55 protein-coding genes, 4 tRNA genes and 2 pseudogenes (2 of these 61 only partly in view) are annotated in these 56,235 nt (G+C 70.5%); 38 read left to right on the top strand and 23 right to left on the bottom strand.

What is annotated here, in order from left to right; all coding sequences use genetic code 11:
• Both ET445_RS01860 and ET445_RS01855 read right to left on the bottom strand, forming a co-directional pair.
• On the bottom strand, positions 1-152 hold the beginning of the coding sequence (locus ET445_RS01860; protein WP_208008496.1) for an isochorismate synthase. It extends 1,117 nt beyond the left edge of the window; only the first 152 of its 1,269 coding nucleotides appear in the window; it begins with the start codon at positions 150-152; the stop codon falls past the left edge of the window.
• Between the two features lie 72 nt (positions 153-224).
• The gene (locus ET445_RS01855; RefSeq protein WP_165314265.1) at positions 225-1,319 is read right to left on the bottom strand and encodes a serine hydrolase domain-containing protein; all 1,095 of its coding nucleotides are present in this window, start codon (positions 1,317-1,319) and stop codon (positions 225-227) included.
• Positions 1,320-1,413: 94 nt separating this feature from the next.
• On the opposite strand from ET445_RS01855, the gene ET445_RS01850 reads away from it, so the two are divergent.
• The 6 genes from ET445_RS01850 (at position 1,414) to ET445_RS01825 (ending at position 7,851) form a co-directional block, all read left to right on the top strand.
• Positions 1,414-2,130, top strand: coding sequence for a demethylmenaquinone methyltransferase (locus ET445_RS01850; RefSeq protein WP_129188319.1), 717 nt, complete (start codon positions 1,414-1,416; stop codon positions 2,128-2,130).
• Between the two features lie 96 nt (positions 2,131-2,226).
• Complete coding sequence (locus ET445_RS01845; RefSeq protein ID WP_243695290.1) at positions 2,227-3,348, top strand: polyprenyl synthetase family protein; 1,122 nt, start codon at positions 2,227-2,229, stop codon at positions 3,346-3,348.
• Complete coding sequence (locus ET445_RS01840; RefSeq protein ID WP_129188317.1) at positions 3,348-4,727, top strand: FAD-dependent oxidoreductase; 1,380 nt, start codon at positions 3,348-3,350, stop codon at positions 4,725-4,727. Before ET445_RS01845 ends, ET445_RS01840 begins: the two co-directional genes overlap by 1 nt.
• Before the next feature lie 53 nt (positions 4,728-4,780).
• Positions 4,781-5,428, top strand: coding sequence for a prepilin peptidase (locus tag ET445_RS01835; protein ID WP_129188315.1), 648 nt, complete (start codon positions 4,781-4,783; stop codon positions 5,426-5,428).
• Between the two features lie 93 nt (positions 5,429-5,521).
• Positions 5,522-6,580, top strand: coding sequence for an alpha/beta hydrolase (locus tag ET445_RS01830; RefSeq protein ID WP_243695289.1), 1,059 nt, complete (start codon positions 5,522-5,524; stop codon positions 6,578-6,580).
• Between the two features lie 230 nt (positions 6,581-6,810).
• Positions 6,811-7,851: a type IV toxin-antitoxin system AbiEi family antitoxin domain-containing protein gene (locus tag ET445_RS01825; RefSeq protein WP_129188311.1), complete on the top strand. Its 1,041-nt coding sequence runs from the start codon at positions 6,811-6,813 to the stop codon at positions 7,849-7,851.
• Positions 7,852-7,942: 91 nt separating this feature from the next.
• Here ET445_RS01825 and ET445_RS01820 read toward each other — a convergent pair whose 3' ends face one another.
• The 3 genes from ET445_RS01820 to ET445_RS01810 form a co-directional block, all read right to left on the bottom strand.
• A complete protein-coding gene (locus tag ET445_RS01820) occupies positions 7,943-8,431 on the bottom strand; it encodes a YajQ family cyclic di-GMP-binding protein (RefSeq protein ID WP_129188309.1) in 489 nt (162 codons plus the stop codon).
• A gap of 62 nt (positions 8,432-8,493) precedes the next feature.
• A complete protein-coding gene (locus ET445_RS01815) occupies positions 8,494-9,363 on the bottom strand; it encodes an MOSC domain-containing protein (RefSeq protein WP_129188307.1) in 870 nt (289 codons plus the stop codon).
• A gap of 3 nt (positions 9,364-9,366) precedes the next feature.
• Positions 9,367-10,383 (bottom strand): LacI family DNA-binding transcriptional regulator, encoded by a 1,017-nt coding sequence (locus ET445_RS01810; RefSeq protein ID WP_129188305.1) that lies wholly within the window; start codon positions 10,381-10,383, stop codon positions 9,367-9,369.
• Between the two features lie 238 nt (positions 10,384-10,621).
• Between ET445_RS01810 and ET445_RS17085 the strand changes: the two genes are divergently transcribed.
• The 3 genes from ET445_RS17085 (at position 10,622) to ET445_RS01795 (ending at position 11,714) form a co-directional block, all read left to right on the top strand.
• Positions 10,622-10,786: a hypothetical protein gene (locus ET445_RS17085; RefSeq protein WP_165314444.1), complete on the top strand. Its 165-nt coding sequence runs from the start codon at positions 10,622-10,624 to the stop codon at positions 10,784-10,786.
• A gap of 11 nt (positions 10,787-10,797) precedes the next feature.
• A complete protein-coding gene (locus ET445_RS01800; protein WP_208008495.1) occupies positions 10,798-11,547 on the top strand; it encodes a PH domain-containing protein in 750 nt (249 codons plus the stop codon).
• An 82-nt stretch (positions 11,548-11,629) separates the two neighbouring features.
• A tRNA-Tyr gene (locus ET445_RS01795) sits at positions 11,630-11,714 on the top strand.
• Between the two features lie 44 nt (positions 11,715-11,758).
• On the opposite strand, the gene ET445_RS01790 is transcribed toward ET445_RS01795, so the two are convergent.
• Positions 11,759-12,943 carry an IS481 family transposase gene (locus tag ET445_RS01790; RefSeq protein WP_129188301.1) on the bottom strand — a complete coding sequence of 395 codons (1,185 nt, stop codon included), beginning with the start codon at positions 12,941-12,943 and terminating at the stop codon, positions 11,759-11,761.
• A 142-nt stretch (positions 12,944-13,085) separates the two neighbouring features.
• Between ET445_RS01790 and ET445_RS01785 the strand changes: the two genes are divergently transcribed.
• A complete protein-coding gene (locus ET445_RS01785) occupies positions 13,086-13,916 on the top strand; it encodes an inositol monophosphatase family protein (RefSeq protein ID WP_129188299.1) in 831 nt (276 codons plus the stop codon).
• Between the two features lie 248 nt (positions 13,917-14,164).
• Complete coding sequence (locus ET445_RS01780; protein WP_129188297.1) at positions 14,165-15,859, top strand: M23 family metallopeptidase; 1,695 nt, start codon at positions 14,165-14,167, stop codon at positions 15,857-15,859.
• 153 nt (positions 15,860-16,012) lie between these two features.
• On the opposite strand, the gene ET445_RS01775 is transcribed toward ET445_RS01780, so the two are convergent.
• Positions 16,013-17,737: a glycoside hydrolase family 13 protein gene (locus tag ET445_RS01775; RefSeq protein WP_424922867.1), complete on the bottom strand. Its 1,725-nt coding sequence runs from the start codon at positions 17,735-17,737 to the stop codon at positions 16,013-16,015.
• Between the two features lie 258 nt (positions 17,738-17,995).
• Here ET445_RS01775 and ET445_RS01770 point away from each other — a divergent pair, with 258 nt between their 5' ends.
• The 6 genes from ET445_RS01770 (at position 17,996) to ET445_RS01745 (ending at position 24,070) form a co-directional block, all read left to right on the top strand.
• A complete protein-coding gene (locus ET445_RS01770; protein WP_129188293.1) occupies positions 17,996-19,237 on the top strand; it encodes a sugar ABC transporter substrate-binding protein in 1,242 nt (413 codons plus the stop codon).
• Between the two features lie 78 nt (positions 19,238-19,315).
• Positions 19,316-20,944 carry an ABC transporter permease subunit gene (locus tag ET445_RS01765; RefSeq protein ID WP_129188291.1) on the top strand — a complete coding sequence of 543 codons (1,629 nt, stop codon included), beginning with the start codon at positions 19,316-19,318 and terminating at the stop codon, positions 20,942-20,944.
• Positions 20,944-21,858 carry a sugar ABC transporter permease gene (locus ET445_RS01760; RefSeq protein WP_129188289.1) on the top strand — a complete coding sequence of 305 codons (915 nt, stop codon included), beginning with the start codon at positions 20,944-20,946 and terminating at the stop codon, positions 21,856-21,858. Before ET445_RS01765 ends, ET445_RS01760 begins: the two co-directional genes overlap by 1 nt.
• A 153-nt stretch (positions 21,859-22,011) precedes the next feature.
• Positions 22,012-23,853 (top strand): glycoside hydrolase family 13 protein, encoded by a 1,842-nt coding sequence (locus ET445_RS01755; protein ID WP_243695288.1) that lies wholly within the window; start codon positions 22,012-22,014, stop codon positions 23,851-23,853.
• A gap of 37 nt (positions 23,854-23,890) precedes the next feature.
• Positions 23,891-23,962: transfer RNA gene (locus ET445_RS01750), tRNA-Thr, on the top strand.
• A 34-nt stretch (positions 23,963-23,996) separates the two neighbouring features.
• Positions 23,997-24,070 (top strand) — tRNA-Met (locus ET445_RS01745).
• 48 nt (positions 24,071-24,118) lie between these two features.
• On the opposite strand, the gene ET445_RS01740 is transcribed toward ET445_RS01745, so the two are convergent.
• Positions 24,119-24,964, bottom strand: coding sequence for a DeoR/GlpR family DNA-binding transcription regulator (locus tag ET445_RS01740; RefSeq protein ID WP_129188287.1), 846 nt, complete (start codon positions 24,962-24,964; stop codon positions 24,119-24,121).
• 84 nt (positions 24,965-25,048) lie between these two features.
• On the opposite strand from ET445_RS01740, the gene galT reads away from it, so the two are divergent.
• Both galT and galK read left to right on the top strand, forming a co-directional pair.
• Complete coding sequence (gene galT, locus ET445_RS01735; protein WP_243695287.1) at positions 25,049-26,176, top strand: galactose-1-phosphate uridylyltransferase; 1,128 nt, start codon at positions 25,049-25,051, stop codon at positions 26,174-26,176.
• On the top strand, positions 26,173-27,345 hold the full coding sequence (gene galK, locus ET445_RS01730; RefSeq protein ID WP_129188283.1) for a galactokinase: 1,173 nt from the start codon (positions 26,173-26,175) through the stop codon (positions 27,343-27,345). The genes galT and galK overlap by 4 nt, the downstream gene beginning before the upstream one ends.
• 10 nt (positions 27,346-27,355) lie before the next feature.
• Here galK and ET445_RS01725 read toward each other — a convergent pair whose 3' ends face one another.
• The 4 genes from ET445_RS01725 to ET445_RS01710 all read right to left on the bottom strand — a co-directional run bounded on the left by ET445_RS01725 (position 27,356) and on the right by ET445_RS01710 (position 30,813).
• A complete protein-coding gene (locus tag ET445_RS01725; protein WP_129188281.1) occupies positions 27,356-28,171 on the bottom strand; it encodes a hypothetical protein in 816 nt (271 codons plus the stop codon).
• Complete coding sequence (locus tag ET445_RS01720; RefSeq protein WP_243695286.1) at positions 28,168-29,229, bottom strand: Gfo/Idh/MocA family protein; 1,062 nt, start codon at positions 29,227-29,229, stop codon at positions 28,168-28,170. Before ET445_RS01720 ends, ET445_RS01725 begins: the two co-directional genes overlap by 4 nt.
• A complete protein-coding gene (locus tag ET445_RS01715) occupies positions 29,226-30,116 on the bottom strand; it encodes a sugar phosphate isomerase/epimerase family protein (RefSeq protein WP_129188279.1) in 891 nt (296 codons plus the stop codon). Before ET445_RS01715 ends, ET445_RS01720 begins: the two co-directional genes overlap by 4 nt.
• Positions 30,117-30,183: 67 nt before the next feature.
• Complete coding sequence (locus tag ET445_RS01710) at positions 30,184-30,813, bottom strand: TetR/AcrR family transcriptional regulator (RefSeq protein ID WP_129188277.1); 630 nt, start codon at positions 30,811-30,813, stop codon at positions 30,184-30,186.
• Between the two features lie 229 nt (positions 30,814-31,042).
• Between ET445_RS01710 and ET445_RS01705 the strand changes: the two genes are divergently transcribed.
• From ET445_RS01705 to ET445_RS01670, 8 genes are all read left to right on the top strand, one after another.
• Positions 31,043-32,338, top strand: a complete 1,296-nt coding sequence (locus tag ET445_RS01705; RefSeq protein ID WP_165314264.1) for an ABC transporter substrate-binding protein — start codon at positions 31,043-31,045, stop codon at positions 32,336-32,338.
• Positions 32,335-33,279, top strand: coding sequence for a carbohydrate ABC transporter permease (locus ET445_RS01700; protein WP_129188273.1), 945 nt, complete (start codon positions 32,335-32,337; stop codon positions 33,277-33,279). The genes ET445_RS01705 and ET445_RS01700 overlap by 4 nt, the downstream gene beginning before the upstream one ends.
• On the top strand, positions 33,276-34,139 hold the full coding sequence (locus tag ET445_RS01695) for a carbohydrate ABC transporter permease (protein ID WP_129188271.1): 864 nt from the start codon (positions 33,276-33,278) through the stop codon (positions 34,137-34,139). The genes ET445_RS01700 and ET445_RS01695 overlap by 4 nt, the downstream gene beginning before the upstream one ends.
• 9 nt (positions 34,140-34,148) lie before the next feature.
• Positions 34,149-35,018, top strand: coding sequence for a nucleoside hydrolase (locus tag ET445_RS01690; protein WP_129188269.1), 870 nt, complete (start codon positions 34,149-34,151; stop codon positions 35,016-35,018).
• Entirely contained in the window at positions 35,018-35,986 is a 969-nt protein-coding gene (locus ET445_RS01685; RefSeq protein ID WP_165314263.1) for a ribokinase, read from the top strand. The genes ET445_RS01690 and ET445_RS01685 overlap by 1 nt, the downstream gene beginning before the upstream one ends.
• A 41-nt stretch (positions 35,987-36,027) precedes the next feature.
• The gene (locus tag ET445_RS01680; protein ID WP_129188265.1) at positions 36,028-36,384 is read left to right on the top strand and encodes a hypothetical protein; all 357 of its coding nucleotides are present in this window, start codon (positions 36,028-36,030) and stop codon (positions 36,382-36,384) included.
• A gap of 75 nt (positions 36,385-36,459) precedes the next feature.
• Complete coding sequence (locus ET445_RS01675; RefSeq protein ID WP_129188263.1) at positions 36,460-36,798, top strand: three-helix bundle dimerization domain-containing protein; 339 nt, start codon at positions 36,460-36,462, stop codon at positions 36,796-36,798.
• A 65-nt stretch (positions 36,799-36,863) separates the two neighbouring features.
• A complete protein-coding gene (locus ET445_RS01670) occupies positions 36,864-37,430 on the top strand; it encodes a hypothetical protein (RefSeq protein ID WP_129188261.1) in 567 nt (188 codons plus the stop codon).
• Positions 37,431-37,446: 16 nt separating this feature from the next.
• Here ET445_RS01670 and ET445_RS01665 read toward each other — a convergent pair whose 3' ends face one another.
• The 5 genes and pseudogenes from ET445_RS01665 to ET445_RS01645 all read right to left on the bottom strand — a co-directional run bounded on the left by ET445_RS01665 (position 37,447) and on the right by ET445_RS01645 (position 41,286).
• The gene (locus ET445_RS01665; protein ID WP_129188259.1) at positions 37,447-38,151 is read right to left on the bottom strand and encodes a CE1759 family FMN reductase; all 705 of its coding nucleotides are present in this window, start codon (positions 38,149-38,151) and stop codon (positions 37,447-37,449) included.
• Positions 38,148-38,654 carry a MarR family winged helix-turn-helix transcriptional regulator gene (locus ET445_RS01660; RefSeq protein WP_208008494.1) on the bottom strand — a complete coding sequence of 169 codons (507 nt, stop codon included), beginning with the start codon at positions 38,652-38,654 and terminating at the stop codon, positions 38,148-38,150. Before ET445_RS01660 ends, ET445_RS01665 begins: the two co-directional genes overlap by 4 nt.
• Before the next feature lie 19 nt (positions 38,655-38,673).
• A pseudogene (locus ET445_RS01655) lies at positions 38,674-39,860 on the bottom strand (CE1758 family FMN-dependent luciferase-like monooxygenase).
• 148 nt (positions 39,861-40,008) lie between these two features.
• Positions 40,009-40,482, bottom strand: coding sequence for a BP74-related protein (locus ET445_RS01650; RefSeq protein ID WP_243695285.1), 474 nt, complete (start codon positions 40,480-40,482; stop codon positions 40,009-40,011).
• A 66-nt stretch (positions 40,483-40,548) separates the two neighbouring features.
• The gene (locus tag ET445_RS01645) at positions 40,549-41,286 is read right to left on the bottom strand and encodes a PH domain-containing protein (RefSeq protein ID WP_129188257.1); all 738 of its coding nucleotides are present in this window, start codon (positions 41,284-41,286) and stop codon (positions 40,549-40,551) included.
• Between the two features lie 69 nt (positions 41,287-41,355).
• Here ET445_RS01645 and ET445_RS01640 point away from each other — a divergent pair, with 69 nt between their 5' ends.
• Positions 41,356-42,369: an aldo/keto reductase gene (locus ET445_RS01640; RefSeq protein WP_129188255.1), complete on the top strand. Its 1,014-nt coding sequence runs from the start codon at positions 41,356-41,358 to the stop codon at positions 42,367-42,369.
• A 96-nt stretch (positions 42,370-42,465) separates the two neighbouring features.
• Positions 42,466-42,843: a hypothetical protein gene (locus tag ET445_RS01635; RefSeq protein WP_129188253.1), complete on the top strand. Its 378-nt coding sequence runs from the start codon at positions 42,466-42,468 to the stop codon at positions 42,841-42,843.
• 3 nt (positions 42,844-42,846) lie between these two features.
• On the opposite strand, the gene ligD is transcribed toward ET445_RS01635, so the two are convergent.
• Positions 42,847-44,055 (bottom strand): non-homologous end-joining DNA ligase, encoded by a 1,209-nt coding sequence (gene ligD / locus ET445_RS01630; RefSeq protein WP_129188251.1) that lies wholly within the window; start codon positions 44,053-44,055, stop codon positions 42,847-42,849.
• A gap of 90 nt (positions 44,056-44,145) precedes the next feature.
• Here ligD and ET445_RS01625 point away from each other — a divergent pair.
• Positions 44,146-44,219: transfer RNA gene (locus ET445_RS01625), tRNA-Met, on the top strand.
• A gap of 18 nt (positions 44,220-44,237) precedes the next feature.
• On the opposite strand, the gene ET445_RS17505 is transcribed toward ET445_RS01625, so the two are convergent.
• A complete protein-coding gene (locus ET445_RS17505) occupies positions 44,238-45,056 on the bottom strand; it encodes a J domain-containing protein (protein ID WP_165314262.1) in 819 nt (272 codons plus the stop codon).
• A gap of 264 nt (positions 45,057-45,320) precedes the next feature.
• Between ET445_RS17505 and msuE the strand changes: the two genes are divergently transcribed.
• From msuE to ET445_RS01590, 6 genes are all read left to right on the top strand, one after another.
• Positions 45,321-45,908: an FMN reductase gene (msuE, locus tag ET445_RS01615; RefSeq protein ID WP_129188247.1), complete on the top strand. Its 588-nt coding sequence runs from the start codon at positions 45,321-45,323 to the stop codon at positions 45,906-45,908.
• Positions 45,909-46,063: 155 nt separating this feature from the next.
• Positions 46,064-47,392: an aminotransferase class V-fold PLP-dependent enzyme gene (locus ET445_RS01610; RefSeq protein ID WP_208008491.1), complete on the top strand. Its 1,329-nt coding sequence runs from the start codon at positions 46,064-46,066 to the stop codon at positions 47,390-47,392.
• A gap of 23 nt (positions 47,393-47,415) precedes the next feature.
• Complete coding sequence (locus tag ET445_RS01605; RefSeq protein ID WP_129188243.1) at positions 47,416-48,510, top strand: phosphate ABC transporter substrate-binding protein PstS; 1,095 nt, start codon at positions 47,416-47,418, stop codon at positions 48,508-48,510.
• Between the two features lie 118 nt (positions 48,511-48,628).
• Positions 48,629-49,573: a bile acid:sodium symporter family protein gene (locus ET445_RS01600; RefSeq protein ID WP_129188241.1), complete on the top strand. Its 945-nt coding sequence runs from the start codon at positions 48,629-48,631 to the stop codon at positions 49,571-49,573.
• Positions 49,574-49,576: 3 nt separating this feature from the next.
• Positions 49,577-50,437, top strand: a complete 861-nt coding sequence (locus tag ET445_RS01595; RefSeq protein ID WP_129188239.1) for a hypothetical protein — start codon at positions 49,577-49,579, stop codon at positions 50,435-50,437.
• A 44-nt stretch (positions 50,438-50,481) separates the two neighbouring features.
• Positions 50,482-50,979 (top strand): FBP domain-containing protein, encoded by a 498-nt coding sequence (locus ET445_RS01590; protein WP_129188237.1) that lies wholly within the window; start codon positions 50,482-50,484, stop codon positions 50,977-50,979.
• A gap of 140 nt (positions 50,980-51,119) precedes the next feature.
• Here ET445_RS01590 and ET445_RS01585 read toward each other — a convergent pair whose 3' ends face one another.
• The 4 genes and pseudogenes from ET445_RS01585 to ET445_RS17750 form a co-directional block, all read right to left on the bottom strand.
• On the bottom strand, positions 51,120-51,878 hold the full coding sequence (locus tag ET445_RS01585; RefSeq protein WP_129188233.1) for an SGNH/GDSL hydrolase family protein: 759 nt from the start codon (positions 51,876-51,878) through the stop codon (positions 51,120-51,122).
• 74 nt (positions 51,879-51,952) lie between these two features.
• On the bottom strand, positions 51,953-52,141 hold the full coding sequence (locus ET445_RS01580; protein ID WP_129188217.1) for a DUF1918 domain-containing protein: 189 nt from the start codon (positions 52,139-52,141) through the stop codon (positions 51,953-51,955).
• A 225-nt stretch (positions 52,142-52,366) separates the two neighbouring features.
• Entirely contained in the window at positions 52,367-53,032 is a 666-nt protein-coding gene (locus ET445_RS17755) for a PucR family transcriptional regulator (RefSeq protein ID WP_243695284.1), read from the bottom strand.
• Positions 53,033-53,628: 596 nt separating this feature from the next.
• Positions 53,629-53,967, bottom strand: a pseudogene (locus tag ET445_RS17750) (PucR family transcriptional regulator ligand-binding domain-containing protein); the annotation flags it as partial.
• 137 nt (positions 53,968-54,104) lie between these two features.
• Between ET445_RS17750 and gabT the strand changes: the two are divergent.
• Both gabT and ET445_RS01565 read left to right on the top strand, forming a co-directional pair.
• A complete protein-coding gene (gene gabT, locus ET445_RS01570; RefSeq protein ID WP_129188215.1) occupies positions 54,105-55,493 on the top strand; it encodes a 4-aminobutyrate--2-oxoglutarate transaminase in 1,389 nt (462 codons plus the stop codon).
• A 61-nt stretch (positions 55,494-55,554) separates the two neighbouring features.
• Positions 55,555-56,235 carry the start of an NAD-dependent succinate-semialdehyde dehydrogenase gene (locus ET445_RS01565; RefSeq protein WP_129188213.1) on the top strand. Its footprint extends 789 nt past the window's final position, so only the first 681 of its 1,470 coding nucleotides appear in the window; the start codon lies at positions 55,555-55,557; its stop codon lies beyond the right edge, outside the window.

The following is a 56,235-nucleotide window of genomic DNA, read 5'->3' as shown; positions in this document are numbered from 1 at the left end:
CCGCTCGATTCGATGCGCAGGACTTCGCCGAGCCCGACGACGCCTTCGCCACGCCGCAACCAGACGAGCGGGTTACGGGGGTCGGCCCGGGGGATGAGCGGCTCGGTCTCGTCGACCGCGACCGTGCGCACGTGGAGGCGTGGTTCGGACACGTCGAAAGCCTACGCCGCGCCCCCTGGGCGGACGCCCAGCCCACATGTCCCGCCCAGCATGCGTCGGGCGGCCTACCCGGCCGTTCCGTACTCGGCTGCGGCGCCGGCGACCGCGCGGCGGATGTCGGCGATGCCCTCGGTCGCACGGTCGGGGTGCACGCGATTGGTGAGGAACACGAGCGATCGCCGCCCGAGGGGCTCGGTCGCGACGGCGGTGCCGGTGAACCCCGTGTGCCCGACGACGCCGTTCGCCCACCGCCACCGCTCGGTCCACGCGTCGTCGATGCGCGATCCGATCGCCTGCCGGAAGTTCTCCGCCTGCGGGGCGCTCGCGTCGTGGACGCAGGTCATCGCGCGCACGACGCTCGAGGGCAGCGCGCTCTCACCCGGCGGCAGTCTGAGGGCCTCCGTCAGGCGCAGCTGGTCGCGCGCGGTCCCGAAGAGGCCGGCGTTCCCGACCGCGCCGCCGAGCGCCCAGGATGTCTCGTCGTGCACGACGCCGTGCACGAGGCCGCGCGGCGGGGTCGACTGGTACTCCGTCGCGGCGATGGCGGGAAGCAGCTCGGCGCCCGGCCGGTAGCCCGTCTCGGTCATGCCGAGCGGGTCGAGCACGTGCCGGTGCGCGAGGGCGTCGAGCGACGCCCCGCCCAGCGCCTCGGCGGCCAGGCCCGCCCAGATGTAGCCGACGCACGAGTACCGGTGGAGCACGCCTCGCGGGTCGGTCGGGCGAGCCCCTGCCCGGAAGCGCGCGGCGCCCTCGTCCGGCTCGCGGCCGAACCATTCGGCCGGGAAACCGGCGGTGTGCGTCAGGAGGTCGGCGAGCGTGAGGTCGCTGAGCGGCGCGTCGGCGAACTCGGGGAGCAGCTCGCCGACGCGGAGCGAGACGCCGAGGCCATGTTCGTCGAGCAGGCTCAGCACGGTCGCGGCCGTCACGAGCTTCGTGAGCGAGGCGAGGTCGAAGCGCGTGTTCGCGTCGACGGCGGAGCCCGGCTCGCGCGCCTCGACGCCGGGGGCGTCCCAGCGCCGGGTCACGCCGAGCGTCTGCTCGTCGACGATCTCTCCGTCGAGTGCGATGAGGAGCGAGACGGCGCTGAAGGTGCCCGACTCGATGCCGAGTTCGAGCACCCTCGGGAGGAGCTCGCGCGCGGTCGCCTGTGCTTGCGTCATCCGGAAAGAATATTCGGATCCGGCGCTCGTGTGTGGAATTCGTTCACGCGCCGTGCGCGGCGGCCGCTCAGCGTCCGACCGTAGACTCGAACCCATGAGCCGCGCAGACCTCGGGAAGGACCCGTCGCAGGTGTCCGCCATGTTCGACCAGGTCGCGGCCCGCTACGACCGCACCAACAACGTGCTCTCGGTCGGCAACGCGCCGCTCTGGCGCGCCGCGACGACGAAGGCCATCCACCCCGTTCCCGGGGAGCGCATCCTCGACGTCGCCGCCGGCACGGGCACCTCGAGCGCGAGCCTCGCGCGCTCGGGCGCCTCGATCGTCGCCGCCGACTTCTCGCCCGGCATGATCGAGGTCGGCCGCCGACGCCAAGCCCACGTGCCGAACCTCGTGTTCGTCGAGGCCGATGCCACGAAGCTCCCGTTCGACGACGAGTCCTTCGATGCCGTCACGATCTCGTTCGGCCTCCGGAACGTCAACGACCCGAAGGCCGCGCTCCGCGAGTTCCTGCGGGTCGCCAAGCCCGGCGGCCGGCTCGTCGTGTGCGAGTTCTCTCACCCGCCGCGCGGGCTCGTGCGCAAGGGCTACGGCGTCTACTCCAAGCACGTCATGCCGCGGCTCGTGAAGCTGTCGAGCTCGAACGACACCGCCTACGACTACCTCAACGAGTCGATCGAGGCGTGGCCCGACCAGCGCACGCTCGCCGCGTGGATCCGCGAGGCGGGCTGGGGCGAGGTCGAGTGGCGCGATCTCACGCTCGGCGTCGTCGCCCTGCACCGCGCGGTCAAGCCCGCCCCGGCGGTCGAGTAGCGAGCGCGGCGAGCGTATCGAGACCCGCGCGGCGCACGTTCCGCAGGCGCGCGCCGCGGAACATCCGCTCAGCATGCGCCCCGATAGGCTAGACGCGTGAAACCGAGCCCAACGGCCGCTCGTCGCGGATCCTCGCTCGCAGCGAACCTCGGACTGAGCGACCGCATCTTCGCCAGTGCCGCCGACCGGGCGATGGCGAAGGCCATCGACGACGGGCTCGACCGGGTCGAAGCGGGGCTCGTCGACGAGGTGTCGTTCACCGATCCGATCGCCGATCCGGCCTCGCGCTACCTGCTCGAGGCGGGCGGCAAGCGCGTGCGCCCCATGCTCACGCTCCTCGCGGCACAGCTCGGCGACGGCGTGACCGACGAAGTCGTCACGGCCGCCGAGGCGATCGAGATCACGCACCTCGCGAGCCTCTACCACGACGACGTGATGGACGAGTCCGACCGTCGTCGCGGGGTGCCGAGCGCACACGCGGTGTGGGGCAACTCGGTCGCGATCCTCACGGGCGACCTGCTGTTCGCGCGGGCGAGCCAGCTCATGGCCAAGCTCGGTGAGCGGGCGATCAAGATGCAGGCCGACACGTTCGAGCGGCTCGTGCTCGGCCAGCTCCACGAGACGGTCGGCCCGCAGCCGGGCGAAGACCCCATCGCGCACTACATCCAGGTGCTCGCCGACAAGACGGGCTCCCTCATCGCCGCGTCGGCGCACTCGGGCGTCGTGTTCGCGAACGCCGACAAGCGCTTCGAAGACCCCATGGTCGAGTTCGGCGAGAAGATCGGCGTCGCGTTCCAGCTCATCGACGACGTCATCGACCTGTCGCCGAGCCCCGCCGAGACGGGCAAGGTGCCCGGCACCGACCTGCGGGCCGGGGTCGTCACACTGCCGCTGCTGCGGCTCCGCGAGTTCGCAAGGCAGGATGCCTCGTCGGCAGACCTCCTCGCACGCATCGAGCGCGACGTCATGCCCGCCGACCCGGCTGCCGCGGGCGACCCCGTCGACACCAACACGCAGGCCGTGCGGCTGCCGCCGTCGAAAGAGACCGTCGACGCGATCGTCGCCGAGCTCCGCGACCACGAGGCCACGCAGGCGACGCTCGCCGAGGCGCACCGGTGGGCCGCCGAGGCCGTCTCGGCGCTCGACGTGCTGCCCGACGGCTCCGTGAAGAAGGCGCTCACGCGCTTCGCCGACACCATCGTGGAAAGATCGAACTAGTGACGAAGAACAAGTTGCGTCTCGCGATCGTCGGCGCCGGCCCGGCCGGCATCTACGCGGCAGACATCCTGCTCAAGGCCGAGCGCAACTTCGACGTCTCGATCGACCTGTTCGACCGCCTTCCCGCGCCCTACGGACTCGTGCGCTACGGCGTCGCGCCCGACCACCCGCGCATCAAGGGCATCATCACGGCGCTCCGCGAAGTGCTCGACCGTGGAGACATCCGGATCTTCGGCAACGTGCGCTTCGGCGAAGACCTCACCCTCGACGACCTCAAGCGCCACTACAACGCCGTCATCTTCGCGACGGGCGCCGTGCGCGACGCGTCGCTCCACATCCCCGGCGTCGAGCTCGCGGGCTCATACGGCGCCGCCGACTTCGTGAGCTGGTTCGACGGGCACCCCGATGTCCCGCGAACGTGGCCGCTCGAGGCGCAGCAGGTCGCCGTCATCGGCAACGGCAACGTCGCCCTCGACAGCGCGCGCATGCTCGCCAAGCACGTCGAAGACCTCATGCCGACGGAGATCCCTGCGAACGTCGCCGAGGGCCTCGCCGCGTCGCCCGTGACCGACGTGCACGTGTTCGGCCGCCGCGGCCCGACGAGCGTGAAGTTCACGCCGCTCGAACTGCGCGAACTCGGCGAGCTGCGCGATGTCGAGATGATCGTGTACGACGAGGACTTCGACTACGACGACGCGGCGCGCGCCGCTGTCGCGGGCAACAAGCAGGTCTTCGTCATCGACAAAGTGCTGCAACAGTGGCGGCAGCGTTCGGTGGGGGAGGCCTCGCGGCGCCTGCACCTGCACTTCTTCGCCAAGCCCGTCGCACTCGTCGACGACGGCACCGGGCGGGTCGGGGCGATCCGCTACGAGCGCACGGCGCCCGACGGGCAGGGCGGCGTCGTCGGCACGGGCGAGATCCGAGAACTGCCCGTACAGGCCGTCTACCGGGCCGTCGGCTACTTCGGGTCGCCGCTGCCCGACGTGCCGTTCGACGAGAAGTTCGGCGTCATCCCGAACCACGAGGGCCAGGTGCTCACGGTCGACCCCGAGACGGGCGACGCACGCCAGCTCTACGGCGTCTATGCGACCGGCTGGATCAAGCGTGGGCCGGTCGGCCTCATCGGGCACACGAAGTCCGACGCCATGGAGACCGTCGGCCACCTCATCAACGACCTCGGCAACTGGTGGAACCCCGAGGCGCCCGAAGAAGACGCCATCGTCGAACTGCTCGAAGCCCGAGGCATCCGCTGGACCGACCTCGACGGCTGGCACCGCCTCGACGAGCACGAACTCGCTCTCGGCGCGGCCGAGGACCGCGCGCGCATCAAGGTCGTTCCGCGAGCCGACATGGTCGACATCTCGCGCGGCGAGGTCTAGCGGAGTGCACAGGCGGCAGGGCGGATGTCCCGCCCGCCGCTACCCTTCTCTGCATGCCCCTCTCGGTCAGCGCCACTGTGCTCATCGCCGTCGTGCTCGGCGGCGTGCTCGGCTGGTGGCCGCTCGCGTCGTGGGCGATCCACCACTTCCGCGAGGCCGAGGTGAGCGAGCGGCTCGTGCGGGTCGTCGCCGCGGCGACGACGGCGATCGTGTGGGGCGTCGTCGTGTGGCGCGTCGGCGTCGTGCCGGTGCTGCCCGCCGCGCTCGCGTTCACAGCCGCGTCGACCGTGCTCGCCATCATCGACGTCGCCGAGCAGCGCCTGCCCGATCGGGTCGTGCTCTCGAGCCTCGCCGTCGTGGCGGTGCTGCTGCTGGCGGCGTCGGCGGTCTCGGGTGCGTGGATCGCGTTGCTGTGGGCGTTCCTCGGGGGACTCGCGATGTTCGCCTCGTACTTCGCGATCGCGCTCCTCTCGCCGCGCTCGATGGGCATGGGCGACGTCAAGCTCGCCGCGCTCATCGGCCTGCTCCTCGGGTGGCTCGGGCTCACCGCGTGGCTCGTGGGGCTCGTCGCGGCGTTCCTCGTCGGCGGGGTCGTCGCGCTCGTCGCGCTCGCACTCCGGCGGGTCACACTCAAGGGGTCGATCCCGTTCGGTCCGGCGATGCTCGCGGGCGGGCTCATCGGCGTGCTCTTCGTGAGCTGACGCCCGGCGAGGCGCATGGCGCGCGAGCGCCGCCCCGAGGCATCCGCCCGCCGTTCACTACGCTGGAACCGACGGCGGACCGGGGGAGGGGACGTGGCCGAAGGCGACTGGCGACCGGACGTGCTCGGTTCGCGGTTCGAGCAACTGACGCTCCCGCTCGGCGAAGACGACGAGGGCGAGGTCGTCGCGACGCTCGTGCGCTACCTGCCCGGGCGGCTTCCGGGCAAGCGCTGGTGGTGGCGGAAGCCCTTCACCCGTGGGGCCGCCGAGGGCGCCGACGTGCTCTACCTGCACGGCTGGAACGACTACTTCTTCAACCCCGAGGTCGCCGAGTACTGGGCCGGGCAGGGGGCCCGGTTCTTCGCCCTCGACCTCCGCAAGTACGGCCGCAGTCTCCGCCCCGGCCAGACGCACGGCTACATCACCGACCTCACCGATTACGACGCCGACCTCGCGGCAGCGCTCGACGCGATGGGGCGCCCGCACGACGGCACCGGCACCGGCATCGACGCGGCTGCCGTCGGCGCGAACCCCGGGGCATCCGCTCGGCCCTTGATCCTCGTCGGGCACTCGACCGGCGGGCTCGTCCTGTCGCTCTGGTCGGCTCGCCATCCCGGCCGGGCTGCGGCGCTCGTGCTCAACAGCCCGTGGCTCGAGTTCCAGACCGGACGCGTCGGGCGCGGCGCGCTCACGCCCGTCATGGCGTGGGGCGCGCGCGTCAACCCCATGGGGCCGCTGCCGAACCCCGACCTCGGCTTCTACGCGCGCTCGATCGACAAGGCCCAGGGCGGCGAGTGGGAGTACGACCACGAGTGGCGGCTCGACAAGGGGGCGCCGACGCATCCGGCGTGGCTCACGGCGATCCTGGCGGGGCACGCGATCGTCGCGGCGGGCATCGAGGTCGGATGTCCCGTGCTGACGCAGCTCTCAGCGCGTTCGCTCATCCAGCCGAGGTGGGACGAAGCCATGCGGACGAGCGACATCGTGCTCGTGGTCGACGAGATCGCCGAGCGGGCGCTTCGCCTCGGGGCGCAGGTGACGGTCGTCCGCATCGACGGCGCGCTCCACGACGTCGCGCTCTCGCGCGAGCCCGCCCGTGCCGCGGGCTACGCCGCGATCACACGGTGGCTGCGGGGCTACGGCCCGCGCTGAGCCGCGCGCCCGCCCGCGCCCGCAGCCCCCGGCCCCCAGATTCCTTGGTCGGCAACGGTGGCTTCTGCGCACGACGGTGAGGTAGGCGCATCCGCCGGGTGCAGAAGCCACCGCAGACCCTGCGCCCGGCGCGCGCCGACGGATCCTCCACAGTCGGCGGCAGCGGGACGCACACCCCACCGCACCCGTCTCCGCGTGAGTCCGATCCCGCGGCCGATGACACTGGCGAGGTGACATTCCTCCCGATCACCCCGAACGGCCTCATTCGCTTCGACGCTGTTGCCGAGCTCGGACTCCGCGGCGAGCTTCTGTCTGCTCTCCGAAGCGGCGAGGTGCAACGGGTACGACGCGGCGTGTACACCCAGGTCACCGACGTCGGTGCCAGTTCACACTGGGAGCGTGCGGCCGAGCGGTACCGCATCGGCGTGATCGCAGCGGCGCAGACGATGGATGCTCCGGTGTTCACGAGCTTCTCGGCGATCGCACTCGCGCGGTTGCCGATCTTCGGCGGTTGGCCCGATGAGGTGTACGTGCTCTCGCGCAATGGCTCCGCGAATCGTCGGCGCGGGGTGATCGCGACGGCGAGCCGCGGGCCGGTCGAGTCCCGGCTCATCGACGGATGTGCGACCACCTCGATCGAATTCTCGCTCATCCAACTCGCACGCCGTGCGACGCTTGCGGCGGCCTTGACGGCGGTCGATGCGGCGATTCGCGTCCCGCGATTCGGCGGCGCACGGCCGATGACGACGATCGAGGCCCTCCGCGCCCAGCACGAGGCGATGCTTCCGTATCCCGGCAGCCTGCGGGTCGAGGCGGTGTTGAGCCGGGCTACGCCGCTCGCCGACACTCCGCTCGAAACAGTGAGCAGACTCGCGTTCGAGCAGCTCGGCTTCGAAGCACCGACGCTCCAGCTGCCGATGTGGTTGCCGGAGCTCGGACGCCAGGCCTTCCTCGACTTCTATTGGGAGTCGGTCGACGCCGGCGCCGAGGCCGACGGGCGAGGCAAGTACTTGAGCGGTGACGGCTCGGCGGGCTCGGCGGCGCACACGGTCATCCGTGAGAAGGACCGTGAGAATGCGATCCGCCGGCAGTTGCGAGCGTTCGACCGGTGGGATTGGGCCGACGCACTCGCGCTCGGGCCGCTCGCCGCTCGCCTCGACGCGATGGGAGTGCCTCGCACGCGGAGCCCGAAGCTCATGATCCCGAAGCGAGACGCGCCGGCCGCGCGACCGATTCGCGGCGCAGGCCCGGAGCGACCGTCACAACGGTGACTTCTGCACACCGAGGTGATTCGGGGAGCACCGCGGTGTGCAGAACCCACCGTAAGAGCGGAGCGGAGCGGAGCGCCGCGCCGCCGCCGCCTCAGCGGAAGTTCACGAACTGGAGGTCGACCTCGAGGTCGGCGGCCTTCAAGATGCGCATGGTCTCTTGCAGGTCGTCGCGGCTCTTCGACGAGACGCGCAACTCGTCGCCCTGGATCTGGCTCTTGACCGACTTCGGCGCCTCTTCGCGGATGATCTTGCCGATCTCCTTCGCATTCTTCTGGTCGATGCCGTTCTTCAGCTCGATCTCGATGCGGAACTCCTTGCCCGAAGGGTACGGGTCGCCCGAATCGAGGCTCTTGAGCGTGATGCCGCGCTTGATGAACTTCGACTGCACGACGTCGAGCACGGCCTTCACGCGCTCGTCGGTCGACGCCTTGAGCAGGATCTTCTCGCCGCTCCACTCGACCGACGCGCCGACGCCCTTGAAGTCGTAGCGCTGCTCGATCTCTTTGCGCGCCTGGTTGACCGCGTTGTCGGCCTCCATCTTGTCGACTTTGCTCACGATGTCGAACGTCGAATCTGCCATGCGGGAAAGTCTAGCGAGCGGGGGCAGCAGAGCAGTGCGTACGGATGTCTCGAGTGCGCGGTTCACGCGGCCTGCACCTCGTCGCCGACGGAGAGCACATCGGTCTCAGAGGCGTCGAGGTCGGGCACGAGCCACACCCCGAACCACGTCTTCCCCTCGCGTCGCCTGTGCTTGGCGAGCGTGCGGATGGGCTCCTTGCCGCGTTGGAGCGTGTCGGGGTCGATCGTCGTCATGACGCACCGGTCGCACACGCCTTGCACACGGAAGCGCACGCCGCCGACGTGCACGTGCGACCACGCCTCCTCGGCGAACGGCTCGCGCGGGTCGCCGTCGATCACGAGGTTGGGCCGGAAGCGCTCGACGACGAGCGGGGGAGCGTCGGTTTCGCCGCGCTCGAGCGCGTCTTCGAGGGCTAGCGCGTTGAGACGGGCGACGGATGCCTCGGACGCGAGCAGCAGCGGCCCGGCATCGGCGAGCGAGAGGATGTCTCCGGGCCGGCCGCCGTTCGACGGGTTGACCGTGCGGGCGCGCGGGTCGGGCTGCCAGACGAGCCGCAGCGGGCGGCCAAGGCGGGCCGAGAGCCACGCGTCGGCGTCAGACCCGGCGGGAAGCGCCGTGCCTTGACGGCTGTGGCCGACGGCGATCGGCTCGGCGTCGGAGGCCGGCATTGCGACCCGCAGCGCGGGTGCGCCGTCGCGCGAGCCGAGGAGCAGCGCAGAAGCCCCAGCCCCAGCCCCGGCCCCGGCGTCGACCACCTCGGCCGTGAGCCCGAGCATCGCGTTCTCTTCGCGTGCGGTCACGGGCTTCCCGTCGGGGTCGACGACCGCCCATCGGCGGTCGCCTTCGAGTCCCCACGGGAGCACGTGCGTCGCGTCGGTGTCGACGCCCGCGAACGACTTGACCGGGTGCACGCGGATGCGTGTGAGCTTCATCGCTCAGACCTCCGGCCGGGCCGTCGACGAGCGGACGCGCAACTCGTAGGGCAGCGAGATCGAGGCCGGCTCCGAGGCATCCGACCCTGGTTCGAGCTGTTCCATGAGGGTCTCGACCGCCTGCTCGCCCTGCACGCGCGGGAACTGCGCGACCGTCGTGAGGCCGAAGAAGTCGGCGAGGTCGTGGTCGTCGATGCCGACGACGGAGACGTCGCGCGGGACCGACATGCCGAGATCGCGCGCGGCGAGGATCGTGCCGAGCGCCATCTCGTCGCTCGCCGCGAAGATCGCCGTCGGGCGGTCGCGGGGCGAGCCGAGGAGCTGCTTGGCCGCGTGGTAGCCGCCCGCGACCGTGAAGTCGGCGGGCGCGAAGTACTTGGGTTCGGGCTCGATCCCGGCGTCGCGCAGCGCGCTCTCGTAGCCGAGGCGCCGGTTGGTCGGCAGATGGAAGTCGAGGTCGAACTCGAGGTCGCCGCCGATGTGCGCGATGCGCCGGTGCCCGAGGCCGATGAGGTGCTCGGTCGCGAGGCGTGCGACGGCGATGTCGTCGATCGTGAGGGTGCGGACGCCCGGGATCGGCCCGCCGACGCCGACGAGCGGCTTGCCGAGGTCGTGCAGGCGCGTGACCTCGGACTCGGTGAGCTCGAGGGAGACGGCGATGACGGCGTCGACCCGCTGACGCAGGAGGAAGTGCTCGAACACGCTCGCGCGTTCGGCGCCGTCGCCCGAGAGGTTGTAGAGGGTGAGGTCGTAGCCGTGGCGGAGGAGCGCCTGCTGCGCGCCTTCGAGCACCGACGAGAAGAACCAGCGGTTGAGGAAGGGGATGACGACGCCGACGTTGCGCGTGCGCCCCGAGGCGAGGCTCGACGCGTTCGACGACACGACGTACCCGAGTCGGGCGGCGGCCTCCAGCACCTTCGCCTTCGACGCGGGCGACACATGGCCGCGCCCCGAGAGCGCGCGCGAGACCGTCGCGGTGGACACCCCCGCAAGGCGTGCGACGTCTTCGATGCCGGCCATGGCTCCTCGTTCCCGGCGGCGCCGGAGTCGTGAGGCATCTTATCGGGCGTGGCGCCCGGGGCCGGCAAGCGACGCCGGGAGCGAGGCCGCAAGCGACGCCGTGAGCAACATCGCCGATTCCGCGGCGCGCGGGCGTGGCATCCGCTCGAATGCCCGTTCGCACGATAGAAAAGCCGTTCGGGCCGGCTCTCGGGGGCGATGCCTGTCCGTCCGAATCGAACCGAAGGGACCGTCCACCGTGAAGTGGGTCAAGCGCATCGCCATCGGACTCGTCGTGCTGTTCGCCGCGTTCTATCTGATCACGCGGCCCGAAGACGCCGCGACCGCCGTGCAGGGCACGGTCGGCGCGGTCGTGGGCGGCGTCGAGTCGGTCGGTCGCTTCTTCACGACGCTCGCGGGCTGACAGGCCGGCGCGTGCGCCTGTTCGACCCGAACGTCCGCAAGCACCTCATCACCGATGAGGGCGAAGTGGTCGTCGACGAGGTCACCAAGCACTGGACGGCGAGCCTCAAGCCGTTCCTCGAGATCGCGCTCGCGGTCCCCGTGCTCGCGCTCCTCTTCTGGTTGCCGCGCGACTTCTACTGGGTGCCGCTGCTCGGCGCGCCGATCCTCGTGCTGCACGCGCTGTGGCGTATCGCCGAGGTGCGTATGGACCGGTTCGTCATCACGAACATGCGCGTGTTCCGCGTGCACGGCATCCTCTCGCAGCAGATCTCGACGATGCCGCTCGCGCGAATCCTCGACATCTCGGTGCGGAAGCCCGTGATCGGCCGCATCCTCGGCTACGGCCACTTCGTGTTCGAATCGGCCGCGCAAGACCAGGGGCTCCGCGAGATCCGCTTCGTCGGCCGGCCCGACCAGCGCGACCTCACGATCCAGCGGGTCATCGCGCGGGCGGGACTCCGCGGGGCGGGGGCGCAGCAGGGGGTGCCGGCACGGTATCCGGACTCCGAGCGGATGCCTCGCGCCGACGACGGGTGGATGCACCTGCGCGAGACGCGCGAGACCGAGCGCATCGGCGACGCTTGGTGGACCGAGCGCGAGGAACGATACGACCGCGACGAGGCACGGTTCGTGCCGGTCCAGGATGTCTCGGGCAGTCATCCGGAGCATCCGACCGAGCCGATCGCCACGATCGATCCCGAACGCCCCGCCCACGCCTGACGGCTCGATTTCGCCCTGCGACGATGCCCGGGTATTCTTGTGAGGCCCCTGGTTGTGTGCAGAACTTGGTCGGGGGCGACATGGCGAGTTACCCAAGCGGCCAAAGGGATCTGACTGTAAATCAGACTGCTCAGCATTCGGGGGTTCGAATCCCTCACTCGCCACCATGTGATGAGTCGCGACATAGGTCTCACCTGAGTCGCGACATAGGTCACGTTTTGAGAGCCCCGGGCCATCGGCCTGGGGCTCTCATCGTGTTGCGCCAGTAGGCCTTGTTGGGGTCGATGGTGTTGGTCGCGATGATTTCGCCGGTGCGGAGTGCGATGACGGTGACGGTGTGTTCGTCGGCGATGAGGATGACGGGTGTGCCGCGGTGGTTCGCGCCGATTCCGAGGTGGTGCATGCGGGCGGCACGGCGGAAGCTGATCTTGCCGTTGCTGCCGACGTGGTCGTGGCGGACGCGGTAGTGGATGGTGTCGGGGCGGCTGCTGGCGGGCGCGGCTTTCGGTGAGGCTGCGTAGGCGATCGCGGGAGTCGTTTCTCGAGCGCGGTGCGGGCGGTGCTGGTTGTAGTGCTCCCGGAATTGATTGAGCTGATGTTGCAGCTCGGGGATCGTGGTCGCGCGGGGTCGGGCGGTCAGCCAGCGTTTGAGGGTCTGGTGGAAGCGTTCGATCTTCCCCTGAGTCTGCGGGCGGTTCGGGGCGCCGTTCTTCTGCACGATGTTCAGTACGGCCAGGACGTATTCGAACGCGTTGCGTCCTCCGCCATGTCGGGCGGTGTAGACGCGGCCGTTGTCGGTCAGCGTGGACGCCGGCGGGCCGTAGTCGTCGACGCAGGCGAGAAACGTGTCCACGACGTCCTGGCCGGTGACCGGGTGGTGGACGGTGCAGGACAGCAGCAGGCGGGAGTGGTCATCGAGCCAGTTCAGGATCTCGACATCGGTGCCGTCGGCAAGGCGCCAGTGGGTGAAGTCGGATTGCCAGGTCTCGTTGGGCTGGGATGCTTCGAACCGCACGTAGGAGGATCTCGGACGCTTCCTCGGCTCGGGAATGATCAGGCCGGCGGCGTGCAGGACCCGTCGGATCGTGGACGTCGACGGCGGTCGCAGCCCTTCCGTGCGCAGATACCAGGCGATCGTGACCGGCCCGGCATCGCTTCCGGCGTCGGTCAGAGCGCGGCGCAGTTCGACGATGCGGTCCCGCACCCGGTCTGTCGTCTTCTGCGGTGAGGTTCGAGGGGCTCGGGAACGAGACTCCAGGCCATCCAGTCCCTCCTCCCGGTAACGGGCGAGGAGCCGGTGCAGATGCCGCCGAGAGAGTCCGTACTGCTCCGCCGCCTCGGTGACGGTGAGTTGCTTCGCGACGATCTTCAACACGATCACCCGGTGCTTCGACATGCCGCCGACTGTGACCTATGACGCGACTCATGAGCGACACATCACCTGTGACCTATGTCGCGAACTCAGACACCTCACTCGCCACCAGAGAGCCATCGCGATGCGGTGGCTTTTCTCGTTTCCGGGCGCGTAGCGTGAGGGTATGACCGGCCCCGAGACATCCGCACCCTCGCCAGCCGAACTCCTCGAACTCGCCCGCACGATCGCGCTGCAGGCCGGCGCGTTCGCGATCGAGGCCCGCCGCGCGGGCGTCGAGGTCGCAGCGACGAAGTCGACTCCGACCGACATCGTGACGGCCGTCGACCGTGACACCGAGGCGCTCATCCGCACGCTCATCCTCGAGGCGCGCCCCGACGACGGCATCCTCGGCGAAGAGGGCACGTCGCTGCCCGGCTCGACCGGGCTCGAGTGGATCGTCGACCCCATCGACGGCACCGTCAACTTCCTCTACGGCATCCCGGCGTGGGCGGTCAGCATCGCCGTCGTCGCGCGCTCCGAGGGCGCGAGGCAGTGGCGGGCGCTCGCAGGCGTCGTCGTGAACCCGACGAGCGGCGAGCTGTTCGAGGCATCCGAGGGCGGAGGTGCGACGCTCGACGGGGCGCGCATCGAAGCGAATCAGGATGTCCCGCTGTCGCGCGCGCTCGTCGCCACGGGGTTCGGCTACGCCGCCGAGAAGCGCCGGGATCAGGCGGCGATCGTCTCGCAGCTTCTGCCGCGCATCCGCGACATCCGTCGGATGGGCGCCGCGTCGCTCGATCTCTGCGCCGTCGCGGCCGGTCGCATCGACGCGTACTACGAGTCGGGGCTGCACGCGTGGGATCACGCCGCCGGGGCGCTCGTCGCGGCCGAGGCGGGTGCACTCGTGACCGGTCCGCGCGGCGGAGCCGCCGATGAGGAGTTCATCCTCGTGGCCGCGCCGCGGCTGCACGCCGAGCTCGCCGAAGCGCTCCGCGAGGCAGGCGCGCCGGCCTGAGTGCCGGGCTGCGCGGCGGTCTGCGCGGCAGTCCGCGTGTGGCGACTCGAAACGGGGCATCATCTCCGAATGACTCTCGGCATTCGGTGGCGCGATCGGATGTCCCGGGGTACGCTTTACCGATCCGTTATCTCGGCCCCGGTCGCGATGGCGCCCCCTACGATTCGCCCCCTACGCCGAAAGTTCCCCCCAACGTGCTCGAGTCCCCCCTCGTGCCCGACGGTTCCGCGCCAGGCACTCAGTCTCCCGTGCGGGCTGAGCGACCCCTCACAAGGCGAGAGATCCGGGAGCGCGAGCAAGCGGCGACCGCGACGCAGGCCGTCGCGGGGTGGACACCGACGGCGACTCCGGCTGCGGCGATGCCCGCGACGCCCGCGATGCCCGTGGCTCCGGCGCAGGCGCCGATCGCGCAGGCCCCTTCGCACTTCTCGCACATCGACCGCACCACGATTCCCGAGGCCGAGCAGCCGAGTCGCCGCCGCGACCGCCGCCCGGCCTCACCGCATTCCGTCACAGACGGAGCCGGATTCGAGGCGCTGCTGCAGTCCGCGGCGCAGACTCCGGTCGCGGGACGGCCCACGACGGAGACCGACGTCACGGCGCAGTCTGTCGGTTCGGCCGTGGACGCCGACATCGCCGCCCGGATCGGGGCATCGGCGCAGCGCCCGACCCGTCTCGAGCTCACCACCCCGGTCGACCAGGCGACGCACGCTCGACTCGCGGCACTCGCTCCTGCTCCAGTTCCGACGGCTTCCGCTGAGCACACGGCCGTCGCGCACCCGTCAGCCCTCTCTCGCCGCGCCGCACGCCGGCAGGAACGCGGCGCCGAACAGATCGGGGCGGACTCGATTCCCGAGCCCGCAGCTTCCACGGCCTCCGACGTCTCGGCCGTAGCCGCCTCCGACGTCTCGGCCATAGCCGCCTCCGACGTCTCGGCCGTAGCCGCCGCCGACGTCTCGGCCTTCGGCGGGCTCGACGAACTCTTCGGGGCCTCTACCCCGGGCGAGGTCCGTCGCTCTGAGGCCCGCACCGAGGCATCCGGCCGTCGCGCCGCGCGCGATGCGGCTGCGGCGGTCGAGACGGGGGTGTTCGAGCCCGCACACCCTGAGCCCGCGCGTTCCGAGGCCGCGTACCCCGAGGCATCCGCCCGCCGCGACCAGCGCGTCGCACCGGGCCGTCGCGTAGCGCCCGAGCCCGAGGCATCCGCCGCGACCCCCGCGCGCCCCGCGACCGGCCGTCGCAGCAAGGGGGTGCGCGCGATCGCCGCCATGGGATTCGCGGTCACCCTGGCGCTTGCGACCTCGATCCCCGCCCTGTCGCTCCTGAGCCCCGAAGACGTGCAGGCGCTCGCGCTCGCATCGCAGACCGCCGAACGTGGGCCCGGGCAGCGCGTCGACCTCGACAGCGGCTCGATCATCGCCGAACAGGTCGGCGTCGAGAGCTACCAGCACCAGTCGATCGCAGAGTACGCCGCGGCCGCAGGCATCCGCCCCGAGGCGACCTTCACGAACAACCCCAACGGCACCATCCAGTGGCCGTTCGCCGTCGGCGTCCACATCGGCGACCGCTTCGGATACCGCGACTGCGCGGGCTGCTCCGAAGACCACCACGGGCAGGACTTCAACCCCGGCTACGGCGCCGAGATCCAGGCGATCGCCGACGGCGTCGTCTCGGTCTCGACCGACGACGGCGACTCGCTCGGCGTCGTCACGATGATCGACCACGTCATCGACGGACAGGTCATCACGAGCGTCTACGCGCACATGCAGTACGGCTCGCGCCGCTTCGAGGTCGGCGACACCGTCAAGGTCGCCGACATCGTCGGGCTCACCGGAACGACCGGCATGTCGACCGGCCCCCACCTCCACTTCGAGATCCGCATCGGCGGGGTCGACGGCGAGTGGGTCGACCCGCTCGAGTGGCTGTACGACAACACGAACTGACGCGCTGCGCGCTGCGCGCCGCGCGCCCGACACGCTCGCATTCGAGTACCGGTACCGCAGCGGAGTGCCGAACACTCCGTTCTCCGACGCGCGAACGGCACTCCATCGGCGATGAGACCGGTGGAGTGCCGTTCGTTCGAGTTCAGAAGCGGGTCAGGCGCGGAGCCAGACGGTCGTGTCGGGCGGCAGCGAAGAGCCGGATGCCCCGGCGCCGAGCTCGTTCGACGCGAGGAGGACCTCGCCCGCGGGCAGCGCGACTGCGGCCGTGCCGGCGTTCGCGACGACGAGGACGTCGCCGTTGCGGAACGCGACGACGTCGGCGGGGACGTCGAGGCCGGCGCCGAGTGCGTCTGCCCAGACGAGCGTCCCCGAGCCGAGGGCGTGCTCGCGGCGGAGCCGCAGGGCGGCCTGGTACAGGGAGAGGGTCGATCCGGCGACGCCTTCTTGCTTGTCGCGGGCGAGCTCGGCCCATTGGGCGGGTTGGGGCAGCCACGAGGCATCCGAGGGCCCGAAGCCGTACGACGGCACGTCGCCCTCCCACGGGATGGGCACGCGGCATCCGTCTCGTCCATAGCGCTCGCCGTCGGTGCGGAACCACGTGGGGTCTTGGCGGACGTCGTTGGGCAGGTCGATGACCTCGGGCAGGCCGAGCTCCTCGCCCTGGTACAGGTAGGCCGAGCCGGGCAGCGCGAGCATGAGGGCGGTGGCGGCGCGGGCGCGGCGCACGCCGGTCGCGTACTCGGGGATGCCCTTCGAGCGCGGGCCGAGGCCGTGGCCCTGGGGGTTGTCGGCGGTCACGGCGAGGCGCGTCGCGTGGCGGACGACGTCGTGGTTCGAGAGCACCCAGGTCGAGGGGGCGCCGACCGAGCCGAACGCATCGAGCGAGTCGTCGATGACCTTGCGGAGGGCTGCGGCCTTCCACGGCGTCTCGAGGTAGGCGAAGTTGAACGACTGGTGCATCTCGTCGGGGCGCACCCACTTGGCGACCTTCGAGAGCGGGTCGACCCAGGCCTCGGCGGCGAGGATGCGGTCGCCGGGGTATTCGTCGAGCACCTTCCGCCAGTCGCGGTAGATCTCGTGCACGCCCTCCTGCGCCCAGTACGGCGGGGCGTCGCCGGGCTCGGTGCTGATCTCGGGTTCGAGCGGGACGCCCTCGCCGCCGGCACCGCCCATCGAGCCGGCGCCCTCGGCGGCCGTCCAGTCGGGGAGCCCTTCGGCCTTGACGAGGCCGTGGGCGACGTCGACGCGGAAGCCGTCGACGCCCCGGTCGAGCCAGAAGCGCAGGATGCGCCGGAATTCTTCGCGCACCTCTTCGTTGTGCCAGTCGAAGTCGGGCTGCGACGAGTCGAAGAGGTGGAGGTACCACTGGCCGAGGTTGCCGTCGGCCTCGACGACGCGTGTCCAGGCGGGGCCGCCGAAGACCGACTCCCAGTTGTTCGGGGGCAGTTCGCCGGTCGCGCCTTTGCCGTCGCGGAAGAGGTAGCGGGCGCGCTCGGCGCTGCCGGGGGCGGCCGCGAGCGCGGCCTGGAACCAGACGTGCCGGTCGCTCGAGTGGTTGGGGACGAGGTCGACGATGACGCGGATGCCTCGTGCGTGCGCCTCTTCGAGCATGGCGTCGAAGTCGGCGAGCGTGCCGAAGAGCGGGTCGATGTCGCAGTAGTCGGCGACGTCGTAGCCGGCGTCCTTCTGGGGCGACGTGTAGAAGGGCGAGAACCAGACGGCGTCGATCCCGAGCGACTGCAGCGAGCCGAGGCGAGCCGTGACGCCCGGCAGGTCGCCGATGCCGTCGCCGTTGCTGTCGGCGAACGATCGCGGGTAGATCTGGTAGATCGCGGCGGTGCGCCACCATTCCGAAGTCATGCCGAAACTGTACGACATCCGCGTACACCATGGAAACGCTTGCAGGTCGCACGGAGACATCCGATGGGTCACGAACCGGTATCGAAGGCCGGCTTCCGGTTTTGCGGACGGCCGGTGAGCAGGTATACCTGTAACCGCTTGCACACGGCGAGCAACATCATTCGGAAGAACGGCCTTTCGGGCACGGTGCGCGTTCCGCGGCAGTCGCGGCGGAACACGGGCACGACCCACACCTGGCGAAGGCGCCGGACTCTGCAACGCACGAAGGGCACACCAATGAGGGTGAACAGGAAGAGCCTCCTCGCCGCAGGCGCCGTCGCGATCGTGACGACGCTCGGTCTCGCGGGATGCGCGGGCGGTTCGGGCGACTCGGGCGACGGCTCGGGCGACTCGTCGGCCGCGAGCACGCTGACGGTCTGGGTCGACACCGAGCGCGTCGACGCGCTCAAGGGCGCAGCCGAGGCGTACACCGAGAAGACCGGCGTGAAGGTCGACCTCGTCGGCAAGGACAACGCCGACATCAAGGACGACTTCATCCAGCAGGTGCCGACGGGCAAGGGCCCCGACATCGCGATGGGCGCCCACGACTGGCTGGGCGAGCTCTCGACCAACGGTGTCGTCGCCCCCATCGAGCTCGGCGACTCCGCCGCCGACTACCTCAAGGTCGCGATCGACGCGTCGACCTACGAGGGCACGACCTACATGCTCCCCTACGCGGTCGAGAACATCGCGGTCCTCCGCAACGCGGACCTCATCCCCGAGCCGGCCGCGAACTTCGACGACATGATCGCGAAGGGCAAGGCCGCCGGCCTCGCGCAGCCGTTCGTGGTCGAACAGGGCGCCGAGGGCAACCCGTACCACCTCTACCCGTTCCAGACCGCGTTCGGCGCGCCCGTCTTCGGCACGAACGACCAGGGCTACGACCCGACCGATCTCCAGATCGGCAACGCGGGCGGCGAGCAGTTCGCGCAGTGGCTTTCGGGCCAGGGCAAGAACGGCACGGGCGTCTTCAACACCGACATCGACGGCGACATCGCGAAGACCGCATTCCTCGACGGCACCGCCGCGTTCTGGCTCACGGGCCCGTGGAACGTCGGCGCCGCAGTCGACGCCGGCATCAACGTCGCGATCGACCCGGTTCCGAGCCCGACCGCAGACCCCGCCTCGCCGTTCGCCGGCGTCAAGGGCTTCTTCATCTCGGCCGAGTCGAAGAACAAGGTCGCCGCGAACGACTTCCTCGTGAACTACCTCGGCACCGAAGACGTCCAGCTCGAGCTCTTCAAGGCGGGCAACGTCCTCCCCGCCCTCTCGGCCGCCGCCGAGACGGCCTCGGCCGACCCGATCATCGCGGGCTTCGCCGCCGTCGGCGACCAGGCCGTCCCGATGCCGGCCATCCCGGCGATGGGTGCGGTGTGGCAGTACTGGGGCATCGCGCAGGCCGAGATCATCAACGGCGCCGACCCCGTCGCGACGTGGCAGAAGCTCACGGCCGATGTGCAGGCCGCGATCAGCAAGTAAGCACCGGATGCTCCGGGCCGGGCGCTCTTCGCCCGGCCCGGAGTTTTCCGCTGCACGATGGGCTCAGGGGAGAGACACATGACGAGCGCGATCGACGACGAGGTGCGCACCGACGGCGCACCGCCGAAGAAACCGACGAAACGGCAACGGCAAGCCGCCGCGATCGCCGAGGCGGCTTCGGGCAGCATGAAGGTGCTGCTCCTGAAGATCGTGCTCCTCGGCATCGTCGACGCGGTCGCGCTCTACGCGCTCTTCGTGCTCGTCGGCGCCGAGCAGTGGATCGTCGCCGGCGTGGTGCTCGTCGTCGCGGCGATCGTCAACTGGATCTACTTCTCGAAGCGCAAGCTGCCGGCGAAGTACCTCACGCCGGGCATCATCTTCCTCGTCGTGTTCCAGGTGTTCGTGCTCCTCTACACGGGGTACGTCGCCTTCACGAACTACGGCACGGGCCACAACGGCACCAAGGAGCAGGCGGTGTCCTCGCTCATGGCATCGTCGCTCCAGCGCGTCGAGGACTCGCCGACCTACCCCGTCACGGTCGTCGACCGCGGCGGCGAGCTCGGCCTCCTCGTCACCGACCCCGACTCGGGCGACGCCTTCGTCGGCACGAGCGACGAACCGCTCACCGAGGTCGAGGCATCCTTCGACGGGGATCGTGCCGTCGCGACCGACGGATGGACGTCCCTGCAGTTCGCCGACGTCCTCAACCGCACCGACGAGATCACCGAACTCGCGGTGCCCTACTCCGACGACCCCAACGACGGCGCGCTCCGCACGCCCGACGGGTCGAGCGCATACCGGTATATTTCGACGCTCGAGTACGACGAGACCGCGGGCACGATGACGAACCTCGAGACGGGCGTCGTGTACTCCGACACGGGCGTCGGCGCGTTCACCTCCGAGAACGGCGACCAGTTGCTGCCGGGCTGGCAGATCGTCGTCGGCTTCGACAACTTCGTGCGGGCGGTCACCGACCCGCGCCTCGCGAACCCGCTCGTCTACGTGACGCTCTGGACGTTCGCGTTCGCGCTCATCTCGGTCGCGTCGACCTTCTTCCTCGGGCTCTTCCTCGCGATCGTCTTCAACGACATGCGGATGCGCGGACGGAAGATCTACCGCGTGCTCATGATCCTGCCGTACGCGGTGCCGTCCTTCCTGTCGGCGCTCATCTGGGCGGGCATGATGAACGAGAGCTTCGGCTTCATCAACCAGGTGCTCTTCGGCGGGGCATCCATTCCCTGGCTCACCGACCCGTGGCTCGCGAAGCTCTCGATCCTCATCGTGAACCTGTGGCTCGGCTTCCCATACATGTTCCTCGTGTGCATGGGCGCGTTGCAGTCGATCCCCGACGAGCTGCAGGAGGCGGCGACGGTCGACGGCGCGAGGCCGTGGGCGATCTTCCGGCTCATCAAGCTGCCGCTCCTGTTCGTGACGGTCGCGCCGCTCCTGATCGCGTCGTTCGCGTTCAACTTCAACAACTTCAACGTCATCTACATGCTCACCGACGGCGGGCCGAGAGACAGCAACGCCCCGATCCCCGTCGGCTTCACCGACATCCTCATCACCATGGTCTACAAGGTGGCCTTCACCGGTCAGCTGCGCGACTACGGTCTCGCGAGCGCCTACTCGATCATCATCTTCGTCATCGTCGCCGTGATCTCGATCATCGCGTTCCGCCGCACCAAGAGCCTCGAGGAGCTGAACTGATGTCCACGCTCGAAACCACCGGCGCCGCGGCGGCCGCGGCCGCTCTCCCGAAGCGTCCGTTCAACTTCTCGCGCTGGTTCCGCGCGACGGGCTGGCGCCACATCGTCGGCCTCGTCATGGTCGTGTTCGCGTGCTTCCCGATCCTGTTCGTCCTGTCGAGCTCGCTGAACCCGCAGGGAACGCTCACGGGGTCGAACGCGCTGTTCTCGAAGATCGGCCTCGACAGCTACATCCGGATCCTCTCGAGCCCCGACATCCCGTTCGCGAACTGGTTCGCCAACACGCTCATCGTCGCGGGCATCACGGCCGTGGCGTCGACGTTCCTCGGCGCGCTTGCGGCGTATTCCTTCTCGCGCATGCGCTTCACGGGCCGCCGGTTCGGCCTCATCTCGATCGTCGTCGTGCAGATGTTCCCGCAGTTGCTCGCGGTCGTCGCGATCTTCCTGCTCATGAGCGCGATCGGCGACTGGTTCCCGGCCATCGGCCTCAACACGCACGCGGGCCTCATCATGGTGTACCTCGGCGGCGCGCTCGGGGTGAACACGTTCCTCATGTACGGGTTCTTCAACACGATCCCCGTGTCGATCGACGAGGCCGCGAAGATCGACGGCGCGGGCCACGCCCGCATCTTCTTCACGATCATCCTGCGTCTCGTCGCCCCGATCCTCGCGGTCGTCGCGCTCCTCAGCTTCATCTCGAGCGTCAACGAGTTCGTCGTGGCGTCGGTGCTCCTCATCGACCCGCAGAACCAGACCCTCGCCGTGGGCCTCACGAAGCTCGTGTCGAACCCGCGCTACGCCGACTGGAGCGCGTTCTCGGCGGGCGCCGTCATCTCGGCGCTGCCGGTCGTCGCGCTGTTCCTGTGGCTGCAGAAGTACATCGTCGGCGGGCTCACGGCGGGCGCGGTGAAGTAAGGGCGGGCGGATGACTCGTGCCACCACTGTTCTCGTACTCGAAACGTTCGCCTGAGAGGGTTGGCCCATGACGACACCGCACCACGACGGCTCGCCGCTTCACGTCTCCACCCAGACGCCCGCGCTGGGGAGGTCGTGCGGGTTCGGCTGCGGGTGCCCACCGGTGCGACCGCCGCCGACGGCACGCCCATCGGCCGGCTCGCGTGGGTCGGCACGAGGTCGAACCCGAATCGCGAGCCGCGGTTCAGCGAAGCGGAGCGGCTCGGGCCTTCGACAAGCTCGATGAGCGAGGGTGACGGCTGGGACTGGTGGGAAGCCGAAGTCGAGGTCGAGAACCCCGTGCACGGCTACCGGTGGCTCCTTGCAGGCGTCGACGGCCGTCAGCACTGGGTGAACCAGCGGGGGCTGTCACTCGTCGAGACGCGCGACGACGACGACTTCCGGCTCGTCGCGCATGCGCCCGCGCCCGACTGGGCGGCGGCGAGCGTGCTCTACCAGGTCTTCCCCGACCGGTTCGCGAAGTCCGAAGGCGCGCCCTTCGACGTGCTCAGGGAGCGCGGCGAGCTACCCGACTGGGCCATCCCGGCCGACTGGGACGACGCCGTCGACCCCGAGATGCCCGGCCGGTCGCAGCAGATCTTCGGCGGCGACCTCGACGGCGTGCGCGAACGCCTCGACCACCTCGTCGAGCTCGGCGTGAACCTGCTCTACCTGACCCCGGTCTTCCCGGCGCGATCGAACCACCGGTACGACGCGTCGACGTTCGACCGCGTCGACGACCTCCTCGGGGGCGACGACGCACTCGTGCGGCTCGTCGAGGCGGCGCATGCCCGAGGCATCCGCGTCATCGGCGACCTCACCTCGAACCACTCGGGCGACGCGCACGAATGGTTCCGCACGGCGCAGGCCGACCCCGAGTCGATCGAGCGCGGGTTCTACTACTTCGGGCCGGATGGTGCGTACGAGTCCTGGCTCGGGGTGCCGAGCCTGCCGAAGTTCGACTGGTCGTCGCAGGAGCTCCGCCGCCGGTTCATCGAGGGCACTGACTCAGTCGTCGCTCGCTACTTGAACGAGCCGTTCGGACTCGACGGCTGGCGCATCGACGTCGCCAACATGACGGGGCGCCTCGGCGGCACCGACCTCAACGCCGAGGTGCGGCAGACGATCCGTCGCACGATGCTGGGCGTCAAACCCGACACGATCCTCCTCGGGGAATCGACCAACGACGCGGCATCCGACTTCCAGGGCGACGCGTGGCACGGCGCGATGACCTACACGGCGTTCACGCGTCCGCTGTGGAGCTGGCTGCAGACGCCCGGCAGCCCTGCGGGCGGGGGCCTCGGCTTCGCCCGTGCGCAGGTGCCGACGCTCACGGCGCCGCAGATGCTCGACGCGCAGACGGCGTTCGCGGCGGGGTTTCCGTGGCGCACGCGCCTCGCGACGATGAATGCGCTCGACACGCACGACACCCCGCGATTCTTCACGCACGCCCGGCCCGGCACGGTGCCCGTCGCGCTCGGCCTCTCGGTGACGCTGCCCGGTATCCCAGTCGTCTGGGCGGGCGACGAGTTCGCGCTCACGGGCGTCGACGGCGAGGCGAGTCGCACGCCCATCCCGTGGTCGCGTGTCGCGGAACCTGAGGTCGCCGAGACGCTCGACGTCTACCGCACGCTCCTCGGCCTGCGGCGGGCGCAGCCCGCGTTGCAGACGGGCGGACTCAGGTGGGTGGGGGCGACCGACGACGCAGTCGCGTTCGTCAGAGAAGCGGCGGATGCCTCGGTGCTCGTCTTCGCGGCCAGGTCGGCGTCTGCGGTGGAGCTCGCCACGGGCGCACTGCCGCAGCTGGTGGGCGACCCCGAGCTGCTCGCAGCCTTCGGAGACGTGCGGCTCGAGACATCCGGAACGTGCGCGATCTCTTCCGGCGGGCCCGCGTTCGCGGCCTGGCGGCTGCCCGGCGTCGCGGTTCCGACCACCGGTTCGGAGCACGGCCGATGAAGTGATATTCTCTTCTGGTTGCCGATTTCGGCAGCGTGCCCCGATAGCTCAGTGGTAGAGCACTTCCATGGTAAGGAAGGGGTCGTCAGTTCAATCCTGACTCGGGGCTCTGGTTCGGTGTCGCGCGCGGCGCGGAATCATGCGGCGGGGTAGCTCAGGTGGTTAGAGCACACGGCTCATAATCGTGGTGTCGCGGGTTCGAGTCCCGCCCTCGCTACAACAGGCCCGGATTTCTGCGGAAGTTCCGGGCCTTTCGCGTTTCCGCTCAGGCCCCCGCCCGCAGCACCGGCAGCCCCTGCTCCTCGATCTCGGCGACGAGCACGTCGGGGGCTGCGGCGTCGGTGATGCAGAGGCCGAACGCGTCGACGGGCGCGATGCGGCCGAGGTGCGCCTCGCCGAGCTTCGACCCGTCGGCGACGACGACGGCGCGCGCGGCGGCGCGGAGCATGAGCGACTTCACCTGCGCCTCGGGCAGGTTGGCGTTCGTGACGCCGTGCACGGGGTCGACGCCGTTGCAGCCGATGAAGGCGAGGTCGACGTGGATCTCGTCGAGCATCGAGCCCGCGAGCGGGTGCACGAGCGAGTGCTGCCGGGGGCGGAGGGTGCCGCCCGTCACGATCACGGTGAAGCGCGGGATCTCGGGTTCGAGCTCGAGGGCGATCGAGAGGCCGTTGGTGAAGATCGTGACGTCGTCGAGGTCGGCGCGGGCGCGGAGCGCGCGGGCGATCTGCAGGGTCGTCGTGCCGACGTCGAGGATGAGGCTCTGCCCGCTCGCGACGAGGGCGGCGGCGGCTTCCCCGATCTGCCGCTTGGGGCGCACCGAGGTCTCGAGGGCTTCTTCGAAGGTCGGCTCGCGGTCGGGTCGGGCGGATGCCTCGAGCAGCGCGCCGGCCGTGACATCCGCGCCGTTCACGCCGATCGCGACGGGCACCGCGCCGCCGTGGACGCGGCGCACGGCGCCCGCGCGTTCGAGGACGTCGAGGTCTGCGCGCGCCGTGACGGACGTGACGCCGAACGCCGTCGCGAGGTCGGCGACCCGCACGAAGCCGCGCTCGACGACGAGGGCGAGCGCGAGTTCGCGGCGACTCACGGCATCCAACGCTTCGGGCATGCGCCGATTCTCCCGCGTGGCCCGCGGCTTTGCAATGCGAAAGAAGAGTTGTTTCGAAAACGAAAGTCACGTAACGTGGCCGCCGTGATCGCACAGGACCCCCGCATCGCGGTGCACCGCTCGACGCTCGCCGACGGCCGCGAGCTCATCGCGTTCGACGACGCCGACACGACCCTCGGCGAGGTGCGGCGCATCGACGAACGCGACCTCGACCCTCGCCCGGCCACCGCGCACATGCGCCAGGACGTGCTCACAGGCGACTGGATCTCGGTCGCCTCCGCCCGACAGAACCGCGTCTTCCTCCCGCCCGCGCACCTCGACCCGCTCGCCCCGCAGACGCCCGGGAACCCCTCCGAGATCCCCGGCTCGTACGACGTCGCCGTCTTCGAGAACCGGTCGCCGTCGTTCGGCCCGGCGCTCGCAGGTCCGGATGTCTCGCCGCTCGACCTGCTCGACGCCACGCGTTCGATCGGCCTCGAGCGGAGCCTCCCGTCGGTCGGCCGGTGCGAGGTCGTGTGCTTCTCGCCCGAGCACGAGGGCTCGTTCGGCACCCAGACGGTGTCGCGCGCCCGCACCGTGATCGAAGCGTGGGCGCACCGCACGGCCGAGCTCTCGGCGCTGCCGGGCGTGCAGCAGGTGTTCCCGTTCGAGAACCGCGGCGAGGCGATCGGCGTGACGTTGGGACATCCGCACGGCCAGATCTACGCCTACCCCTACGTGACCCCGCGCACCGAGCGGCTGCTCGACGCGATCGACGCGTACGGGCCGACCCTCATGGCCGACAACCTCGCGCGCGAACTCGACGGTCCGCGCGTCGTCCTCCGCGGCGAGCATTGGAGCGCATACGTGCCGTTCGCGGCGCGCTGGCCCGTCGAGGTGCACCTCGTGCCGCACCGCCACGTGCCCGACCTCGCCGAGACGACCCTCGCCGAGCGCGACGAGCTCGCCTCGGTGTACCTGCGGCTCCTGCGCGGCGTCGACGCGCTCTACGACACCCCCACGCCGTACATCGCGGCGTGGCACCAGGCGCCCGTGCACGAGCGGCGCGACGACGTGCGCCTGACCCTCCAGCTCACGAGCCCGCGCCGTGCGGCCGACAAGCTCAAGTTCCTCGCGGGTTCCGAAGCGGCCATGGGAGCCTGGATCGGCGACGTCGCGCCCGAAGCTGCAGCCGACGCGCTGCGCGCGGCGATCGAAGGAGTGCAGGTATGACGAACGCGGATGTCTCGACCGGCGACCTCGCTCGCGCGGGCTTCGCCGACCGGTTCGGCCGCTCGCCGCTCGGCGTGTGGAGCGCGCCGGGCCGCGTCAACCTCATCGGCGAGCACACCGACTACAACGAGGGCTTCGTGTTTCCGTTCGCGATCGACCGCCGCACGGTCGTCGCCCTCGGCGAGCGCTCCGACCGGGCCATCCGGGTCGCCTCGACCTTCGCGCCCGAGTCCGTCGAGATCGCGATCGACGACCTCACGCCCGGCGCGGTCGACGGCTGGGCCGCCTACCCGCTCGGCGTCGTGTGGGCGCTCGGCGCGTCAGGTGCCGACCTCGCGTCGGTGCGCGGTGTCGACCTCTTCATCGATTCGGATGTCCCGGTCGGCGCGGGCCTCTCCTCGTCGGCCGCGATCGAGTGCGCGGTCGCCCTTGCGCTCGACGAGCACTGGGCGCTCGGCCTCGACCGCCCGGCGCTCGCCAGCGTGGGGCAGCTCGCGGAGAACCGTGTCGTCGGGGCGCCGACGGGCATCATGGACCAGTCCGCCTCGCTCCTCGGCGAGGCCGACGCGGGGGTGTTCCTCGACTGCCGGTCGCGGGACGCCGAGGTCGTCGACCTCGGGTTCGCGGCGGCCGGCCTCTCGGTGCTCGTCATCGACACCCACGTCTCGCACGAGCACGCGACGGGCGGATACGCGGCACGGCGGGCTTCGTGCGAGGCAGGCGCCGCGGCCCTCGGCGTGCCGTCGCTCCGCGACGTCGATCCGGGCGACCTGCCGCGCGCCGCCGAACTCCTCGACGACGAGACCTTTCGCCGCGTGCGGCACGTCGTGACCGAGAACCGCCGTGTGCTCGACACCGTCCGCTCGCTCCGCGAGCACGGCCCCGCGTCGATCGGCGCGCTGCTCGAGGCATCCCACGCGTCGATGCGCGACGACTTCGAGATCTCGGTGCCGGAGCTCGACCTCGCCGTCGCGACCGCGGTCGACGCGGGCGCCGTCGGCGCACGCATGACGGGTGGCGGCTTCGGCGGCGCGGCCATCGCGCTCGTCGCCGACGACCTCGTCGAGACGACGTCCGGAGCCGTGCGTGCCGCGTTCGCAGCTGCCGGCTTCCGCGAGCCGACGATCTTCACGGTCGCGCCGTCGCAGGGAGCACGCCGGGACGGGTGAGGCGGGCCCGCTATGAACTGCGCGCCGTGACCGTCTCGAGCGTCGAACGGGTGGTTCGGAGGTCGGCTTCGAGCGCTCGGAGGTCGTCGGTCGGATTCCCGTGCACGACAGCCGAGTGCAGGCGTCGCCAAGAGGTGCGGCGAGGATCTTCGAACTGCAGGGGAAGCTCCCGCTCGCCGTCGTCGTCGACGACGACGACACTCCCCGGCCGCCCGTTCTCGGGTGCCGGGACGCGAAGCTCCGCCGACGCGTGCAGGGCGATGATGCGGGCACCCGCCGACGGAGCCTCGGCGCGCGTGCGGGTCATCCTGAAGCTGACGGGGCCTGTCGTGGATCGTCCGAGCGCCGTGTACGACGACTGCGAGGAGGTCAGGATCTCGAGCTCGTCGATCGGCCGGCCGAGGGCGCGGGCGAGCTGCAACTGCTCGAGCACGATCGTCTCCGTCGGGCGGGTGAAGCCCTCGACGATCCGCACGTCGAGCCGGGCGCCGGTCTCGGCGAGCCTGGCGAAGATCGGCGCTGCTCCGCGTGCGGTCTCGGAACATGTCCACTTCGAGTGGACGACCACGGGAATCGATACGGAGTCCTCGACGTGGTCGCCGGGCGCCTCGGGCGTCGGGTCGGAGACGAGGATGCCTCGTGCGCCGCGAGCGGCCGCCTCCACGAGCCGGTCGCGCCAACCGGGGTCGCCCGACACCTCCCTGAGGTCGGTCGGCCCGCCGTCGACGGCCGGCCGCAACGACCGGGGGAGAGAGGACAGGACCGCTCGGAGGTCGCGGCCGCCCGGACCGCCCGACTCCTCGGCTGCCGAGAGCGCGCTGCTCATTCGACGGCTCCGTTCATGACGAGTTGCGATGACTGCTCCGCGATCGAGAGGGCGAATCGCAGATCGTCCACGGATGAGAGCCGGGAGCGGGACGGCTGTCCGTCGCGGACGAGCCGGATGAGTTCGTGCCACTCACCTTCGTACCCGTTCTCCTCGAACGGGCCGACTCGGGTCTCGACGTGCTCGTGCGCCAGTTCCGCTGTGGCCGACCCCGCCATGACGTACGAGGGCGGGAACCGGACGGTCACGGTGTGCTCGTCGCCGACGGCCTCGAGTGTCCAGTCAGGCTTCCATCCGCCGTGCATCGCACCCTCGAGAATGAGGGTCCGCCCGTCGGTCTCTCCCACGATGAGGTACCCGAACGGCGGCTCGAATCGAGCCGAGACGATCGTGAGCTCCTCCCAACCGGGGAGTAGCCGCCGCACGAGGGGCAGGTCGTGGATGGCGAGTCCCATGACGGCGCCGTGGAGCGCGCCCGCCGTGGCCGAGGCATCCGGTTCGGAGGTCTTCGTCGGGGAGGGGGGAGCAGGCGGCCGGCCGACCATCTCGGTCGCGAGATCCTCGAACCGGCTGTTCCAGGGCAGGACGGCGGACGCTCGGATCGTGTGCGGAGTCGCGCCCGTGCCATCCCATCGGGCCGCCGCGGCGAGCCATCCGGGGTCGTAGGCGTGCATGTTGCCCACGACGAACGGAACCCCGCTCGCTTCGGAGGCGTCCACGATCTGCCGGGCCTCCTCGGCCGACATCGCGAGCGGCTTCTCGCAGAGCACCGCTCGGACTCCGGCTCGGAAGGCGGCGATCGCCTGCTCGGCGTGGAACAGGTGAGGGCTGCAGATGACGACGACCTCGACCGAGGGATCGGCGAGGAGGTCGTCGACGCTCGTCGACCAGGCCGCTCCGACGGGCGATGCGACGGTCTCGGCGATGCCGGCGTCGATGTCCATGACGTGGGCGACGAACAGGTGGTCGCCGAGCCGTGCGATCGCCGGCAGATGGATCGCCTGCGCGACGGGGCCCGCTCCGATGAGGCCGACGCCCAGACGCTCGCGGGCGGTCACGGCGCGATCACCAGCTCGTGACGGGTCCGCGCCCACTCGATGGCGATCCGGGAGCTGTCGATCCGGGTACGACGGTTGGGGACATCCACCTCGATGACGGCCCAGCCGTCGAAGTCCTCGGGGAGCGCGTCGAACACGCGGTCGAAGTCGACGGCGCCGGTCCCGGGTTCCGCCCAGACGTGCAGCTCACCGGTGGAGACGCGGTAATCGGTCCGGCGGGCGATCGCGAGTTCGCGGGCGGCAGCGTCGACGTCCTTCAGATGGAGTGCGACGACGCGATCGCGATAGTCCGCGATGATGTCGGCGGGGTCGGCGCCGGCCCAGAACAGGTGGCCGGTGTCGGGGCCGAAGGCGAGGTCGCTGCCCGCGGTGGCGTCGAGGACCCGGCGGGTCTCGTGTTCGGTCTCGACCCACGAGGCGACGTGCGGGTGGAGCGCGGCGGTCACGCCCTCGAGCCGAGCGATGTGCGCGGCTTCGGCGAGACCCTCGGCGAGGCGGTCGAGCCTGCTGGCGTCGGCGTGCGCGCCGACGGCGGGGAGCGCGCGACGTTCGGCCGAGAGCTCGCTCGCGACGAAGACGACGTCGACGCCGAGTTCCGCGTGCGCCGCGGCGACGCGTCGCACACGGTCGAGCAGCGCGCTCCTCGCCTCCGAGTCGTGGAAGTCGCCGCCGACGTAGCCCGGAGCGGGTCGGAAGCCGTACCCCTCGAGGAGCCGTCCGTAGTCGGGAACGGCAAGGCCGTCGGGGATCTCCGCGTGCACGGCCGTATAGCCGAGTGGAGCGAGTTCGACGAGCGCGGTCTCGACGACGACCTCCGAGACGCTCCAATGATCGTCGATCAGCATCCACGGAAGCGGGTTGATCGCGAGTGATGCACGGACCGGCATGGACTCCCCTTCGAGGTAACGACGATGAACGCTCGTTCACGTGTCATGAAATGTAAACACGTGCGTACTATTTGTCAACCGGCAGCCGGGGCGTCCCTTCGAGTCGGCGGATGGTCGCTTCGATGAACCGGTCGACCTCGCTCACGAGGTCGAAGTCGGGATCGAGCAGCCATTGGAGCTCGAATCCGTCGAGCGCGGCGATCAGCAGTCGCGCTTCCGACTGCACCTGCTCGGGCGGGAGCGGCATGAGCTCCCCGGCGTCGATCGCATCCTGGATGCGCTTGGCGAAACCCTCCCGCGTACTCGCGTAGCGTTCAACGATGAACTGCCTGGCCGGGTGGTCGGGGTTGGTCGCCTCGACGCCGAGGGTCAGGAACAGCTGGAGGAACCCGCGGTGCCGGAGGTGGTATTCCATGAGATCGGTGAGATCGCGCAGCGCCGCGACGCCCGTGGGCTCGGCGCCGGCCGTGCGGTGGGCGTTGTCGTTCTCCCAGTACCGCAGGACCTCCACGAGGAGATCCTCCTTGCTGTCGAAGTGACGGGCGAGCGCGGCCGGCGTGACCCCGACCTCTGCGGCGATCTGCCGCAGGGACCCGGCGAGATATCCGTACGTGCCGAAGACTTCGACCGCTTTGTCGAGGATCTGGCGGCGTCTCACGATGCCGTTCTTGTACGGTCCACGTTTCGTCTGGGTCATCCGGTCTCCGTTGCTCTGGTTTCCTCTTGCCCAAATGTTAGCGCTCGGCTACAGTTGCGCGAAAGGTATACACCTGTTCACAGTTTGGCGTTCGGTCGAAGGAGAAACGGATGCAGGACCACGGGTCTCACGTGAGCAGACTCGCCGGCGGAGCATCCACCGAAGCCGCCGTTCCACTTGCACGAAGCGCCCGGGTCGACGTGGCCCCGGCTTACCAAGAGGAGAAGAAATGACCACTCGAGCACTCCGCTCGACCGCGATCGTCGTCGCAGGCATCATGGCAGCACTGACGCTGTCGGCATGCTCCGGTGCGGGGACCGACGCGTCCGGCAAGACGACGATCAACTTCATGGCCGCCGACCCGCAGGACAAGTTCCAGCCCCTCATCGACGGATTCGAGGAAGCCAACCCCGACATCACGGTCGCGTTCACCTACGTGCCGTTCGACCAGTACAACAACGTCGTGAGTCAGCGCATCGGCGGCAAGGACGCCGGAGTCGACGTCTACGTCGCCGACACGGGCACCATCGGCGAACTCGCGACGAAGGGCTACCTCCAGGATCTCTCGTCGTTGCAGGCCGAGGCCGACGCGGCGTCCCTCCCGGCCGCGGTGGCGTCGAACGTCTACGACGGCAAGCTCTGGGCGCTCCCCATGTGGACCTCCCAGCAGTACCTCTTCTACAACAAGGACCTCCTCGACCAGGCCGGGCTCCCGTATCCGTCATCGGATCCGAACGAGCGCGTGACCTACGAAGAGCTCCTCGCCGACGCGAAGAAGGCCAAGTCGGCCGGCGCCGACTGGGGACTCATCCTCGACCAGATCGACCGCTACTACCAGATCCAGCCGATCGCCGAGTCGGCGGGCGGCGGCTCCGGGGCGACGGGCGACGACCTGCTCACCGCCGACGTCACGAACGCCGGCTGGAAGAAGGCGATGAACTGGTACTCCGAGCTGTTCTCGAGCGAAGTCGCCCCGCGCGGCAACGGCGCCGGGCAGATGGTCGAGGTGTTCGCCGGCGGCAAGGCCGCGTACATGATCAGCGGACCCTGGCAGATCACGACGAACGCGAATGCGACTCCGCCCGTGAACTTCGGCGTCGCGCCCAACCCGCTTTTCGAGGGCGGCAAGCCGACGATGGCGACCGGTTCGTGGAACATCGGCATCAACCCGGCATCGCAGCACCAGGACGCCGCGACCGCCTTCATCAAGTACGTCTCGCTGAGTGAAGAGGGCAACACCAAGTCGACCGAGATCACGGGCATCACGCCCACGAACCTCAAGTCGTTCGACGCCTGGATCGCGAAGGAGGACGCCATCCTCCCGCCGTCGACCACCGGGGTCGGCGCGCTCACGCTCGAAGAGCTCAAGACCGCCGCGGTCAACCGGCCGAACAGCCCCGGCTTCCGTCAGCTCCAGGACGTGCTCAACCGCGCCTTCTCGGACATCCGCAACGGCCAGGACGTCGACACCACCCTGGAGAACGCGCAAGACGAGCTCCAGTCGTACTGGGACCAGCTGAAGTGACCCTCCAGGTCGAGGCCGGGGAGCAGGTGGCGTGGGCCGAGGAAACGGCCCCTGCCGCCCCTCCCCGGCGTCGCCGCCTCCGCCGGCGACAGCTCTGGTTCCTGCTGGGGTTCCTGCTCCCCACGCTCGTGCTCCTCGTCGCGATGCGCGTGCTGCCCGGGATCGAGGCGGTCGGCGACAGCTTCTTCAAGAAGCCCATCACCGCGACATCCGAGCAGTTCGTCGGGCTCGAGAACTACATCACCCTCTTCACCGATCCCCGTTTCATCGGGGTGCTCGGGGTGACCGCGCTCTTCCTCGTGATCATCATCCCGCTGCAGGTCGTGGCGGCCGTCGGGCTCGGTCTCCTGCTCAACGAAGTGTTCCCCGGGGCATCCGGCGCCCGCGTCTTCGTCTACCTGCCGGTCGCTGCGCCCGGCGCCGTCGCGGCGATCGTCTGGGGCATCGCGTTCCAACAGCAGGGGCCCTTCAACGCGGTGCTGTCGGCGCTGAGCCTCCCGGAGCAGCCCTTCCTGAGCTCGCCCGATCAGGCGCTGCTCTGCATCGTCGTGCTCATGTCGTGGATCGGCGTCGGCTACTGGACGCTGTTCGTGATCGCAGGGCTTCAGGATGTCCCGGTGGAGCAGTACGAGGCGGCGACGCTCGACGGCGCCGGCTGGTGGCGCACCTTCTTCTCGGTCACGCTCCCGAACCTCCGTCGCCCCCTGACGTTCGTCATCGTGGCGAACACGGTCGCGAACGTGCTCGCCTTCGTGCCCGTGTCGATCCTCACCCACGGCGGCCCGGCAGGAAGCACCCGGCTCATCATGTACGACATCTACGAGCGGACCTTCGTGCTCGGCAACCCGAACCTGGGCCTCGCCGAGGTCGTGGTCCTCCTCGTGTTCCTCATCGGTATCACGGCGCTGCAGTTCCGCATGCTCGGAAAGGAGGAATCGTGAGCACCGGCAGGCTCTCGAACACCATCGGCACGACGCTGCCCCGCAAGGTCTCGGTCGCGGTCCTCGGATGGCTCGTCGCCCTCGCCTTCCTGCTTCCCCTCGCGTGGATGCTCTTCGGGAGCTTCCGCACCGAGACCGACCTCTTCACGAGCCAGTACCCGCTCACGCCGTGGATCCTGTTCCCGCGGACGTTCACGCTCGACAACTACACGGGCGTCCTCGGCGGCGTCTTCAGCCTGAGCGTCGTGAACTCGATCCTCGTCACGGCCGTGACCGTGCTCGTCGGCCTCCTCGTCAACGCGATGGCCGCGTTCGCGTTCGCGCTCTCGCGCGGGCGCGGTGCCCCGATCCTGTTCGGATTCGTCGTGCTGTGCTTCCTGATCCCGTTCGACGCCCTCGCGGTGCCGCTCGCGAACCTGTTCAAGGACTGGAGCCTCTGGAACACGTACGCCGGGCTCATCCTGCCGGGCATCGCCAACGGCTTCGTGATCTTCGCCCTGCGGCAGTTCTTCCTTGCCATCCCCGGCGAGTTGGCCGAAGCGGCGCGGATCGACGGGCTGAGCTCGTGGGGCATCTTCTGGCGCATCTATCTGCCGCTCTCGAAGCCCGCGCTCATCGGCGCCGGGTTCACGCTGTTCCTCTTCCAATGGGGCGCCTACCTGTGGCCGCTCCTCATCGGCACAGCCCCCGACAAGATGCTCGGCCCGATCGCGCTCGCATCGCTGTCGTCCCAAACCGAAGTGCATTGGGGCCAGATCTTCGCGGGAGCCGTCCTGCTCACGATCGTGCCCATGCTGCTGCTGCTCTTCTTCCAGCGACACTTCACCGGATCGCTGTCCACCTCGGGAAGCAAAGGATAGACCGACCACATGCTCATCATCGACACCGACCTCGGCAGCGACGTCGACGACGCCATGGCGCTGGGGGTCGTGCTCGGCTCGCCCGAACTCGCTCCGTACGCCGTGACGACCGTGTACGGCGACACGGTGCTTCGCGCGCGGCTGGCATCCCGGCTGGTCTCGCTCAGCTCGGGCCCGCGACCGACCGACATCGTCCCCGGCCGAACCGAGACGCTGAGCGGCAAGCCCGTGTGGTGGGCGGGGCACGAGGGCGAGCGCTACCCCGACCTCGCGAGCGAACCGCTCTCCGACGAGCGGGATGCGGTGGCGTTCATCACCCGGCTCGCCGCGGAGCATCCGGGAGAGGTCGACCTGCTGGCGATCGGGCCGCTCACCGACGTCGCCGCTTGCCTCGACGTCGATCCCGCCTTCGCGGGCAACCTTCGTCGGCTCGTCATCATGGGCGGCGACTTCCGCGAGGGGGACGCCCGTGTCTCCGAGCACAACATCGTCTCGGACGTCACGGCCGCCCAGCGGGTCTTCGACTCCGAGCTCGAGATCGTCGTCGGCGGCCTCGACCTCACGACCCAGCTGACGGTGGGGCGTTCGATCGTCGACGACATCGCCGCCGCGGGCCCGTTCGGCGCCGCGCTCGCCGAAGAGATCGCGCAGTGGTGGGCATTCATGGATGACTCGGAGAACACGCCGCACGACCCGATCCTCGCGGTGTATCTGGCTCGACCCGAGCTGTTCCGCACCGAGCGGGCGCGGGTCGCGGTCACCGACGACGGGTTCACGCGCGAAGCGGTCGACGCCGAGGGACAGGTGCTGATCCTGCGGAGCATGGACACCGAGGCGGTGCTGGCAGAGATCGTGCGCCGGATCCGCGCGGCCGGATAGTGGGCGGTGATGAAGGGCGGTCGGATGCCTCGCTGAGACGCCGTCCGCACGTGCTCGTCGTCGGCTCGCTGAACATCGACCACACCGTCGTCGTCGACGAGCTGCCGCGTCCGGGCGAGACCGTCACGGCCCGGAGGTCGTATCGGATGCCGGGCGGCAAGGGCGCCAACGAGTCCGTCGCCGCCGCGCGGGTCGGCGCCGATGTCGTGTTCGTGGCGGCGGTCGGGGATGACGAGCAGGGCCGGTCCGCCCTGCGGAGCCTCGCTGAACTCGGCGTCGACACGTCCTGGGCCGTCGAGAGGTCGGGCGCGCTCACGGGCACCGCGTCGATCACCGTCGACGCGTCGGGCGAGAACACCATCGTCGTCGATGCAGGGGCCAACGCGACGCTCGCGCCCGACGCGCTGCGCCCGGAGCAGTTCGAGGGCGCGGCGGCGCTGCTTCTCACGCTCGAGGTACCCGACCCCGTCATGGTCGCCGCGATGCGGGAGGCGAAGGCGCACTCGGTGCCCGTGATCTTCAATCCGTCGCCGCTGCGCGCGCACGATCGCGAACTCGTTCTCGGCACCGACATCCTCGTCGTCAACGAAGACGAGTTCCGCGCGCTCGCCTCGCCCGACGGCGCCGACGACACGGCTCTGCGACGTGCGGCGGAGGCGCTCGGCGTGCCCGTCGTGGTGGTCACCTGCGGGAGCAGAGGCGTGATCGTCGTCGATCGAACCGCCGGCGCGGAAGTCGCTCCCGTGCCGAGCATCGCCGTCACGGCGCTCGACACGACCGGCTGCGGCGATGCATTCACGGGCGCGCTCGCGGCGCGGCTGGCCGCCGGCGACGAGCTCTCCGCGGCCGTCGGGTTCGCCACGAGCTACGCGGCACTCGTCGCCACGAGGCGTGGAGCTCAGGCGTCCTACCCCGACCTGCCGACCTACGAGACTTGGATCGGGAGCGTGGGGAGCATTCGGGCATAGCGTGGACTCCATCGACACCCCGTTCCAGGGAAGGTGGAGAAATGGCCGCGAACGCCGACACGTCCGACTTGATGGCGCCAGAGCAGAACCTCGGGCGGATCATGTGGACGGGCACGATCTGGTTCGGCGTCGCGGCCCTTGCCGCGGCGCTCTTCCTCGGGCCGCTGCTCGCGTCGGGCTGGCGCCCGGCGCAGCTCGCCACGAGCGCGCAGGTCGTGTGGTGGATCGGCTCAGCGCTCGTCGCGCTGAGCCTCGGGCTCATCGGCTGGTCGGGATGTCCCATCCTCGAGGTCTCCGTGCGCGTCGCGGACCGCAACAAGACGCGGACGATGCAACTCGGCACGCTGCTCTTCATCGTCGGGGGCGTGCTCGCGGTCTTCGCCGTGCTCATCGGGTAGGCGCCCCCGTTCGTTCACCTGCGCGTCACCCGCGCGACCGTTGCCGACTCTGAGGCCCGGGTGGACAATTCCCGCATGGGTGACCCCGTCGAAGCACACGCCATCGCGAACGTCGTCGAGCAGTTGGTCGAGCGGTACCCGACCGTGAGTCGGGAGCGCATCGAGGAGATCATCGCCGAAGAGACCGCGCGCACCGCCGATGCGAAGGTGCGCGAGTACGTGCCGTCGCTCATCGAGCATGCCGCCGACGAGCGGCTCCGAGAGGAGGCGCATCCGGTCGACCGCACCGACTCCGGCGGGGGCGGACCCGTCATCGTCGCGAACGACGCCGACCACCTCGACCCCATCGAGGTCGAGCAGCGCAGCCGCAACACGGGATTGCTCTTCGGCGACCTCGGCGGCGGGTCGGACTGAGCCGTCTTCTCCACACCTTCGCGGCGCACGTCGTACACGCCTCCGATCACCCCTAGGCTCGGCGCGTGAAGATTCGTGGAACCAGGAGTCTGCTCGCCCTCGCGGGGGCGGCACTGCTCGTGACGTCTCTGTCGGCCTGCATCACGATCGAGGCGCCGGCGGGCGGTGATGCGGCCCCCGAGACCACCTCGGCGCCGTCACCGTCGGAGCCGCCGACCACGACGCCGGCGCCCGACGAGCCGGTGGTCGGCGCGCCCAACACGATCGCGTTCGAAGACGGCGACTGCGGGTATGACCCCGACGCGGGCGCGCTCTCGATGGTCGCGTTCGTCATCACGGCGGATGACTCGGTGACCCCGGTCGAGCTCACGTACTCGGTGTTCGTCCCGGGTTCCGACCCTGTCGTACGGAAGACGGAATCGGTCGGCCCGGTGATCACCGTCATCCAGACGGAGTGCGGCAGCGGCGTCGCGAGTGCGCCGTGGACCTTCACGGCGACGAGCCCGTCGGGCGGGTCGCTCGGGTGCGTGTCGTCGTTCGGCGGCAAGATCCTGCGGACCGCGAGCGACTACGCCGAGGGTGACACCGCTCGCGGCGTGAGCGTCGACTGCTCGGGCCACCCCGGCATGTGATCGGAGGCGGGGCTGCCTACGCCCCGCCGACGGCCAACCGCATGAGGTCGGTGTCGAAGTCGACGTCGGCGGCGGAGCGTTCGGCGCGCGTCGCGTTCCCCGCGAAGCGGTGTTGATAGCCGCCCCACCCGTTGGAAGCGATCGCCTCGCCGATCCCGCTCTGCAGGTACGCGACGAGTTCGGCGGCGACGCGTTCGATGCGTGAGCCGAGGGCCGTCGAGCCCCAGTCCTCGGGTGCGGCGAAAAGCGACGTCGGCATGGGCATCGCACGCAGGAAGGCGAACAGCGGCCGCAGGTGGTCGTCGACGACCATCGCATGCCGGGCGGTGCCGGCGGTCGAGGCGAGCGCGACGGGCTTCGCGATGAGGAGGTCGTCGTCGACGAGGTCGATGAACGACTTGAAGAGGCCCGAGATGCCGGCCTTGTAGACGGGGGTTCCGGCGATGACGGCGTCGGCTTCGGCGAGCTTGTCGATCGCGGCTTTCAGCGGCTCGGCCGGCAGGACCGACGTGATCGCGCGTGCGATGTCGACGGCGAGCGGGCCGAGTTCGACGACCGAGACGGTCGCCTCGCGGCCGGAGGCCGAGAGCAGGTCGATCGTCTTCTGGGCGACGCGGTCGGTGAGGAGCCGGGTGGATGAGGGCTCGGTGACCCCGGCCGACAGGACGACGAGCCGCAGGGGGCGGCGGGAGACATCCGGTTCATGCAGTTCAGCGGTCATGGTTCGTTGCTTTCGAGAGAAGCGGGCAGGATGCCGAGGGCGTCCTGCTGCACGCGGGCGTAGGTGCCGGATGCCCCGGCGAGGAGTTCGAGGCTCAGCGCACGCAACTCGCGGAGCTGGGCGGGGGAGAGCGACCGGCTCATGACGACCGCGATCGTGCGCGCGAGGCCTGCGCCTACGCGTCGCTGGATCGCGGACCCGGCGGCGGTGAGCCGGATGCGCCGGGCCCGTTTGTCGGCGTCGTCGGCGCGCCGCTCGACGAGCCCTTGCGCTTCGAGGCGGGCGATGAGCCGTGACATCCCGGGCTGGGTGAGGAGCACGTCCTCGCCCAGCTCGGTGATGCGCAGGCCTTCGGGCTGGCTCGACAGCGCGTAGAGCACGGCGTACTCGGTCTGGGCGAGACCCTCCCAGATGTCGGCGTCCGCGAACTCGCGGCCGATGGTCGCCTGGGTGCGGTAGTACGCCTCCCAGGCGTCGTTCGCGAGTCGGACGTCGATGGTCATGGGATGAGTCTGCCCCGGCTTACGCGGCCAGCGGGAAGGTCGCCTGGACCGACGGGTCGCTGTCCTGGTAGGGCGAGGCGCCCGACAGGTTGTCGCCGCGGTTGGGGTTCGGGCGCGGCTGGCGCGGCTCGGCATCGCCGTACTTCTCGCGGACGAGCGAGGCGTGGGTGGGGGCATCCGGCGTCTGCGGCGCCTTGCGCGCCGCCATCTCCTTGCGCAGGACCGGCACGACCTCGGTGCCGAGGAGCTCGACCTGCTCGAGCGCGAGCTCGACCGGGAGGCCGATGCCGTCGAGCGCGAAGAGCTGGCGCTGGTAGTCGCCGAAGCCCTGCTGGAAGGTCAGCACCTTATCGATGACCTGCTGCGGGCTGCCGACGGTGAGCGGCGTGCCCGCCATGAAGTCCTCGAGGGTGTTGCCCTTGAAGAGCGGGAAGTTCTCGAAGTACGGGCGGAATGTGTTGACGGCGTCCTGCGAGCGCTTCGCGATGAACGCCTGCCCGCCGAGGCCCACGATCGCCTGGTCGGCGGGGCCGTGGCCGTGGTGCTCCCACCGCTCGCGGTAGAAGTCGACGAGCGGCTTGAAGTGGAAGTTCGGCGCGAGCACATGGTTCGCGAAGTAGCCGTTGCCGTAGAACGCGGCCTGCTCGGCGATCTCGGGCGTGCGGATCGAGCCGTGCCACACGAACGGCGGCACGTCGTCGAGCGGGCGCGGCGTCGCGGTGAAGCCTTGGAGCGGCGTGCGGTAGCGGCCTTCCCAGTCGACGACGTCTTCACGCCAGAGGCGGTGGAGGAGGTTGTAGTTCTCGAGCGCGAGGGCGACGCCCTGGCGGATGTCCTTGCCGAACCACGGGTAGACGGGCACGGTGTTGCCGCGGCCGACCATGAGGTCGAGGCGGCCCTTCGCGAGGTGCTGAACGGTCGCGTAGTCCTCGGCGATCTTGACGGGGTCGTTCGTGGTCATGAGGGTGACCGAGGTCGACAGGATGATCCGCTCGGTGATCGTCGCGATGGCCGCGAGGATCGACGGGGAGAGGAGGGGACGAACGGCGGGTTGTGGTGCTCGCCGATGGCGAAGACGTCAAGGCCGACCTCGTCGGCGCGCTTGGCGATGCGCACGAGGTTCGTGATGCGCTCGTGCTCGCTCTGCGTGATGCCCGTCGTGGGGTCGGGGGCGACGTCTCCGACCGAGAAGATTCCGAACTGCATAAGTCCGCCTTTCAGGAGTGTCTGAAGTGACGGAGGATGAAACAACATGACTGGTCATGTATTCCCGAGGCGTCCACAGCGTGCGGCGGCGGCGCGAGGCATCCGGATGTCTCGAAGGCACGCGGATGCCTCGGGGCGGCGCTCTGCGCTACTTCGCGACCTCGACCGCGACGACCGTCGAGCTCCACGGGCAGTACGTGTCGCTCGTGACCTCGTGCCGCTCGACGAACGACGGCAGGCCGTCGCACACCTCGGTCGTCATGTCGGCGAACTCGAGTGTCTTCGGGTCGATGTGCCACGACCACGGCGCGTTGACCCCGCCGTCGCCGTCGTACGAGATCTTGCCGACCGGGATCGCGGCGACCTCTTCGCCCGCGAGCAACTGCTGCGCGTGGTCGACGAGTTCGGTGCTCGCGAGCCCGATGCGGAACGTCTCGGGGCCGTCGCCGCCCTCGACCTGGAAGGTCGCGACGCCTGCGAGACCGGCGGGCACGCCGGCGGAGTCGGTGGGCGAGGGGCCCGCATCGGTCGACGCGCACGCCGTGAGCGTGAGCGTGAGCGCGAGGCCGACGGCAGAGGCCGTCGCGGCGAGCGGGCGGTGGAGCCGGGAACCGGTGATCACGCCTCGATCGTAGGGATGGAGCGCGGGTGCGGCTAGGGTCGCGCCGACATCGTTCGCCGGCGAGGGTCAGAACTCGCCCGACCGCAGCCGCTCGAGCGTCGTCGGGCCGATCTCGGCGCGCGCCGCAGGAGTCGACGCGTAGAACGTCACGAGTTCGGCGAGGATGACCGGATCGCTCGCGAGGTCGCGGGCCGCGAAGGTCGCCGCCGCTCCGTCGCGCGTGCGCACGTGTACGCGATTCGCCACGAGCTCGGCGCCGGCGATGTCGCCCCAGGCGGCGTCGAGCCGATTGCCGGGGATGCGGAGCGCGACGCCGTCGGGGGTCAACGACACTTCGTGGGAGCCCGGTCGGCGGAACAGCGCCCGCGCGCCGCCCCACAGCAACCCGAGCGAGACGAACGGAACGAGCAGCAACGTGAGCAGGGTCACCCGGGCGGACGGCACCGTGAAGACCACCCAGACCCACGACCCGAGGAGCGCGAGACCCGCGACGCCGAGCAGCAGGACCAGTCGCGACAAGCCCTCGATCTGTCCGAATCGGATCGAGCCGGGAGCAGTGGATGCACGCACCACGCGAAGGCGGCCGACCCGCAGGTGGGCGAGGACCATCCAGACGCCGACGCCGACCGCGACGAGCGTGGACGCGCCGAGCGCCTTCATCGCCGGAGCCGGGTCGAAGAGGTGCACGACGGCGTAGGCGACGCCCGCGAGCGTCAAGACGACTCCCGTGAAGCTCAGCAGCGTCGTCGAACCTTGCTGTCCCTGCCAGCCGGCGTGGCCGGGCACCCAGGTCGTCTCGTTCACCAGTCGTCTCCGTTCGCGCCCTCCGTCGGTGCCACCCCGCACCGCAGCCTAGGCGGTTAGGCTCGCGGCATGCAGGTTCCACAGCGCGAACCGGATGCCCCGCTCGCCGCCCTGGGTCTCGGGCTGGCCGCGATCGGCCGCCCTGCCTACATCACGACCGGACGCGAACACGATCTCGGCGACGACCGCAGCATCGAGGTGTTCCGCGCCCGGGCGCACGCGCTCCTCGATGCGGCGTGGGCGCGAGGCATCCGATTCTTCGACGCCGCCCGCTCCTACGGGCGCGCCGAGGAGTTCCTCGGAAGTTGGCTCGCCGCCCACCCCGAACGACGCGACGACCTCGTCGTCGAGTCGAAGTGGGGGTACGAGTACGTCGGCGCCTGGCGCATGGACGCACCCGTGCACGAGCGCAAGGAGCACTCGCTCGCGATGCTCGACCGGCAGTGGCCCGAGACGCTCTCGGCCCTCGGCGGCCCGCCCGACGCGTACCTCGTGCACTCCGTGACGCCCGAAAGCCCGGCGCTCTCCGATGCAGTCCTCCTCGACCGACTGCGCGAGCTCGCCGCGACGGGCGTTCGCATCGGCATCTCGACGAGCGGGCCGGCGCAGGGCGACGTCCTCGACGCGGCGCGCGCACTCGCCGACACCCCGTTCAGTGCCGTGCAGGCGACGTGGAACCTCCTCGAGCCGTCGGCGGGTCCCGCGCTCGCGCGGGCGCACGCGGCCGGCTGGCTCGTCGTCGTGAAAGAGGCGCTCGCGAACGGTCGGCTCTCGCCCGAGGGCGTGGGCGACGTCGACGCGGCCGACGGCCGCGAGGCACCGGATGCCTCGGCGGCACGCGTTGCGGTCCTCGCAGCGGTCGAAAACCAGAGCGCCGACGTCTTCGCGCTCGGCGTCGCACGCGCGCAGCCGTGGTGCGACGTCGTCCTGTCGGGCGCCGTCACCGAGGAGCAGTTGGCGTCGAATCTCGCGTCGGGGGACGCATCCAATGCGGTGGAGACCTCCGCCCTCGGTGCGCTCGACGCCCTCGCGGAACCGCCCGCGCAGTACTGGGCCGAGCGCAGCGCGCGCGGCTGGCACTGACCGACGGGACGAGGGGTTCTCACCCTTCGTCCTGTCCTCCGCCGCGGATTCGCCTATCCTCGATCGAGGACCTGCCCGACGACGAGAGACCCGACGATGCCCGACACGTACGACGCCGACGCTCCCGTGCGCCGCCGTGGCCGTCGTGCCGCCGCGCCGCCGCCGACGCTCGCGTCGCGCGCTCTCGCGTTCCCCGGCCGTGTCGCGGCGGGGTTCGACGGGCGCCCGCGTACCGCCGCCGCGACCGTCGCCGCGTTCCTCTGCTCGACCGCGGCGGTCGTCGCGGTCACCTCACTGCTCCTCACGGCGATGGCGGTGCAGTACGGGTGGGTCGTCGACGATCGCCCGGTGGCCGAGTACCTCCCGCCGGTTCCCGCTGTCGGTGAGCGCGTCACCGGCCCGAACGCGGGTCCGCCGCCCGGCGACCTCCGCGGCGGCATGCACGAACAGGCGGCGGAGGTTCCCACCGAGTAGCCGTCAGGGAGGAGGCCCCGGCCGCCGCCCCTTCCACGGGTCGTAGTCGGCGAGGAGCGGCTCTTCGTCCGGCCGTTCGGCTTCGGGCACATGCTCGAGGTTGATGCGGACGCGGTACCAGAGCGAGCTCGCGCCGCGCATGCCGTCGAGGAGCACGTCGGCGGGGCGCAACTGCGAGGCGACGGCGGCGTGCGCGGCCTTCCATCGCTCGAGGGCGTCGAGCGCCTCGGGCTTCGTCTCGGTGCGGGCGATCTCGATGAGGGGCAGGTCTTCGCGCTGACGCTCGGTCGGCCCGAGGGCCGCGGCGAGCGCGAGGAGCCCGTCGAGCACGCCGACCTCGTCGTCGATCCCCGCCATCGGGTCGCCGCGCTCGGCGTAGCGCTCGAGCACCGTCGGCACCGTGAACGCCTCGGGGCGCGCCGTGCGCAGTTCGTCCCAGTCGAGCGGCGTCGAGACGCGCGCGTCGGGCCGCGGACGCACCGAGTAGGCGGAAGCCACGGTGCGATCCTTCGCGTTCTGGTTGAAGTCGACGAACACGCGCTCGCCGCGCTCCTCCTTCCACCACCGCGCGGTCGCGAGGTCGGGCGCGCGGTTCGCGACCTCGCGCGCGAGCGCTTCGGCCGCGAGGCGCACGTCGGCGAACTCCCAGCGCGGTTCGATGCGGACGAGCAGATGGATGCCTCGTGAGCCCGACGTCTTCGGGAACGCGAGGAGGCCGTGCTCGGCGAGCACCTCGCGGGCGACGAACGCCGTGTCGACGATCTGCGCCCACTCGACGCCGGGCATCGGGTCGAGGTCGACCCTGAGTTCGTCGGGGTGGTCGAGGTCTTCGGCCCTGACGGCGTGCGGGTTGAGGTCGAGGCATCCGAGATTCACGACCCACGCGAGCGCCGCGGCATCGCGCACGACGACCTCCTCGGCCGACGTGCCGCGCGCGTAACGAAGGGTCGCCGTCTCGACCCAGGCGGGGCGGTTGTCGGGCACGCGCTTCTGGAAGAACGGTTCGTGGTCGATGCCCTTCACGAAGCGCTTCAGCACCATCGGGCGGCCGCCGGCTCCGCGCAGGGCGCCGTCGGCGACCGCGAGGTAGTACCGCACGAGGTCGAGCTTCGTGAGGCCGGGCTCGGGGAAGACGACCTTGTCGGGGTGGCTCACGCGCACCTCGCGGCCCTCGATGTCGAGGACTTCGGCCTGATCCGCCGCGGGGCTCACGCGGCCACCCTACGGCAACCCGGAGAAATCTGCCGTCTCATCTGGTCATCTTCACCACGAGGCATCCGAGTCCGCCTAGTCTGACGGCATCGCGGCGTACCCAAGCGGCTCAAGGGACCGGTTTCATACACCGGGATTCGCAGGTTCGAATCCTGCCGCCGCGTCGGTGCGCGCCGAGCGCCTCATCTTCGGACGAGGTACTCCTCGATGAGTTCGTGCTCGGAGATGGCGGTGCGTCGCTCGACGAAGCGGCGGTACGACCAGACGATGAGCTTCAGGATCAGCGTCACGAAGACGACCGCCAAGGTGTAGAGGGTGCCGCGCCAGACGAGATCGAACCCGAACGTCGACAGGTACGGCCCGAGCGCCGAGCCGCTCTCGAGGATCGAGCGCCGGAGCAGGATGGCGGCGACGGTGATCGGGGAAACGGTGATCGTCGCTACCCGGAATCGATCCCAGGTCCTCCATCGGAACACGACCTTGAGCGGAACCCTCCAATCGGTGTGGTACCGCTGGTATCGCGGCCCGAGCCTGCTCAAGGCCTCCCAGTAGGGCTGTTGCCTGCGTCGCTCGAATTCCTCTTGCCGTTCCCGAGCCCGCTGCTCCGCTGCGGCTCGATGCCAGCCGGCCTCGGCCTGGGCCTGGGCCTGGGCCTGGAACCAGGCCGCTTGGGCCTGAGCCTGGAACCAGGCGGCCTGGGCCTGGGCCTGGTACCAGGACTCTCGGAGGCGATCTTCATTCGGGGCTTGCCGCCGCGAGCCGCCGTGATCGGAGGACCGCTCTCCCTTCCTGAACTCTTCGGCCCGGAGCTCTTCGTCGTAGCCCGCCCGCTGCGCCGGATCGGACAGCACCTCCCACGCGCGCAGCACGGGGTCGATGAGTTCCTTCGCCCCGCCCGTGTCGGGATGCAACTCCCTGGCCTTTCGGCGAAATGCGAGCTTGATCTCCGCCAAGGGGGCGCTCGGAGACACGCCGAGCACCTCGTAGTGCGTCGGACTCATCGCATCGCCGACCGGCGACATCCGGATGCATCGGCCATCTCGCCCCCAACTGCGTGTGCACGCTCGGTGTGGACTGCTGCGCCAATCATGACGTGCCGGACGGCTGCGGGATACCACCCGAACGGAGGTGGTCCGAGTACGCATGTGTCGGTTCTTCCCCGCCGAAGCACAGAAACCGGTGCGTGCATTGCGTAGTGTTTCGGCCGCTTACCGCACATTTCCGCCGGAAGTGGACTCGACGTGAGTCGGGCATATGGTCGGCACATGACCACCATCTCGATCGTCGCCGTCTCCGGCAGCCTGCACTCGCCCTCGAAGACGACCGTCCTCGTGAACGAGCTCCTCGGCGCATTCGCCACGGCGCTCGCCGCAGACGGCCGCGAGATCGAGACCCACCTCGTCGAGCTCTCCGAGATCGGCCCCGAGTTCGGCGGTGCGCTCCGCCGCGACCAACTCGGTCCCGCCGCCGAAGAGGCGCTCCGGCTCATCGAGGGCGCGACGCTGCTCATCGTCGCGAGCCCCGTCTACCGTGCGAGCTTCACGGGCCTTTTCAAGCACGTGTTCGACTTCGTCGGGCAGTACGCGCTCATCGACAAGCCCGTGCTCCTCGCCGCGACGGGCGGCAGCGACCGGCACGCGCTCATCATCGAGCACCAGTTCCGCCCACTGTTCTCGTTCTTCCAGGCGCTCACGCTGCCGATCGGCGTGTACGCGAGCGACGGCGACTTCACCGACTACCGCATCTCGTCGACCTCGCTCCTCGAGCGCATCGAGCAGAGCGTCACGCGCGGCGCCCCCGTCGTCACGACGACACTGCCCGACTCGGTGTCCGAGTACGTCTCGACCTGGTGACCCGCGTCGCAATGCACCGGATGCCTCGTGCGCGACGCCGTGCGGCACCGCAGTGTTGCGCGGTGTGACGGTCGGCGCGCCCGGTGATTGAGGCACGGTCGGGGCATCCGTAGCCTCGTCGCATCACTGCACCGCATCGCATGGAGGGAGCCGTCGTGACGATCGCCGTCGACGCGAAGCGCGCGACCGCTTCGACCGCGAAGCCCTCCCCGATCGCGCCGCTCGCGCTCCTCGCCGACGCGGGACTCGATGTGCCCGTGCTCGGCGGCCGAAGGGTGCCGCACTCGAACCTCGACGTCGCGGCTTCGGCGCCCGCGCTCGCTCGGGTCGCCCGCGCGGCCGCCGACCTCCTGCCGTGGTACTCGAGCGTGCACCGCGGCACCGGCTTCCCGTCGCAGGTCGTCACCGAGCTCGTCGAAGACGCGCGGACCGCGATCGCCCGCCATGTCGGCGCACGCGACGACGACGTCGTCGTGTTCACGCGCAACACGACCGATTCGCTCAACCTCCTCGCGCTGGCGGTGCCCGGCGAGACCGTCGTCCTCGACATCGAGCACCACGCGAACCTGCTGCCCTGGCGCGACCGGCGCACCGTCGTCGGCGAGTCGACGATCGAAGCGACCCTCGCGGCCCTCGACGCCGAACTCGCGCGTCGTCCCGCGGCGCTCGTCTCGGTCACCGGCGCGTCGAACGTCACGGGCGAGGTGCTCCCGATCGACCGGTTCGCGGCCGTCGCCCACGCCCACGGCGCCCGCCTCGCGATCGACGCCGCCCAGCTCCTCCCGCACCGCACGGTCGACCTCGCCGCGTCGGGCGCCGACTACCTCGCCGCGTCGGGGCACAAGGCCTACGCGCCATACGGCACGGGCATCCTCGTCGGCCCCGCCGACTGGCTCGACGCGGCGCCGCCGTACCTCGCGGGCGGCGGCGCCGTCGACCGGGTCGGACTCGAGCGGGTGAGCTGGCACACGGGCGCGGAGCGCCATGAGGCGGGCACGCCCAATGTGCTCGGCATCACGGCGTTCGCGGTCGCGCTCGACGAACTCGCCCGACTCGGCGAACCCGCGCGGCTCGAGCACGAGCATGCCCTCGCCGACCGGCTCGAGCGCGGCGTCGCGGCGCTCCCTGGCGTCCGCGTCGTGCGCGGATTCTCCGACGCCGCCGACCACGTCGGCATCGTCACGATCGAACTCGAACGCGGGTCCGTCGGGCTCGTCGCCGCAGCGCTCGCCGCGGAGCACGGCGTCTCGGTGCGAGCCGGCCGGTTCTGCGCGCACCCGTACTTCGACCGGGTCGCGACGCGGTCGAACGGGCTGCGGGCGAGCCTCGGGATCGGGTCGTCGTCTGCCGACGTCGACCGGTTCGTCGCCGGGCTCGCCGCGATCGTCGCCGACGGGCCGCGTGAGATGTACCACCGCACCGAGGACGGCTGGCGTCCGATCGTCGACGATCGGCCCCGCCCGGCAGTGTTCACCCGCGGGTGACCCGGTTTCGATACGATCCGAGCATGCGAACTCGGAGGGCGGAGCTCCGCGCCGCAACCGTGGTCGCCGTCGTCGCGCTCGCCCTGTCAGGCTGCGCGCTCAACGAGATGGGCGATGCCGAGAGCGATCTCCGCGGCACGATCGACGGCGTCGGCTCGTCGGCGCAGGCGAGTGCGCAGAACTCGTGGGTCGCGGGGTTCCAGCGCCAGCACGGCAGTGTGACCGTCAACTACGACCCGGCCGGTTCGGGCGCCGGGCGGCAGCAGTTCCTCGCGGGCGCCGTCGCATTCGCGGGCACCGACATCGCGGCGACGGTCGCCGAACTCGACGGGGTCGCGGCATCCGACTCCCGCAACCGGCGCTGCGCGCACGGTGCGGGCGCCATCCACCTGCCGGTGTACATCTCGTCGATCGTGCTCGCGTACCGGGTCGACGGCGTCGACGAGCTCGCGCTCGACGCGTCGGCGATCGCGCGCATCTACAGCGGTAGCATCACGCGCTGGAACGATCCCGCGATCGTCGCCCTGAATCCCGGCGAGACCCTGCCCGACGCGCCCATCACGGCCGTACGTCGGTCCGACGCCTCGGGCACGACCCTGAACTTCACAGAGTTCCTCGCGTCGGCGGCTCCCGCCGACTGGACGACGGCTCCGGCCGACACGATCGCCGGGAGCGGCGAGTCCGCGCAGGGGAACTCGGGCGTCGCGTCGGTCGTCAGGGACGGCCGGAACGTCATCGGGTTCCTCGACGGGTCGCGCGCCGCGGAGTTCGACACCGTGTCGCTCCTCGTCGGGGGAGAGCAGGTGCCGGCGACCGCCGAAGCGGCCGCGGCCGCCGTCGACGCCTCGCCCGAAGCGACCGGCCGGGCCGCCGACGACCTCGTCATCGACCTCTATCACGCGAGCACCGAGCCGGGGGTCTACCCGCTCGTGCTCGTGAGCTACCTGCTCGTGTGCCGCCGCTACGAGCGGGCGAACGAGGGTGAGATCGTGCACGCGTACCTCGAGTGGGTCGCGAGCGAAGAGGCCCAGCAGATCGCGGCGGATGCCGCGGGGTCGGCCCCGATCTCGGACGAGCTGCGCGAGCGGGTGCTCGCGGCGATCGCGCCCATCCACTGAACGTCTCGTCCACTGAGCGTCTCGCCGAGGACCGTCGTCAGGAAGGTTTCCTAATTTCGCGGAATTGACGCGAAATGGGGGATATCGCGTGCGCCGAGACATCCGACACACTGTCGGCATGGGATCAGCGCTGACCACCATCGGACTCCCCGTCGCGCTCGGCATCATCATGCTGGGCCTCGGGCTCTCGCTCACCCCGCGCGACTTCGGGCGCATCGCGAAGCATCCGAAAGCCGTGATCATCGCACTCATCTGCCAACTGCTCGTGCTGCCGGCCATCTGCTTCGCCCTCGTCGTGCTGTTCGACCTGCCGGCCGTGCTCGCGGTCGGCATGCTGCTCCTCGCAGCATCGCCCGGCGGCACGACGGCGAACCTCTACAGCCACCTCTTCCGCGGCGACGTCGCCCTCAACGTCACCCTCACGGCGCTCAATTCGGTCATCGCCGTGTTCACGCTGCCGCTCATCACGAACCTCGCGATCTCCTACTTCCTCCCCGGCGACGACGGCCTCGGACTGCAGCTCCAGAAGACCGTCGAGGTCTTCGCCATCGTCCTGCTGCCGGTCGTCGTCGGCATGCTTGTGCGCTGGTGGAAGCCGTCGTTCGCCGACCGCATGGACCGGCCCGTGCGCATCGCGTCGGTCATCATCCTCATCGTCGTCATCGCGGGAGCGATCGTCGCGAACCTCGACCTCCTCGTCGAGAACGTCGGTCGGCTCGCGGGCATCACCGTCGTGTTCTGCCTCGTGAGCCTCACGATCGGCTACCTCGCGCCGCGGGCGCTCCGCGTCGACCGGCGCCAGTCGATCGCGAGCTCGTTCGAGATCGGCATCCACAACGCGACCCTCGCGATCGTCATCGCCCAGACCGTCGTCGGGAGCGTCGAGATGAGCCTGCCCGCGGCGGTGTACGGCGTGCTCATGTTCTTCGTCGCGCTCGGGTTCGGGTTCCTCATCCGCGGCAGCCGAGCCGAGCGGGCCGCGGTCGACGCGGCGCGCGGCACGGCAGGGGCAGCGGATGACGCGGCCGACGACGACCGGTCGCAGGCGGCTGCTCCGAGGTAGCCCATGACGGACGACCGATCGGATCTCGAGGCCAGAGCGGTTGCGCTCAGGAGGGTCGTCTACGGCACCCCCGACGGATACGCGAGTGCGGCCGCCGACGAACTCGTCGAGGTCGAGGCGGCCCTCTCGCGCGAGCCGAAGCCGGTCGCCGGGGCGGTCGAATGGTTCGAGCCCGAGGCGCCCGCGGAGCGCGGAGCGCCCCAGGAGTCCGAAGAGCCCGGCGTCGACGCGCCCGCCGACGACGAGGCATCCGCCCGCCCTGCCGACGCGCGCCGACGCCGACGCAGGGTCCTCGTCGGAGTCGGGGCGGCGGTCGTCGTCGTCGCGCTCGCGAGCGTGCCCCTGCGCGACCTCGTCGACCCGCCCAAGGGACTCGAGATCTTCGAACAGCCGCAGTCCGAGGACGACACGGGGCTCCTCGGCTACGCGACCGCGCTCGGCATGCGGAGCGACACGTTGCGCACGCTCGGGTCGGCCGTCGGATACGAGGCGTGGACGTTCCGCGACGGCGAGGACGTCTGCCTCATCGTGCAGCGGGACAGCCGTTCGGGCTGGGGCGCCGGATGCGTCGAGCGATCCGAGTTCGAAGCACGCGGCATCCGCCAGCTCATCACGTACGACGAGCTGAGCGGATCGGCCCGGCCCGCCGGCCTCACGCCCGGCGAGTCGATCGAACTGCGGTTCGGCCCAGACTCGACCGGGATCGAGTGGACCGTCATCGAGCCCGAGCAGACCGCGGCCGGCGCGTCGCGCCGAGTGTGGGTGCCGCCGTTCGAGTTCGGCGGCGCGCCGCTCACCTACGAGGAGTGGTGGTCTCGGACCACGTGGAGCCGGTCGGCGGAGTTCACGGACCACTGGCCCTGATCGGCGTACGTAGACTGGGGGAGGTCCGGCACGAGAGGGGATGCATGCAGGCCCTGATCGAGAGCGACGTGCGAGCGGCGATCGGCAACGCGACCGACGCCGAGCTCGAGCAACTGTCGCTTCCCGTTCGATTCTTCGTCACCGAGTGGGCGCACCTCGACGCCTTCGCGTGGCGCGACCCCCGCATCCCGTCGCGCGGATACCTCGTGACCGAGGTCGACGGTGACCCGGCCGGCGTCGTGCTGCGCGCCGCCGAGCGCACGGGCTCCCACCACCGCGCCGCGATCTGCAGCCTCTGCCACACGCAGCAGCCGGGCGACCAGGTCGTGCTGTTCTCCGCGCGGCGCGCGGGCGCGGCGGGCGAGCGCGGCGACTCGGTCGGCACCTACATCTGCGCCGACCTCGCGTGTCAAGACACCGTGCGGCTCGGGCGCCCGGCGGCGCCGTCCGAGGTGCAGCCGAGCGCGCACGAGCTCGAACGCATCGAGGGGCTCGCGCGGCGCACGCGCGCGTTCGTCGCGGACGTGCTGCAGGGCGCGTAGCGAGCGGCGCGTCGCCCTCGCGCTGGCTCACCGCTGTTCAGGAGATCGAAGCGCCATTCAGGAGCATCCGCTCCGAGACATCCTGAGCAGCCTTCGATCTCCTGAAACCGAACCCGAACTCTCGCGCCGCGAGTGATGCCTTACGGCTCGACGGGCTCGAGGGTCGGCCGCTTGGCCGTGCGCCCGTCGCCCGAGGAGCGGCCCGTGAGGCGGCGGCCGATCCACGGCAGCACGAACTCGCGGTAATAGGCGGCGGTGTTGCGGCTGCGCGGCCCGTCGGGAGCGGCGGCGACCTCGTCGACGCCCCACTCCGCGGGAACGGGCACGCCGATCGCCGTCAGCACGTTGCTCGCGACGCGTGCGTGGCCGAGCGAGTTCAGGTGCAGCTTGTCGGGCGACCAGTAGCGGATGTCTCGAAGCCCGCGGTCGTTGAAGTTGTCGACGAACGTGACGCCGGAAAGGGCCGTGAGATCGACGAGGCGCTTGGTGAGGCGCTCGCCGCGGACGTCCATGACCTTGCCGAGCGGCAGGTGGTCGCCGGGGTTGCCGCCGCTCAGGATGAGCACGTGGATGCCCTCGTCGTGGATGCGGTGCACGGCCGTGCGGAAGCGTTCGGCGATGAGGTCTTCGGGCATGCGCGGGCGCATGATGTCGTTGCCGCCGCCGTTGAAGCTGATCACCTCGGGGCGGAGGGCGATCGCAGCCTCGAGCTGCTCCTCGACGATCCCGCCGAGCTTGCGGCCGCGGATCGCGAGGTTGGCGTAGCCGATCGGCTCGCGGGCCGCCTTCGCGAGCCCGATCGCGACGAGGTCGGCCCAGCCGCGGGGCGTGCCGTCGGGCAGGTCGTCGCCGAGGCCCTCGGTGAAGCTGTCGCCGATCGCAACGTAGGAGTGGAACATGCGTCTACGCTAGCGCCTCGCGCAGGGCATTCCGACCAGACGGTATGTGGTGCTGCCGGTGCGCTGCGCACGACTCAGGATGCCTCGTGCCGCACCTCGCAGTCGGCGCCCGGGAACAGCAGCGACTCGTGCCCGTCGTCGAACCGCACGAGATACGGCGGTGAGCCGTCTTCGCCCCTGACCTCGATGACCTCGCCGCGCCGTTCGCCCTGCCCGACCCGACTCGTGTGGATGACGACTCGATCGCCAGTGACCGCTTGCATCGCCGCCCCCTCCTCGTGATGCCGCCCGTTGGTGGTCAGGGTACGCCGCGCGCGCGGATGCGGCATCCGTCTCTTCTCCCGCTCCGCTTCCTTCTCCGCCTCCGCCCTGAGCAATTCAGGAAGAACCAGGCGACGCGCCGCTTCGACACGGGTGACACGCCGCATGGTCGCGGATTCTTCCTGAATTGCGGAGCACGGACGGACGGAGAGGCCGGATGACCCGGCTCACCCCACGGCGAGAAGCGCCGCCCACAGGTCGGCGCGAGCGTGGAAGCCCGACAGGTCGCGCCCGAGGAGCCGCTCGGCGAGCGCGATGCGGCTCCGCACCGTGTGCCGGTGCACGCCGAGCTGCTGCGCGGTCGCATCGAACTGCGCGCCGTGCTCGAGCCACACACGCACGGTCTCGACGAGCGACGATCCGGATGTCTCGTCGTGCTCCACGAGCGGAGCGAGGGTCGCCTGCGCGACCGCCCGGGCATCGGTGCGAGCGAGGAACGCGAGCACGCCCTGGCGGCTGATCTCGTCGAACGCGACGAGCGCGCCGCGGTCGGGGGCGACCTGCTCGCGCGCGCGTTCGAGGGCGCGGAGCGCCTGTTCGTGCGCGGCGGCGATGCGGGTGCCGCTGCTGCCGCTGACGCCGTTGCCGCCGCCGAGGTCGTCGACGGGGTCGGACAGGCCGACCGCGACGAGGTACTCGCCGACGAGTTCGTCGGGCAGCGAGGCATCCGCGTCTTCGAAGAGGAGCACGATCGTCTCGCCGTCGCGTCCGAAGAAGAGACGGCCCGCGCGGTCGTCGACGCGCAGTTCGAGGAACTCGACGAGCCGGTCGGCGTCGCCCGGCGGCACGTCGAGCACGGCGACGCGGAGGGGTGCCTGGGGAGTGCCCCCCACATCTCGTGGGCGACGCCCGACGCGAGTTCGAGGTCGCCCGCGAGGATCGAGCGCAGCATCCCCGACCGCAGGTGTCCGCGCGCGCGGTCGAGGGCGCGGTTCTGTTCGAGGGCGAGCCCCGCGAGGGCGATGACGGCCGTCACGACCTCGCGGCCGGCCTGGTCGAGTTCGGCCGACTCGCCGATCGCGAGGACGCCGCGCAGGTTGCCGCCCGCCCCGAGGGTCTGGAGCATCATGCGCTGCGGCTCGCCGACCGATGCGCCCGCGTCGAGCACGCGGCTCGCACGCTGCCCGCGCCGGAGCATCGTGCGTGCCTCGCCGACGACCTCGCCGAGCGCGGGCTGATCGAGCCCGCCCGCGGGTGCCTCGCGGTCGAGTGCGCCCGCCGCGTCGACGAGGCCGACCCAGGCGCCGAGCCGGTTCGACAGTTCCGCGATCGTCGCGCCGAGCCCGTCGGGGCGGAGCGCCGCGAGCGAGATCGCCCGCTGTGCCGCGAGCGCCCACGCCTGGCGCGCTCCCGCCTCGGCGGCGTTCAAGTCCGCGACCGTGCGTGCGACGCGGATGAACGGTACGCGGTACGGCACCTCGAAGAGCGGCAACCCGTGCTCGGCACACGCCGCGACGAGTGCGTCGGGGCTTCCCGCGCGCACGATCTCGGTGCCGAAGCCGAGAGCCGCGACGCCGGTGTCGCGAAGCCGCCCGACGTACGCGTCGAACCGCTCGGGGTCGTCGTCGCCCGGATCGGCGCCGAACCACGTGCCCGTCGTGAGGAGCACGTGCCCCGCGTCGAGGAACGGCGTCGGGTCGGCGAGGTCGGACGAGTGCGCCCACGACACGGGCGCGTCGAGCGCACCGTCGGCCAGCGTCGATTCGTCGACGACGAGGCGCAGTTCGAGGTCGTCGATCGCCAGCAGGCTCCGGACCGTGACCGCCATCGTCACTCCAAACTGCGATGTACACCGCGTCGAGGAAAGGCGGGTTCAGTGTACAAGAGGGCGGCGAGACATCCGGATGCCCCGACCTAGCATGAATCGACGACGCGCCCCGCACTGGGCGACGGAAGGAGCCCCCGATGACCCTCACCGAGCCCACGACGACGCCCGCCGCGACGCCCGCGCCGACCGCCCTCGTCGGCGGCCCCGCCCTCCCGCAGGAGCGCCGCCTCGTCACTGCGATCCCGGGCCCGCGCTCGCAGGAGCTCATCGCCCGCAAGTCCGCCGCGGTCGCCGCGGGCGTCGGCCACACGCTGCCGATCTCGGTCGTCGCCGCGGGCGACGGCGTCGTCGTCGACGCCGACGGCAACTCGCTCATCGACCTCGGCTCGGGCATCGCCGTGACGGGCGTCGGCAACTCGAACCCGCGCGTCGTCGCCGCCGTCGCGGCCCAGCTCGAGGCGTTCACGCACACGTGCTTCACGATCGCGCCCTACGAGGGCTACGTCGCCGTCGCCGAGAAGCTCAACGCGCTCACGCCGGGCGACCACGTCAAGCGCTCCGCGCTCTTCAACTCGGGCGCCGAGGCCGTCGAGAACGCCATCAAGATCGCCCGCAACTTCACCAAGAAGCAGGCCGTCGTCGCGTTCGACCACGCCTACCACGGCCGCACGAACCTCACGATGGGCCTCACGGCCAAGAACATCCCGTACAAGAGCGGCTTCGGCCCGTTCGCTCCCGAGATCTACCGCGCCCCCCTCTCGTATCCGTTCCGCGACGGCGGCCTCTCGGGCGCCGAGGCCGCGGCCCGCGCGATCACGCAGATCGAGAAGCAGGTCGGCGCCGAGAACCTCGCCGCGATCATCATCGAGCCCATCCAGGGCGAGGGCGGGTTCATCGTGCCCGCCCAGGGCTTCCTCCCCGCGCTCGCCGCGTGGGCGAGGGACAACGACGTCGTCTTCATCGCCGACGAGGTGCAGACCGGGTTCGCGCGCACGGGCGCGTGGTTCGCGAGCGAGCACGAGGGCATCGTGCCCGACCTCGTCGTGACCGCGAAGGGCATCGCGGGCGGCCTGCCGCTCTCGGCCGTCACGGGCCGCGCCGAGATCATGGACTCGTCGATGGCGGGCGGCCTCGGCGGCACGTACGGCGGCAACCCGCTCGCGACCGCCGCCGCGCTCGCGACGATCGAGGCCTACGAGGAAGACGGCCTCGTCGAGCGTGCGAAGCAGATCGGCGCGCTCCTCCTCGGACGCCTGAACGCGCTCCGCACGGCCGACCCCCGGATCGGCGACGTCCGCGGACGCGGCGCGATGGTCGCGATCGAGCTCGTCGACCCCGAGACCGGCGCGCCCGACGCCGCCCTCACCTCGAAGATCGCCGCCTACGCGCACGCGAACGGCGTGATCCTCCTCACGTGCGGCACGTACGGCAACGTCATCCGCTTCCTCCCGCCGCTCACGATCTCCGACGAGCTGCTCGTCGAGGGCGTCGGGGTGGTCGCCGAGGCGCTCCGCGGCGCACACTGAGAACAGCGCTCAGCAGAGTCATCCGCCCGCTCACCGACCGCTCCCGACGAAGGGACCACGCATGACCACCGCCACGCTCGAATCCGAACTCCTCGCCAAGGTCGAATCCGGCCTCTTCATCGGCGGCGAGTGGGTCGCCGCCGAGGGCGGCAAGACCCTGACCGTGACCGACCCTGCGACGGGCGAGGTCGTCAAGGAGATCGCGGATGCCTCGCCCGCCGACGGCCTGCGCGCCCTCGACGCCGCGGTCGCAGCCCAAGACGCCTGGGCCGCGACGCCGCCGCGCGAGCGCGGGGAGCTGCTCCGCCGCGCGTTCGACACCCTCATGGCCCGCAAGGAGGAGTTCGCGCTCCTCATGACGCTCGAGATGGGCAAGCCGCTCGCCGAGGCGCGCGGCGAGGTCAACTACGGCGGCGAGTTCCTCCGCTGGTTCAGCGAGGAGGCCGTGCGCATCACGGGCCGCTACGGGCTCAATCCCGAGGGCACGGGCCGCATCGTCGTCTCGCAGCGGCCCGTCGGCCCGTCGTTCTTCATCACGCCGTGGAATTTCCCTCTCGCGATGGCGACGCGCAAGATCGCGCCCGCGCTCGCGGCAGGGTGCACGGTCGTCGTGAAGCCCGCAGCGCTCACCCCGCTGACGACGATCGCGTTCGTGCAGCTGCTCGAAGAGGTCGGCCTGCCTGCCGGGGTGGTCAACGTCGTCACGACCTCGAAGTCGTCAGCCCTCTCGGGCCCGATCATC

The sequence above is a fragment of the Agromyces protaetiae genome (assembly GCF_004135405.1).
GTDB lineage: Bacteria > Actinomycetota > Actinomycetes > Actinomycetales > Microbacteriaceae > Agromyces > Agromyces protaetiae.
This window is presented reverse-complemented; position numbering and strand designations above follow the sequence as displayed.

Bases quoted from the DNA above. Each gene is read 5' to 3' on its own strand.
- gabT (WP_129188215.1), top strand. From the start codon at position 54,105: ATGACCCTCACCGAGCCCACGACGACGCCCGCCGCGACGCCCGCGCCG.
- ET445_RS01675 (WP_129188263.1), top strand. From the start codon at position 36,460: ATGGGTGACCCCGTCGAAGCACACGCCATCGCGAACGTCGTCGAGCAG.
- ET445_RS01765 (WP_129188291.1), top strand. From the start codon at position 19,316: ATGACGAGCGCGATCGACGACGAGGTGCGCACCGACGGCGCACCGCCG.
- ET445_RS01665 (WP_129188259.1), bottom strand. From the start codon at position 38,151: ATGACCGCTGAACTGCATGAACCGGATGTCTCCCGCCGCCCCCTGCGG.
- ET445_RS01785 (WP_129188299.1), top strand. From the start codon at position 13,086: ATGACCGGCCCCGAGACATCCGCACCCTCGCCAGCCGAACTCCTCGAA.
- ET445_RS01585 (WP_129188233.1), bottom strand. From the start codon at position 51,878: ATGTTCCACTCCTACGTTGCGATCGGCGACAGCTTCACCGAGGGCCTC.
- ET445_RS01855 (WP_165314265.1), bottom strand. From the start codon at position 1,319: ATGACGCAAGCACAGGCGACCGCGCGCGAGCTCCTCCCGAGGGTGCTC.
- ET445_RS01710 (WP_129188277.1), bottom strand. From the start codon at position 30,813: ATGACCCAGACGAAACGTGGACCGTACAAGAACGGCATCGTGAGACGC.
- ET445_RS01600 (WP_129188241.1), top strand. From the start codon at position 48,629: ATGGGATCAGCGCTGACCACCATCGGACTCCCCGTCGCGCTCGGCATC.
- ET445_RS01640 (WP_129188255.1), top strand. From the start codon at position 41,356: ATGCAGGTTCCACAGCGCGAACCGGATGCCCCGCTCGCCGCCCTGGGT.
- ET445_RS01815 (WP_129188307.1), bottom strand. From the start codon at position 9,363: ATGAAGCTCACACGCATCCGCGTGCACCCGGTCAAGTCGTTCGCGGGC.
- ET445_RS01715 (WP_129188279.1), bottom strand. From the start codon at position 30,116: ATGCCGGTCCGTGCATCACTCGCGATCAACCCGCTTCCGTGGATGCTG.
- ET445_RS01725 (WP_129188281.1), bottom strand. From the start codon at position 28,171: ATGAGCAGCGCGCTCTCGGCAGCCGAGGAGTCGGGCGGTCCGGGCGGC.
- ET445_RS01770 (WP_129188293.1), top strand. From the start codon at position 17,996: ATGAGGGTGAACAGGAAGAGCCTCCTCGCCGCAGGCGCCGTCGCGATC.
- ET445_RS01605 (WP_129188243.1), top strand. From the start codon at position 47,416: ATGCGAACTCGGAGGGCGGAGCTCCGCGCCGCAACCGTGGTCGCCGTC.
- galK (WP_129188283.1), top strand. From the start codon at position 26,173: ATGACGAACGCGGATGTCTCGACCGGCGACCTCGCTCGCGCGGGCTTC.
- ET445_RS01850 (WP_129188319.1), top strand. From the start codon at position 1,414: ATGAGCCGCGCAGACCTCGGGAAGGACCCGTCGCAGGTGTCCGCCATG.
- ET445_RS01660 (WP_208008494.1), bottom strand. From the start codon at position 38,654: ATGACCATCGACGTCCGACTCGCGAACGACGCCTGGGAGGCGTACTAC.
- ET445_RS01775 (WP_424922867.1), bottom strand. From the start codon at position 17,737: ATGTCGTACAGTTTCGGCATGACTTCGGAATGGTGGCGCACCGCCGCG.
- ET445_RS01820 (WP_129188309.1), bottom strand. From the start codon at position 8,431: ATGGCAGATTCGACGTTCGACATCGTGAGCAAAGTCGACAAGATGGAG.
- ET445_RS01680 (WP_129188265.1), top strand. From the start codon at position 36,028: ATGGCCGCGAACGCCGACACGTCCGACTTGATGGCGCCAGAGCAGAAC.
- msuE (WP_129188247.1), top strand. From the start codon at position 45,321: ATGACCACCATCTCGATCGTCGCCGTCTCCGGCAGCCTGCACTCGCCC.
- ET445_RS01595 (WP_129188239.1), top strand. From the start codon at position 49,577: ATGACGGACGACCGATCGGATCTCGAGGCCAGAGCGGTTGCGCTCAGG.
- ET445_RS01705 (WP_165314264.1), top strand. From the start codon at position 31,043: ATGACCACTCGAGCACTCCGCTCGACCGCGATCGTCGTCGCAGGCATC.
- ET445_RS01835 (WP_129188315.1), top strand. From the start codon at position 4,781: ATGCCCCTCTCGGTCAGCGCCACTGTGCTCATCGCCGTCGTGCTCGGC.
- ET445_RS01790 (WP_129188301.1), bottom strand. From the start codon at position 12,943: ATGTCGAAGCACCGGGTGATCGTGTTGAAGATCGTCGCGAAGCAACTC.
- ET445_RS01580 (WP_129188217.1), bottom strand. From the start codon at position 52,141: ATGCAAGCGGTCACTGGCGATCGAGTCGTCATCCACACGAGTCGGGTC.
- ET445_RS01740 (WP_129188287.1), bottom strand. From the start codon at position 24,964: ATGCCCGAAGCGTTGGATGCCGTGAGTCGCCGCGAACTCGCGCTCGCC.
- ET445_RS01760 (WP_129188289.1), top strand. From the start codon at position 20,944: ATGTCCACGCTCGAAACCACCGGCGCCGCGGCGGCCGCGGCCGCTCTC.
- ET445_RS01810 (WP_129188305.1), bottom strand. From the start codon at position 10,383: ATGGCCGGCATCGAAGACGTCGCACGCCTTGCGGGGGTGTCCACCGCG.
- ET445_RS01690 (WP_129188269.1), top strand. From the start codon at position 34,149: ATGCTCATCATCGACACCGACCTCGGCAGCGACGTCGACGACGCCATG.
- ET445_RS17505 (WP_165314262.1), bottom strand. From the start codon at position 45,056: ATGAGTCCGACGCACTACGAGGTGCTCGGCGTGTCTCCGAGCGCCCCC.
- ET445_RS01635 (WP_129188253.1), top strand. From the start codon at position 42,466: ATGCCCGACACGTACGACGCCGACGCTCCCGTGCGCCGCCGTGGCCGT.
- ET445_RS01590 (WP_129188237.1), top strand. From the start codon at position 50,482: ATGCAGGCCCTGATCGAGAGCGACGTGCGAGCGGCGATCGGCAACGCG.